Here is a 44,205-nt window from a genome sequence, read left to right as displayed (position 1 = left end):
CCGCCATTATTATGGTTCAGTAGCTCAGTCGGTAGAGCAAAGGACTGAAAATCCTTGTGTCGGCGGTTCGATTCCGTCCTGAACCACCATTTTTATTTGTGCCGGCCTAGCTCAATTGGTAGAGCAACTGACTTGTAATCAGTAGGTTGGGGGTTCAAGTCCTCTGGCCGGCACCATTTCTTTTTTAATTACATACGTGGAGGGGTAGCGAAGTGGCTAAACGCGGCGGACTGTAAATCCGCTCCTTCGGGTTCGGCAGTTCGAATCTGCCCCCCTCCACCATCCTTAATAGGGGCATAGTTCAACGGTAGAATAGAGGTCTCCAAAACCTTTGATGTGGGTTCGATTCCTACTGCCCCTGCCATGGCGGCTGTGGCGAAGTGGTTAACGCATCGGATTGTGGTTCCGACACTCGTGGGTTCGATTCCCATCAGCCGCCCTTAAAGTTATTATTAATGGGCTATAGCCAAGCGGTAAGGCAACGGACTTTGACTCCGTCACTCGCTGGTTCGAATCCAGCTAGCCCAGTTCCTTTTGGCGGCATAGCCAAGTGGTAAGGCCGGGGTCTGCAAAACCCCTATTCACCGGTTCAAATCCGGTTGCCGCCTCCATCAATTATACATGCGGGAATAGTTTAATTTTAGAACACTTTCCTTCCCGGAAAGAGGTACAGGTGTAAGTCCTGTTTTCCGCTCCATATTTTAAATATGCGGGAGTATTTCAATTTCAGAATACTTTCCTTCCCGGAAAGAGGTATAGGTGTAAGTCCTATCTTCCGCTCCATTATTTATTTTAAATGTTTGCCGAACCGATACAGAGGATTGTTATTCTGATGTTGCAGGACGGTTTTTTTGTTGTCTTTTTAGGCTGCTTAATTTCGGCTGTCCATCTTCTGTGGTGGATAGATAATTTAAAGTACCTAGTTTTATTTTTATTATAATTTCATATGTGTAGAAATAGCTAGGCATGTCGAAGCGTACAATCTTGATGGGTTGTACGTTTTTGTATATTATCGTATCTTTATTGGGCAAAGTGCTATGGTATATGTCGAGTTAGGACAGTTAAGTTAATAAAGAGGTACCTCGTATTTAATGAGTCGATGCCACGACATAGTAGCTAGTTATGGTTATCTTAAAAGTACCTATTTAAATGAATCCTTTTACTTAACTGTGTTTGTAAGGAGAGAAGAGGTGTTGACACTCGGAATACTTAATGAGTGCTTTTTAGGGAATGAGAGTTGAAGCGTGTTTTAATAATGGTGTGATCTTATAAATGGACGTAGTAGGTGTCTGAAGTGGAAAAGTGAAAATGTGTTTTCCTAATCTATAATGGCATTGTCAGTGTTCGAGAAGCAGCGTTTTCGACAGAACGTCACGATTCGACAAAATCTGAAAAGCGATTTTGCTCATCGTTATTGTTCTGCTCAAACCCTAAACGCTTCTCTCACAACCTCGCTGTGGTACAGAAATCAATTATATTATTGATTTCTGTACCAACGACAATGACAGAATGATAAACACATTTGCCATATTATGTAGCGCCCATACACAATTTCAAAATGTCGAAGTAATGTAATAGGAATACTGTAATACAGGAAAAATCTTCATAAATCAGTGAGTAAAAATCATAAACGGCAGTAGGCATTTGAAGTGAAAATGCGATTTAACAAACTTTGAAAGTACTATCAAAATTTTAGATATTACCTTTGCCGTAGTATCTCTGCAATGCGGATGAGATACATGACTCACTTGAAAAGTGGCGAACATATCAATCAGTTACTGTGAAATTTCTATTGTTGCTAGAATTTTTACATCTCTATCAACTTTTGGAAGCAATTCTGCTCAAATCCTAAACGCCTCATTCACAAACTCGATACGTGGGGACAGCTCAAACCTTTTACGAAAATGCACTTTCTGTTCCACGCTCTAGGCCTACGTTTTTTCAGCATATACTATCTCCACAATAAAAAAACTGTACACTTCAACAATATGAAATGTACAGTCTTATGTAGTACCGATGGTCGGGGTCGAACCGACACGTCCTAATGGACACGGGATTTTGAGTCCCGCGCGTCTGCCAATTCCGCCACATCGGCATAATTATCAAATTGTGATTATCTCTTTCAAAATCACATATATGTATTATATTACGATGATAAGATTTCGTCAACAATTTTTTAAATAAATGATATCCGCTGTTTTAGTAACTTTTTATAGCCTAAATGTCATAGAAATTGATACATTGTTTATTGTGGCACACGTTGTTTTGTATTATGATAAACGTATTATTTATTAAGGAGGATGACAAGTGGGAAAGGCAGAAAGTAGTAGTGGGAAGCAGTTTTTCAATAATATACTCAATGCTGTCGGGGCGGGTGTCGTGATTGCTTTGCTACCGAATGCATTATTGGGAGAACTTTTAAAGTTTTTTAAAGATGGTAATGAAGCATTGACGTTAATTTATCAATTAGTGATTGTTATTCAATCGTTTATGGCTTTTATCATTGGTGTTGTAGCTGCACATATGTTTAAATTCTCTGGTCCAGGATCTGTTTTTGTAGGGACTTCTGCAATGTTAGGTTCCGGAGCAGTTGTTTTTGAAAATGGTGTGATTATGTTACAAGGTATTGGGGACATTATTAACGTCATGATTATTGTTACATTTGCATGTGCATTATTCATGTTGTTACGTGGCAAGTTTGGTTCTTTAGAATTAATTATTTTACCAGTTGTTATACCTGTCACTTCAGGTTACCTTGGGTTACTCATCTTACCGTACGTCCGCAAAGTAACGAGTACGTTAGGTGCGATGGTTCATTCATTTACTGAGCTAAACCCAATGTTGATGAGTGTGTTAATTACGATTACTTTTGCCTTATTGATGGTGACGCCGATTTCAGTTGTAGCAATCGCCACAGCTATTTCATTAACTGGTTTAGGCAGTGGTGCTGGAAATATGGGAATTGTTGCAGCATGTGTAACGTTTTTATTTGGCTCATTAACTGTGAACAAAGCAGGTGTCAATATCGTGTTACTCATCGGTGCTGCTAAAATGATGATCCCTGTATATTTAAAACATCCAATCATTATGGTACCGCTTATTATTAATGGCACGATTGGCGGATTATTGGCATACTTTGTTGGTATTAAAGGAACGCCGATGTCAGCAGGCTTTGGATATACAGGATTAGTCGGACCGATTAATGCGTTTAACCGCATGGATGGTGATCCGATGATGAATGCATTATTATTGTTATTTGCATATTTTATCATTCCATTTACGATGGCATTTTTCGTCCATCAAATTTGTAAACGACTTTTACCTGGTTATTCAGATGATATTTATCGCTTTGAATTACCAAAACAATAAAATTGAATGACAGTACAAAGAATCACTATTGTTTTCGAATTTTCAAGACAATAGTGATTTTTTTGAAAATAACGTTGCATAAAGTTGCATATATATGTATAATGATGAATATCGTAAGAGGGGGTTATCCAATGAAGTATATACAAAAATTAAGTTGCATCATTTTCGTGTTAGCCATTTTACTGTCTGCTTTGCCACATGGTTATGAGGCGCATGCTGCGGATGATAAGTGGGCAGAGATTAAAAAGCGTGGTGAGTTGCGTGTCGGGCTATCTGCTGACTATGCACCGATGGAGTTTGAGCGTACAATAAATGGTAAGCGAGATTATGCAGGGATTGATATAGAGTTAGCTAAGAAAATCGCAAAAGATAACGGCGTTAAATTGACGATTGTAAATATGCAGTTTGACAGTTTGTTAGGTGCTTTAAAAACTGGAAAAATTGATATGATTATTTCTGGTATGACACCGACAGCTGAACGTGCAAAAGAAGTGGATTTTTCAGATTCATATATGACTGTGCAACAGACTGTCGTAGTTAGAAAACAAGACAAAGATAAATATCAAAAATTGGATGACTTAACAGGTAAACGAATTGGTGCGCAAAAACAAACGACACAAGAAGAGTTAGCTCAAACAGAAATTAAAGATGCAGATGTGCAATCATTAACACGTCTGCCTGAAGTAATTTTATCGCTGAAGAGTAATAAAATTGATGGTGTTGTTATGGACAGTGCGGTTGCTGATGCATATTTAAAACAGAACAGTGACCTTGCATTATCAAAAGTTACTTTTGCAAATTCTGAAAAACAAACAGCAGTGGCTGTACCGAAAGAATCACCTGAACTTTTAGCAAAGGTCAATGATACGATTGCTGAAGTGAAAGATAAAAAATTAATTGATCAGTATGCTGATAAAGCGGCACAAGCGATGAAAGATGATGGTAGCTTTTTCAGCAAATACGGGACATTCTTTATTACAGGGTTAAAAAATACCATTTTAATCTCTATCATCGGTGTATTATTAGGTGCGGTATTTGGTGCACTGTTTGCATTGATGAAAATTAGCAGTATTAAACCATTGAAATGGCTCGCATCCATTTATATTGAGTTTCTAAGAGGGACACCGTTACTCGTTCAAGTATTTTTAGTGTACTTCGGAACGACGGCTGTATTAGGACTGGATATTTCAGCGTTTATATGTGGTACGATTGCGCTTGTTATTAACTGTTCAGCGTATATTGCGGAGATTATCCGTGCAGGTATCAATGCGGTGGATAAAGGTCAAATGGAAGCAGCGAGAAGCTTAGGTTTAAGTTATGGGCAAACGATGAAAACAGTTATTATGCCACAAGCGATTAAAAATATTTTACCAGCGTTAGGAAATGAATTCGTTACAGTTATTAAAGAATCGTCTATCGTTTCGGTAATTGGTGTGAGTGAAATTATGTTTAATTCACAAGTTGTACAAGGTGCGTCATTTGACCCGTTCACACCTTTATTAATCGCAGCTGTATTGTATTTCATCTTAACATTCATGCTTTCACGTTTGATGAATTTCTTTGAAGGGAGATTGAGCGTCAGTGATTAAAATTGATAATTTACACAAAACTTTTGGCAAAAATGAAGTATTGACGGGTATTAATTTAGAAGTAGCAAAAGGTGAGGTTGTCGCAATCATCGGTCCTTCAGGAAGTGGGAAAAGTACATTGTTAAGATGTATGAACCTTTTAGAAACACCGACGAAAGGGCATGTAATATTTGAGGGCAAAGACTTAACGGCGAAAGAAACGAATGTGGATCAGTTAAGACAAAATATGGGAATGGTATTTCAAAATTTCAATTTATTCCCGCATAAAAAAGTGATTGATAACATTATTCTTGCACCTTCATTGTTGAAAAAAGGGGATCAAGCTGCACTTAAGCAGAAAGCACTTGAATTGCTAGACAAGGTTGGATTGAAAGATCGTGCTGATGCGTATCCAAGTCAGTTGTCGGGTGGACAAAAACAAAGGGTAGCCATTGCACGTGCGCTTGCGATGAATCCGAGTGTGCTATTATTCGATGAACCTACTTCAGCGCTAGACCCGGAAGTGGTAGGAGAAGTGTTGAATGTAATGAGTGATTTAGCAAAAGAAGGTATGACGATGATTGTTGTGACGCACGAAATGGGCTTTGCTAAAAATGTCAGTGATCGTGTTGTATTTATGGCAGATGGTGTCGTTGTAGAAGATGATACCCCACAAAATATTTTTGAAAATCCACAGCATCAACGTACGCAAAACTTCTTAAGTCGTGTGTTATAATCTTTAATTAAAAATCTCAAGTGTGACTTCATTAGGTTGAGTCAGCTTGAGATTTTTTGATTTCATGCAATGCAGTATAAGTTGTTAGGTGTTGATACCTTAAAATATGTTAAAATAGGAAGGTAACTTTTGAGAGGTGACAAATATGGATGTTGCACAGTTGAAAGCTGACATCATTGCCTATGCCCATACAATTGGTATTGATAGTATTGGCTTTACGACGGCTGATCCGTTTGATGAGCTGAAGCAAAAACTAATGGATTATCATGCCAAGGGCTACGCATCTGGTTTTGAGCCAACGGATATTGCGATGCGAACGGAACCGAAGTTGTCGATGTCGTCAGCACGGTCGATTATCGCGATTGCAGTCGGTTATCCGAACCGTTTGCCGGATGCTCCGAAAAGTAAGCGTGGCGAGCGTAGAGGTATTTTTGCGCGTGCATCATGGGGGCAAGACTATCATAGTATTATGCGTAAACGTCTCGATGCACTTGGTGACTATATTCAGTCACGCGTGCCAGATGTTGAGATGATGTCGATGGTCGATACAGGTGTGCTTTCGGATCGTGCAGTTGCTGAACGTGCTGGACTAGGCTATACAGGACGCAATGGTTTTGTTATCAATCCAGAACTTGGAACATGGACGTATTTGGGGGAAATGCTAGTTAGTATTCCGTTTCCACCAGATGATCCAATTATAGACAGTTGTGGGTCGTGTACTATATGTGTAGACCGTTGCCCAACAGGTGCGTTAGTTGGTAATGGCCAATTGAATAGTCAAAAATGTGTGAGTTTCTTAACGCAAACGAAAGGCTATATGCCGGATCAATATCGTTATAAAATTGGGAATCGACTGTACGGCTGTGATACGTGTCAGCAGGTTTGTCCAAGAAATCGTGGGATTAATACGCAACATGACGATATTGTGTTAGAACCTGAAATTTTGAAGCCACGTTTAGTGCCATTACTTAAAATGAGTAACAAAGAATTCAAGGAAACATACGGTCATTTGGCAGGGGCTTGGCGTGGGAAAAAGCCAATTCAACGGAATGCAATTTTAGCACTTGCACATTTTAAAGAAAAAGAAGCCATTCCTGAATTAAAAGATGTGGCTGAAAATGATCCAAGACCTATGATTCGTGCGACGGCTTATTGGGCAATCGGACAAATTTTGGAAGATGATGCAGAATCTTATATTATGTCACGCTATGACTCAGAAATAGAAGAAGTACAAGTTGAAATGAAAAAGGGATTAGAAACGAGGAGACCATAATTATGACAATTCATGTTGTGTTATATCAACCTGAGATTCCAGCGAACACTGGAAATATCGCACGTACATGTGCAGCAACAGATACTAAATTACATTTAATTCGACCTTTAGGGTTCAGCACTGATGACAAAATGTTGCGCCGTGCTGGTTTGGATTATTGGAAATTTGTAGATATTACGTATTATGACAGTATTGAAGAATTTTTTGAAAAAACTGATGGCACTTATTATTTATTGACGAAGTTCGGTTCTCAGCCACATACAGCTTTAGATTTTTCTAACAAGGAAACAGACCATTATTTCATTTTCGGTAAAGAGACAACGGGACTACCGAGTTGGGTTAAAGAACGCTATGAAAATACAGCAATGCGTGTGCCTATGAATGACAACGTGCGTTCACTTAACTTATCTAACACCGCAGCCATTTTAATTTATGAAGCATTACGTCAACAAGACTATCCAGGCTTACAATAATTCAAAAAAGAAGGGATTCTCATGACAAAAATGTATGTAATACAAGGTGGACGAATTTATACGGAAGATGGTGTCATTCAAAACGGACATATCATTGTGAAAGACGGATGTATTCATCAAATTAAACATTTCCCTTATCAAGGACCGTTAGAAGTTGTTGATGCGTCTGATCAGCATATTTTACCAGGCTTTATTGATATTCATATTCATGGGGGCTATGGTCATGATGTGATGGACGCTTCGGTTGAGGGGCTAGCCGCGTTGTCTAAAGGCTTACTAAGCGAAGGAACGACAAGCTATCTTGCTACAACGATGACGCAATCACCAGCAGCGATTCATGGTGCGTTAAAAACAGTGACACAATATGTCGAAGCATCTAAACAAGCGTCATCAGAGCCAGCTGCTGAAATATTAGGTGTTCATTTGGAAGGACCGTTTATTTCGGAACATAAAGTAGGCGCGCAAAATCCTGACTTTGTACAACGTCCATCCGTACAACAAGTTCAAGAATTTCAACAATCTGCAAATCATATGATCAAAGTTATGACGTATGCACCGGAAGTTGAAGGTGCTCAAGAAACGTTAAAAGCATTGAGTAATGAGATTATTTTTTCAATTGGGCATACGGTTGCGACATATGAACAAGCGAATGAAGCGGCTGACAACGGTGCCAAACATGTGACACATCTTTATAATGCGGCGACACCGTTTGCACATCGTGAGCCGGGTGTATTCGGTGCGGCATGGACGAATCCATTTTTACATACTGAACTGATTGTCGATGGTATTCATGCGCATCCAGCGGCTGTCGATGTCGCGTATCGAATGAAAGGAAATCGTGCGTTCTATTTGATTACCGATGCGATGCGTGCCAAAGGGCTACAAGATGGCGAGTATGATTTGGGTGGCCAAAATGTTATTGTTAAAGGTAAAGAAGCACGTTTAGCAAGTGGTGCATTGGCAGGCAGTATTTTAAAAATGAATGATGGATTACGCAATTTATTGAAATATACAAATGCATCATTAGAAGATTTATGGCGTGTAACAAGTTATAATCAAGCTAAGGCATTGAATGTTTTGTCACATAAAGGTAGTTTGACAGAAGGTAAAGATGCAGATATTGTTATTTTGAATGACAATATGGATGTTTTAACAACGATTAAATCAGGGTATGTAGTGAATAATATCGAAAACAAGCAAGCATAATTGAGGAGTGAATGACGATGGCAATGAACTTTAAAATTTTCAAAGATCAAGAAACGGCTGCGACTTTTGTTGCGGATATTTTAAGAAAACAATTTAGCAATAATTCAACAACGATTGCAGGAATTCATTTGGAACATGATCAAGCACCTGTTAACACAGCATTACAACAAAATGTTGAAAAAAATCCGGTAGACTTTAGTCAAATTCATATTTTGGACTATGACAAAAATGCCGCTTTTTATAAAGCATTAGGAGTACCAGAAAAGCAAATTCATGAAATTCCTGAAGATGAAAAAGTAGAATCATTTATTAAACATCACGCTAAAACGAAAGAAAACAAAGGTAAATTGACAATGCAAGTCGTGACAATTGATCGTGATGGTAATATTGGTATCCCAATGAATGATGGTGTGTTAGGTGCACGTGAAATTATTGTAGTATTAACAGGTAGTGAAAAAGCTGAAGTTGTACGTAAATTATACGAAGAGAATGGCAGTACGACATTTGTACCTTCAAGCTTAAAATCACATCGTATGGTGAACGTGGTGTTAGACGACGCAGCAGCACAAGGTTTACCTGAAGATGTAAGAGCATACTTCACAGCACTTTATGCATAATAATAAGGAGGGTGTGTCATGAACAAACAAGAAAATGAACATGGCATGGTGGACAGCTTTGAAGAAGTCGTTGAGTTAGGAAAAGAGATGGAACAAATCTCTAATGAAAATGACGAAGAAAAGTATGATCAAACGCACGATGAAGCGGTTCGTAGCGATCGAGATACGGACAAATAGGAAATGTATAACGCGCTAGTAACTGAATGGAAAAACGGTTGCTAGCGTGTTTTATAATAACAGCACAGTGTCTGTTGAAGTGGATAGAAAGGGTTGTAATTTTGTCACTATGCATATGTAATGGATATGATAAAATAGTGGAGAATTGACTAACTAACTTAAGGTGACAATTATGAAAATATATCGATACTGGGTTCCATTACTAGTTGTATCAACGCTTGTGAATTTGCTTTCTATTAAAGGATTTCCATTAGCACTAGGGACGTTATACTTGCCAGTTCTTTTTAAAGTTGTACAATTGCAAATGAATTTGTCGAAAGGGCTTGTTGATGATACAGTAACGCCTGAGACGTTTATTCGTAGCAATCAAAAAGGAATTGTTATTAGTGTAATTTGTTGTATTGCGATTACGATTGGCTTGTACATTTATCTAGATCATTTTTATATGAGCCTCAATGGCGTATGGGCGATACTGATTCAAATGAGTCCACTGTCAGTTGTTGTTGGTATGATCTTATACATTTTGACAGCAATTGCCGTTGTACAAGCAGTGAAACAGCGTTATCAAACACAATCATAAAGTGAAAGCGTATTTTAGCATGACGAGATCATGTTAAGATACGCTTTTTATTCGTGTGACAAGATAGCGTTTACATCCTTGGTGTACAGACTACAAATTTTTGTCACAGAAGTTCGAGATGTAATTGAATGAATATTTCGTTTAATGCTATAATTTAAGTGAAGAGATGAAACAAAAATAATAAAGGGGTCGAGTTATATGTCAGTAAGAATTGAACATGATACATTTGGAGAAATCGAAGTACCAGCGGATAAATACTGGGGTGCGCAAACGCAACGCAGTAAGCAAAACTTCCCAGTTGGTAAAGAGAAGATGCCGATTGAAGTAGTGTACGGTTTTGCACAATTAAAACGTGCCGCAGCGCTTGCGAACAACGAATTAGGAAAGTTAAGCGATGCGAAAAAAAACGCAATCGTTCACGCGTGTGATCGTATTTTAGCTGGGGAATTAGATGAACATTTCCCATTAGTTGTATGGCAAACAGGTAGTGGGACGCAAAGTAACATGAACGTCAATGAAGTAGTCAGCTTTGTAGCCAATGAATATTTGGTAGAACAAGGTAGTGACGAAAAAATCCATCCGAACGATGACGTGAACAAGTCTCAAAGTTCGAACGATACATTCCCAACTGCGATGCACGTGGCATTGTATCACGAAATTGAACAAAAATTAGTACCAGCATTAAAAGGATTACGCGACACATTTTATAAAAAAGAGCAAGCATACCAAGATATTATTAAAATTGGACGTACGCACTTACAAGATGCGACGCCAATTACACTTGGGCAAGAAATTAGTGGTTGGCGCTATATGTTAGATGTTTGCGAACAATTGTTAACAGATTCTAAAAAACATATTTTAAACTTAGCAATTGGTGGAACTGCTGTAGGTACAGGTATTAATGCACATCCTGAGTTTGGCGATAAAGTCGCAGCACATATTGCAGAAAATACAGGATATCCGTTTGTATCTTCACCGAATAAGTTCCATGCGTTAACTGCACACGATGAAGTTGTGCAATTGCACGGAAGTTTAAAAGCACTTGCTGGTGACTTGATGAAGATTGCCAACGATGTAAGATGGTTAGCGTCTGGACCACGTGCAGGTTTAGCTGAAATTTCAATTCCTGAGAATGAGCCAGGTTCATCAATCATGCCAGGTAAAGTAAACCCGACACAATGTGAAATGTTAACAATGGTGGCTGTACAAGTAATGGGTAACGATACAGTTGTTGGTATTTCTAGCTCACAAGGTAACTTTGAATTGAATGTATTTAAACCTGTTATTCTTCATAATACGCTACAATCTATCTACTTATTAGCGGATGGTATGAATACATTTAATGAAAACTGTGCGGTTGGTATTGAACCAATTGAGTCACATATTGATAATTACTTGAACCAATCGTTAATGTTAGTAACAGCATTAAACCCACACATCGGTTATGAAAATGCTGCAGCAATTGCTAAAAAAGCACATAGAGAAGGATTGACACTTAAAGAAGCAGCCATTCAATCTGGTCATTTAACAGAAGAACAGTTTGAACAATGGATTCGTCCAGCTGACATGGTGCATCCGAAATAATTGAGGAGGCAACTCTTACGTATGGAACGCAACGGTTTAATAGATATTGGATCAAATACGATTCGACTTGTTATTTTTGAATTTGATCATGAGACAGGTTTGAACGAAATCCAAAATATAAAAACACCTGCACGTCTAAGTCAATACTTAGACGATGCAGGGAATATGCAAGAGGACGGTATTGACGTATTAGTAACAGCGTTACAAAGTTTTAAAAAAGTGGCAGAAGCATTTGAAGTGACTGCACTGCATCCGATTGCGACTGCAGCGATTCGTCAGTCGAAGAACAGAGATGCCATTATTGCGCGTGTGAAGCAAGAAGTAGACATTGACATTATTCTTATTCCTGAAGAAGATGAAGCATTTTACGGTTCATACGCCGTGACCCACACAACCGATATACAAGATGGTGTGACAGTAGACATCGGTGGCGGTTCGACAGAGTTAACATACTTTAAAAACAAAAAAATTAAGCAAGCCATCAGTTTTCCATTTGGCGTTGTGACATTGACACGTATGTTTTTTGAAGACAAACCGCACAATGATAAAGAAGCGCTCAAAAAAATGGAGAAGTTTCTTAAAAAATCATTTAGTAAAGCGGAATGGATTGTCGATAAAGCTGTACCACTCGTCGGTATCGGCGGTTCAGCACGAAACTGCGCACGCATTCATCAAGCTTTGCGTCACTATCCGATAGCAGGGGTTCATGGCTATACGATGTCGCACGAAGATTTGACAGAAGTATACGACACATTAAAAGCATATTCACGAGATGAGCTCGTTAATCTAGACGGACTCAGTCGAGATCGTATGGATATTATCGTACCAGCTGTCGTTGTATTCAACGTGTTGTATAACATGATTCAAGCAGAGGCGTTTACGTTTTCTCGTAAAGGGATTCGTGAAGGATTTATTATGCATCAAGTCGCGAAGACACATCGTGGTGAGTTTAAAAAAGAAAACGTTCAAAGCGACGCATTACGTCATTTGGCGAATGAATATAAAATTGAGCCATCAGGTGCGATGCAACGTCAAAAACTTGCAGAAGCTTTGTTAAAACAACTCACAGCACGCGGTAAGTTGAAAATTGATGAAACCGTGAAGAAACGCTTTTTACAAGCAGCATATCTCTACTATTTAGGTAAGTTCATTGATTTTGACTCAAGTTCGCAACATACGTACTACATTATTGCCAATTCAAGTATTAACGGCTTGTCACATAAGGAACGTGTGAGATTAGCATTACTGACGAGTTTCAAAAACAAGTCGTTATTAAAACAATATAGTGATGAGACGCATTGGTTTTCAGATGATGAATTGAGTGATATTCAAGCGTTAGGCGGTATTATTAAATTTGTAAATGCACTGAACATTTCTAATACAAATACAGTGAATCAAGTTGAATTAACAACAGATGCATCGCAATATCAACTCAATGTTTATTATCAAGGGGAACCGATTGCTGAAATTTATCAGTCAAATCGTCAAAAAAAGCACATTGAAAAGATATTGAAAAACAAACTCAACATTCAATTTATAAAAATTTAGTATTGTATATGAAGGTGTAATGAAAGTGATGATGTCAGGACTGCCGAGAGAATAAAGATTGATCATGGAAATGGGACTTTTGCTCTGGGAAACCGACAAATGCTTTTGTCCCAATTTCTTGTCAACGGATGTCTTAATTAGTATCACAACCTAAGTATCATGCATATAGAATGAGGTGGATGAAAACAGTGACAAATAATAATTTGAAAATTGATATTAATGACCCTAGTTTTTATAACAATCGAGAAGTAAGTTGGCTTGATTTTAACTATCGCGTGTTACAAGAAGCGTGTGATAAGACCAATCCGTTGTTAGAAAGACTGAATTTTATTGCAATCGGTAGCTCTAATCTTGACGAATTTTTTATGGTACGTGTCGCAGGTTTAAAAGACCAAGTGAAAATGGGATATGATAAGCCTGAAAACAAATCACAATTAACACCGTCAGAACAACTCCAAGCGATTGAAAGAAAAAATCGTAAAAACGTTTCGTTCCAATATCATCGTTTTAATGAACTGATGGAAGAATTAAAAGCCTATGATGTGTATCTAACAAGACCAGACGAATTGAGTGAAGCATTACAAGAACGTTTGGAAACCATTTTCTTAAATGAAATCTTACCAACGTTGACGCCACTTGGTATTGATGCCTATCGTCCATTTCCTAAATTGAACAACAAAACATTAAATATTTTTGTAGATATTGATACAGGAAATGAAGTGAATTCTGCGATTGTTCAAATTCCGACGTTGCTAGATCGTTTCACAACGATTAATGATGGTAACAAGCATTACATCATCTTAATTGAAGACATTATTTCACATTTTATGGGGTACTTATTCCGAGGATATGAAATTTTGAATACGTACACATTCAGAATTACGCGTAATGCGGACTTAATGATTCATGAAGATGGTGCGGAAGATTTACTGATCGAAATTGAACGTTTTTTGAAAGAACGAAAAAGCGGGGCGGCAGTGCGTCTAGAAATCGATCATCGTGGTCAACAAGACTTGGAAATGGATTGGCTGATAGATACGCTAGAGCTAACGCCAGAAGATGTTTATTATACAAATGGGCCACTTGATTTAACGATGGTATTTGAGTTGGTAGGTCATTTGTCGAACAAACTCAAAGACTTAAAATATCCACGTTATACACCACAAGTGCCACAATCATTAGGGGATCATAACGTTTATGATTTAGCGCTTAAACGTGACATCTTTTTCCATCATCCATATGAATCATTTGATCCAATTGTGGACTTTATTAAAGAAGCATCGGAAGATCCGAATACGATGGCTATCAAGCAAACATTGTATCGTGTAAGTAGCGATTCACCAATTATTGAAGCGCTGAAAAATGCGGCGGAAAACGGCAAACAAGTCACTGTGCTTGTTGAGTTGAAAGCACGCTTTGATGAGGAAAACAATGTGCATTGGGCACGTATGTTGGAAGAAGCGGGTTGCCATGTGATGTATGGGATGACGCATTTGAAAACGCACAGTAAAATTACATTGGTTGTGAAACGTATTAATGGCGAATTAGTGCCGTTTGTACATTTAGGTACTGGTAACTACAATGATAAAACGGCGAAACTTTATACAGATATGGGGATTATCACAACAAATAAGAAAATTGCACAAGATGCGATGAGTTTCTTTAACTATTTGAGTGGTTATTCCATTAAGCCGGATTATCAAGAATTAATCGTCGCACCATATGAAATTCGCGATTTATTTATCGAACGTATTGATGAAGAAATCGAAAGTCATAAGAAACATGGCAACGGTAAAATGATGATGAAAATGAACTCATTAACGGATAAAGCACTGATCAAGAAGCTGTTTGAAGCATCACAAGCAGGTGTGAAAGTGCAGCTCATTATTCGAGGAATTTGTTGCTTGAAACCAGGTATTCCGGGTGTAAGTGAGAACATTGAAGTCGTAAGTATTGTCGGACGCTTGCTGGAACATTCACGTATTTATTACTTCCACAACAATGGCGATGCACGCATTTACTTATCATCAGCAGATATGATGACACGTAACATGATTAAACGTGTTGAAATCTTGTTCCCAGTGTTGGATAAACATATTGCCAAACGTTTAGTGGATTACATGAACCTTCAGTTGTCTGATAACCAAAAAGGACGTTATCAAGATCGTTATGGTGTGTATCACTATGTGGAAAATAATTTAGATCCATTAAATGCACAAGAATATTTAATGAATGAAGCAATGGAATACGGTATCCAATTAAAGAAAGACAATATCGTTGAAACAGGCCAACCTGTCCGTGCAGCATCTGGCTGGGTGCGTCGGTTTCGAAACAAATTAAAACGTTAAAAACACAACGTATACTTGGTGTTAAAACGACCACAATGCGTCATAGAGAAAGCTATGAAGTGTTGTGGTCGTTTATTAGTTTTTACAGCCCAAAAAACGGGGGTGAGATACAGGAAATTTCTTTTAAATAAGTAAGCAAATATTTGTAAATGGCAGTAGGTGTCTGAAGTGAAAATACGTTTTAAAAAACTTTTTTCACTTCTAGCCACCCTTGCCGGGGCGGGACGACGAAAGCTTTTTTCAAAAATAAACTTTCTGTCCCGCTCCCGTTTATCATAAAAGTTTATTCGGCGTCATCCAATGTGACAGAAACAGTTTCTTGTGTAAAAGGATGAACAAATTCAATTTGATAACTTTCTAGCTTCAATTGACGTAATGTAGCATCGCTATACAACGGATCACCTAGTACAGGATGACCGATTTCAGCGAGATGTACACGGATTTGATGTGTACGGCCAGTGTCTAATTTCACGTAAAGCTGGCATACACCTTCTTTTAACATTTCTGATTTGATAATATGTGTGACTGCACGTTGTCCTGTTGGTGACACACGACGTTTATTCGGATGAAATTTATCTTTACCGATAGGCATGTCGATTGTTTGCGGTTTAATTGGCAGTAAACTTTTAACTTGTGCACGATAAATACGATGAATTTCATTGTCTTCTAACATATGATCCAAGATTTTTTTGACCAACGGATTTTTGGCAACAATCAGCAACCCGACTGTTTCTTGATCAAGACGATGGATTGGCTCCACATACGGACAATCCAATGTGTAAATAACATGATTCATTAACGTATTACTTTCTTTCAAGTCGTTTGGATGTGTCTTCACACCTTTTGGTTTTAATACAATTGCCAAGTAATCATCTTCATATACGATATTGGCGTAGCGATAACTCGGTAAATATTGACTTTTAGCGTCAGAATCAGGTAATACAACGTGATCGCCTTTGTGAACTGTTGTATTCAACGTAGCTGGCGCATCATTAACAGTGATTTCTTTTGACATATTGAGTTGATGTAATTCTTTTTTTGGTAATTTTAAAGTTTGAAACATGGTTCTTAAAGTCATGTTATCAAACGGTTGAGGGATCAAAATCTTCATAATAGCCTCCTTAAGTCTTTCTATCATACCACAAAACAGCATGTGCTGTGAGCAGTCCGGATATTTTTCACAATAATTGATAACATGTATAATACAAGTGATAGCGATATGGGAGATGAGTGCATGGAGAAGCCAACACGATTAGCTTTATTAAAAGAGATTGCGGAATTCCTAAATGAAGAAACTGAATTACAGTCGATGATGGATGGCGCGTTAGATTACTTGATAGAAGGCAGCGACTTTACGACAGGTTGGATTTTCTTTATTGATGAGACAGGGACACATACACTAGCATCGCATCGTAGCTTACCAAAAGCTTTAATGAATGATCATTGTAAATATATGACTGAGGGTACTTGTTGGTGTGTGCAATCCTATCATAATAAAAAGTTAACGAAAGCTTCCAATATTATTAGTTGTTCACGTATTAATCTTGCCAGTCGTGAGTATGCGACCGAAACGGAAGATATTACACATCATGCGACGGTACCGTTGAAGTCAGGAACGGAGCAGTTTGGTTTGTTAAATGTGGCGACACCGCATACACAACATTATAGCGATGAGGACCTAGAATTGTTGGAGTCCGTTGCGTTCCAAATTGGTTCGGCGATAAAACGTATTGATTTAACGGATCAAGAAAAAGAAGCGGCGCGTATCAATGAACGTAACCGTCTAGCACGTGATTTACATGACTCCGTAAACCAGATGTTATTTTCATTAAAGCTAACGGCACATGCGGCCGGTCAAATGGCACAAGATGATATGTCGAAACGTGCTTTTTCACAAATTGAAGTGACAAGTCAAAATGCGGTAAATGAAATGCGCGCGTTAATTTGGCAACTCAAACCAGTTGGCTTAGAAAAAGGGTTAGTCCATGCGATAAAACAGTATGCTGACTTGATAGATATTCAAGTCCATGTTTCGGTTTCAGGTTTGATTGATTTAGAAAATAAAATTGAAACGAATGTCTATCGAATCATTCAAGAAGCGATGAATAATACGAAAAAACATGCCGGGACGAATGAAATCTTTGTGACATTAGCGCAAGATGATACACAGTTTGAAGTGACGATTGAGGATAACGGTGTGGGATTTGATCCTAAGGCAGTAGATGAACGTGCGAGTCATGGTTTATTGAATATGAAGCAACGTGTTAAGTTATTGAATGGCACGCTGACATTGGCGTCAAATAATGGGACACGCTTACACATTCAAGTTCCTTATCAGCACAATAATAGGGGGGATAGATAATGGCGAAAGTCGCAATTGTAGATGACCATTATATCGTCAGACAAGGGCTTGAATTTTTATTATCAACACGTGAATCTATAGAAGTTGTAGGGAGTTTTAGTACAGGACAGGCATTGTTAGAGGCATTATCTCAAAAAACGAGCCAGCCAGAGTTAGTATTAGTCGATTTAGTTATGCCTGAAATGAATGGCATTACACTGATTCAGCATTTAAAGCGTGATTTTGCATCCGTAAAAATTTTAGTTTTAACGAGTTATGTAGATGAGGAACATGTGATTTCAGCGATGCATGAAGGCGCAGATGGCTATGAAATGAAAGATGTAGAACCTGAACGTCTGATTGAATCAATACAAAAGGTACTCGACGGTCAAACAGTTATTCATCAAGAGGCACAACAAGTGATGGAAGTGGTGAATAATAAGCCACATGTTCAAAATAAATTATCAAAACGTGAAACAGAAGTATTGGTAGAAATGGCAAAAGGCAAGACAAATAAAGAAATTGCCGATACATTATTTGTATCAGAAAAAACGATTAAAACACATGTTAGTCATATTTTAGCAAAACTTGAAGTAACGGATAGAACGCAAGCAGCATTGTATGCGATGCGTAATCATCTTGTTTAAAGAGAAAACCCTGATCATTGTGTGACATACACAAAATCAGGGTTTTCAAATTTTTAATTATTCCGCGTGCATATGGCCTTTCAACTTACGACCTTCTCGTTCTGATAAAATTAATGCACAAGCAGCGTCGCCTGTAATATTGACCGCAGTACGGGACATGTCTAATAATCGGTCAATACCTAAGATAATACCGATTGCCGCCGGGTTTAAGTCAACAGCCGTTAAAACCATTGCCAACATGATTAAGCCGACACCTGGGACACCTGCTGTTCCGACAGACGCGATAACCGCAACTAATACGACTGTAATTAACTGACCAATTGTTAAGTCAGCACCCATTAATTGCGCGATGAAAATAGTCGCCACACCTTGCATGATTGCTGTACCGTCCATATTCACGGTTGCACCTAATGGTTGAACGAACGATGCAATTTCTGGTTTAACACCCATGCGTTTCGTACATTCCATAGATACTGGTAATGCCGCATTTGAACTTGATCCACCAAATCCTACAGTGATTGCAGGGAAAAAGCCTTTGAAAAATTCGATTGGGCTACGTTTTGCTAAGAACTTCACAGCACCACCATAAACGACAAAGAAATGAATAAGTAGTGCAGCAAGTACAACAATGAAATAGAGTCCTAATTGTCGAATCGCACCAAATCCTGCGCCAGTAAATGCATGCGCTACTAGACCAAAAGTACCAATCGGCGCAAAAATATTCATAACCATTGAAATAATGTACATTAAAACTTCATTGAGCTGGTCAAAAAACTTATGTACTACTTTTGCTTTTTCGCCAACCATCATAATACCAATACCGATAAAAATAGCGAATGTAATGATTTGAAGCATGTTGCCTTCCGTCATAGCTTGTACGGCATTTTTAGGGAAGAAATTAATGACCGTTTGATCAAATGTTTGATTAAATGGTGAATCTTCCGCTTTCTTTTGCGCTGTTAATTCTTTTTGATATGCAGTTACTTCATCACTTTTTAATAAATCTGAATGACCTGCACCTGGTTTAACTAATAAGGCTAAAGTCATCGCCAAAATAATGGCTAATGCTGTTGTTGATAAGAAGAAAACCATCGTTTTAAGTCCAATGCCACCTAATAACTTTGGATCTCCTACACCAATTACCCCAAGTACAATAGAAACAAAAACAACTGGTACAACGAGCATAAAGATAAGATTTAAAAAAATCTGACCTATTAAATTAAACCCATATTGATCGATAAATGAAACAAACTTTGCACCTTCATAAAAGTTAAAAATGGAGCCAATCGAAATCCCCAACACAAGTGCAATAATGATCTTGACGGTTAATCCCTTAAATTTCATGATATTTGTCCTCCCTTTATATTACCTAAATACATTCCAACCGTAGTTATATCATCTTACAATTCGATATATCATATTCTACGCAACTATCTGTGTATAAAAAATCTTATTTGACCTACACAGCAGCTTATAAATAATTATAGTCAGAACATTATCAATTTTGCAACGTATTTTTCATTCGCATTCTTTACGTTTTTATAGGATAATAGTGAGATGCTATAATTTATTTACAAGTATTTCATCATTTTATATTTGGGGTGTCCAAACATGCAGTTGGATTATAAAATTACGCAAGCAAAAAAAGGGGCATGGCTAAGTATTATTACTTATACCTTTTTAACAATACTAAAAGTCTTTTATGGATGGATTGCCAATAGTCGTGGTCTAACGGCAGATGGTATTAATAACGCTACAGATGTCATTAGCTCGATTGCTATTTTAGTAGCTTTACATATTTCAATGAAACCTGTCGATAAAAACCACCCGTATGGGCATTATCGCTCAGAATTTATCGCTGCACTCATTGCTTCATTTATTATGTTTGCTGTGAGTATCCAAGTCATTGTGACAGGTGTCCAACATTTTTATCAAGGACATTTTCAACAACCAAGCGACTCAGCCGTCGTTGTCGGTGTCATATCCAGTTTTGTGATGTTTATTGTTTTTCTTTATAACCGTAACTTAGCACGAAAAGTAAAAAGTAGTGCTTTAAAAGCAGCAAGTTACGATAACCTTTCCGATGCGCTTGTATCACTTGGTACGGTTATTGGTATCGTTGGTGTGTATCTAGGCGTTCCGATGCTTGATACATTGGCTGCAATTGTAATTGGTCTCCTCATTATGAAAACGAGTATTGATATATTTAAAGAAACAGCCGTTACATTAACAGATGGCTACGATGAAGAAGAACTTGCTTATATTCATGAATGTATCAGCGCAATTGTTGGTATACAGGAAATTAGAGATATTAAAGCACGCAGTCATGGTGTTATATCATTCATTGACGTAACCATTGCGGTGGATCCTAATTTATCAGTTGTCGAAAGTCATGAAATTTCAGATCAAGTCGAAACAAGACTTAAAGAAAATTTAGGAGAAGTAGAAACAATCGTACATATTGAACCGTATTGGACGAATGACGGTGCATAATTATTATGTATTAAATTATAAATAAATATTGAAATTGAGTTACCTACTTATATTCAAGAGAGTGAGTTTTTGAATATAAGTAGGCTTTTTTTATTGTGTGAACAGTTATTATCTGCATAATTAAATTGAGTGTCATTAATTGAATTATATTAAATTAATTTTTAATAATGTTGATTGCTATTGTTAATAAATAGATGAGATTAAAAAATAATAATTTCATATAATGTACTAATAAAATCTATTTACCTATCAATAGTGAGGATATATAATATAAAAAGTATTTAATATTTAAGTTATAAATGAATTTCTTTTGTAATAACCATACATTCAATAGGTTAATTGTTATAAGTCATCATTGTATTTAACCCAATCCTCATATATTTGAGCATATACCATATCGTGAGTTAAATATTAAAAATAATGGAGGTGACGAGATGTTTTCAGTAATAATCTCCACTTATAATGGTAGCGACCATATTTTAAGTACGATTGAAAATGTAAAGAACGCTCTAAAAAATTTTAATTATGAAATGATTATTGTAAATGATGGAAGTGTAGATAATACAAGTAAACTTCTTGAAACCTTCAAAAATGATGATCATTTTAAAATACTCACTCAAAAAAATAAAGGTATTAGCGCATCTCGAAATAGAGGTATGAGACATATCAGTCCATTATCAAAATATGTCGTTTTTATAGATGATTCAGATCAAGTAAGAGAGAACTTCTTTGAGAAAATTGATGCGTTTTTTCGCGAACACGATGATATTGATGTTGCTGCAACACCTTTAATACGTATAAAAAAAGGCGTGCAGAGTCAGCATAGTTTGAATTATCGATTTCACGCTAATAAACAAATCGTTGATATACATACGGATTATCAGTTTATACAGTTTCATATTGGTGGAATGGTGTTCAGAAAAGAACTGTTGGTTGATTTGAATTATCAATTTGATGAGGACTTGAACTTTTGGGAAGATGCAAAATTTATCAATACTATTATATTAGACACCGAAAAATATGGATTAATCCCAGATACTGCATATTTTTATAATAGTGAAAACCCTAACTCACTGAGTAGAGTAGCTTGGAAACTAGAAGAACGTTATATCCCATTAATTGAAAACAGTTATATGTTTTTAATTGAACAATCTAATAAGAGATTTAATAAGACGATTAAATATATCCAGTTTCTCGTTGCAACACATTATAGTGAGTATTTAAAATTCTACAATCAGAACAAAATCATTAACAACTCATTTTTTGATATAGATAAATTTGAAGCTACTTCAAAGAAACTATTCCAAAACATTGATATTGACACTATCTATCAATTAAAAATTTCATACGCGTATATGAATTATATGCTTAATTTAAAAGGAGAACAATTAGATATACATCAGTTATCCGAAGAAATAAGTGTTTATATTCACTCGTTCAATATTTTGACTAGAAACAGTATATTTTCATTTTCAGGTGAGTCTTATAGCATACCTTTAAATGCGAATGTCTACCTGAAGTATGCTTCCAATAAATTAAAACAGGCAAAATTGATAGAACACAGGTCAACTAGTATTTTAGGGAGACCTATTAATGATTTTAGCAAAAATTTATATAAAATTAAAATACCATTGATTTCTTTATTTTTCAGAAGTAGAATGTTAATTAATGTGAATGATATTATTTTTGCAATTAATAATCCTTCTATAATCAGCAGGATATTAAAAAATATACGAAAACAAATTAATTACCGGAGGAAGTAAATTGGATAATATAAAAGTTTCAGTTATTATACCTGTGTTTAATGCCGAAGAATATATCGTAGAGACTTTAAAATCTGTTGAGAACCAGACGTTTAAAAAAGATATCGAAGTAATATTAATTAATGACGGTTCAGAAGATAATTCGGTTCAGGTGATTAATGAATTTATTGCAAATAGTACAAAAGAACACATCCATTACAGAGTCTATGATGATGGGGAAAATAAAGGTCAAGGTGCTCGCAGAAATTTAGGGATTGATATCGCTACTGGAGAATCAATTTTATTTTTAGATTCTGATGATTTCATTGAAGATCAAACACTTGAAATAGCCTATAATCGACTGAGTGGGACAAAAGAAAATGATTTTGTAGTATTTGAATGGGCTTACTATTATCCAGAAACCGGCGTAACGAAATATGTTAATAAAGAGCGATACAACCTTAAATTAGCGTTGTACCGTAATACAGTAGAAATGTTACTGGCTTGTTCAACATACTTCACAGTCAATAAACTTTATAAAAGATCTTTTCTACAGAGGCATCATATCCGATATGGGGAAGGTTATATTTACGAGGATTTTGAATTTTATGTCGCTTGTGCTTTAAAAGCATATCGTGTGCCTGTCATTTCAAACATTCTTTTTTGAAAGCAGTTGAAAATACAAGCGCAAAATTATTAGATGGATATCGCGATCCATATACACCGTATCAAGTCAATAAGTATTTTATATACAGAGCAGTGATGTATGCGGATAAAAGATTACCAAAAGATAAAAAAATGCGTAATGACTTTATTAAGTCAACAATGCAAATTATTAATGCGTATAGTCCTAATATCAAAGTACCAAACGGGGTATTACCGTTATATCATTACGCATTTTCTAAAGGTGTTATTAAAAATTTAGAAGTAGCAAGAATGAAAAAATTATTTAGGCTACACAGGCAAAATAAAATAAACTTTTACCACGCACGTGATATTGAAAAGGCGAAAAGAAAAGCTAAATTTAAAACTAAACTCAACAATAACTACTATTTAAAGCCAGTTATTTATAATGCCCGACGAAAAGTTCATGCGAGAAGAAATGCCAAACAGGCAAGAAAAATTAAACAATACTTAGATTTGAAAATGACGTCAGGTAATATTTTAATGTTTGGTTTCGACTATCAATACCGAGGTAATTCTAAGTATTTATTTGATTATTTGAAAACGCTTTATAGCCCCGAGAATCTTAAATTTGTAACGTTTGATAAAAGAGTGCCAGAAGCATATCGTATTAATCCTAGAAGTAATGAGTTTTTCAATTATTTCTATACGGCTAAAGTTGTCATAGGTGAATCATGGATACCTGCAGCATTTAGAAAGAAAGAAGGGCAAACGTGGATTCAATTATGGCATGGTACACCATTTAAGAAAATGCTGTTTGATTCTAATGAAGCAACCATGCTTGGTTTAAATATCGGGCATAAAGTTAAAATGAAAAATGACATTGCAAGATGGGATTATTTAATTGCTGATTCTGAAATTGCAAAACAAAAATTTAACACGTCATTTGATATGCCAAAAGAAAAAATTATCACTTCAGGCTATCCGAGAAACGAATGGTTAAAAGCAAATCATGATAATGCAGCTGCCATTAAAGCAATAAAAATAAAGAATAACCTTCCTTTAGATAAGAAAATTATTCTTTATGCACCTACGTGGAGAGATTATAACTACAAGAAGCCAGAAGCTAAAAAAGATAAAAACTATATTATGGCGTTTAAAAAGCTGTTAAATCATTTAGGTAATGACTATTGCATTATTAATAAAGCGCACTCAATGGATACACAACCGTCGTGGAATACTGGTATTTCTCAAGTATTTACTGTAAGTGATAAAGTAGATACACAAGAATTATTGGCAATATCTGATATCATTGTAACGGATTATTCCTCAATATATGCTGACCTGATTCATATTAATAAGCCTTTCTATTTCTTGTTTAAAGACTTGCCAAAATTCAACATATCTAGAGGATTATATTCAGATATGTATAAAGATATTTTGAAATTAGTGGCTAATGATGAGGCTGACTTGGCTGCTAAAATCAAAACCAATGCTTTTAAAAACTTTAAAGCACCAGCAAGCTATACAAATAAGAATGTCGAAAATGCATGTGAAAATATTGCTCAGTTAATTGAAGAGAATAGAGATTAAGCAAAATCGTCCAATATAAAATTTTGTAGTGGAGTATATCTTAATGGTAGATTTACTTCACTACTTTTTGCTGTGCAGTGATGAGTATATAGGCACTTAAAAAACAAAGTTAACCGTTAATATCATTACAATCAAAAACCTAAAAAATAGACGTCAATTTATTAAAATATGGCAAAAAATTATGAGCAATATCACTTTTTTTCTAGTTATTTACACATCATTATGCTAAAATAACGAAAGTGTATTACAACGCTAAATAAGTAAATGAAATTTATAAGAGTACATAGAAATAATAAGTGGTATGTTTGAGTTTTGTGACTATTTCGCCTTTTATTGTTTTGAAAAAATAACGGTAATGGCTCTTTTCTTTTACAAGTTTATGTATTAATATGTAATTTGTGTTTCAAGAAATGTGTAGATTTGCAATTTCTTGTGTGCGGATAAAATTTTACTTAAGAAAGGTCGTAATAATAAATGGATAGACAAAGTTTTACAGATTTAATTCAAGCAAAATTTAAAATGGTGCGTATTGAAGCAGGATACACGCAAGATACAATGGCACAAACAATTGGTCTTTCAAAAAAGACGTTAGTACAAATCGAGAAAGAACGTGTGTTACCGAACTGGACAACATGTGTTTCAATCTGTGCGTTATTTAGAGATTCTGAAGTTTTAAATAGCACGTTCGGTTGTGATCCATTAGAAATCGTACAAACTGTTTCACGCAACCAAGCAGCGTATCCAAAATATTCAACAGTAAGCGATATTTATTGGGAAACATTGGCTTCAAAAGGGAACTTTATTTTACAAGCGAATAAAGTAAGCGAACTTTACCGTGTATTAGATGGCGATAAACAACCATTATTTGGTACACCAAAATTAAGAGAAGCTGAAGCTTTCTTCCAACGCTATGCGAAAGAAGACCTTGTTCGCGCATAAGTATTATAGAACATGCATAAATGAGCTGTGACATCACGAGATGTTGCAGTTTTTTTTATTATCGCAACGTATCAAATAGCTATTTTTTAATTATAAGTAAAAGATTTGGTTAAATGTTGTGAGATGTGGAATAATATCGAGGTAGATTAAAAGACTGAGAGGCGAAAGACAATGCAAGCACTACTAGTGGTTCTTTTTATGATGGTGATTGGTGCTGTAATTGGTGGCGTGACCAATATGATTGCAGTGAAAATGCTTTTCCACCCATTTAAAGCGTACTATATTTTCGGGCGACGTGTGCCATTCACGCCGGGACTTATCCCTAAAAGACGAGGGGAAATTGCGGTTAAGATTGGGCAAGTAGTTGAAGATCATTTATTAACAGAGTCATTAATACGTGAAAAACTGAATGCACCTGAAATGCGACAAACGATTAGACAAACGGTTGCCAACCAAGTGGCACGTTTACAGCAAGACGATATGACGATTCAAAGGCTCGCTGAACATTTTGATATAGATGTTGTGAATACGAGTAATCAATGGATCGATCAATTCGTATCTGATAAGTTGCAAGTGAAGTATGAGCAGCATCGCAATCATACACTTGAACAGATAGCGCCCAAGGAGATAATCAGCGTCTTAGATCAGAAAGTTTCAGAACTAGATGGTGTGTTGTTAGAAAAAGCACGCACGTATTTAGAATCTGATAAAGGTTATGCAGATATTTGTGAAATGTTGGATACCTTTTTTATTGAAAAAGGGGGTATCGTTTCAATGTTACAAATGTTTATGACAACTGACGCCATGGCTGAGCGTATTCAAAAAGAATTGATTCGTTTAACCAATCACCATAGAGCACAAAATATTTTAGCGGCACAAATACAACAAGAGTATACAAAATTTAAACAAATGCAGATAGAAACGTTAGTAACACATGAGAACTTTGAACAGATACGTGGACGTGTTGCGGATTATGTATTGATGCAATTGAAGTTATCGCAACGTGCACATCAGCCGTTGAATCGACTTGTACCACAATTGTTCGAACGTTTAGATGTGAATGGCATTGATAAAATTACAGACTTGATTTTAAGCGTATTAGCGAATCGATTATCATCTATTATGCGTCAGGTGAATATTCGCGGCTTAATTGAGGAACAGATCAATCGCTTTGAGTTAGATTATATCGAGCAGTTAATTTTTGAAATTGCGAACAAAGAACTTAAATTAATCATGTTACTTGGCTTTATTTTAGGTGGACTGATTGGAATTTTCCAAGGGGTAATTGCAATCTTTGTATAATCACTCAAAGTATGGTATCGTAAGCAAGGAAAGAAGTCAGTGAGACAATGCTGGCTTTAACATTGACTACTAAGGAGCGATTATAATGGCAGTAAATTTATATGATTACGCAAACAAATTAGAACAAGCTTTACGCGAAAGCGACGAGTACAATGCAATTAAAGATGCATATGCAAAAGTAAATGCTGATGCAGAATCTAAAAAATTATTTGATGAATTCCGTGAAACACAATTAAACTTCCAACAAAAACAAATGCAAGGTGAACAATTAACGGAAGAAGAAATCAAAAAAGCACAAGAACAAGCACAAGAAATTGAAAAAGATGGTAACATTTCAGAATTAATGAATGCTGAGCAAAAAATGAGCCAAGTATTCCAAGAAATTAACCAAATCATTGTGAAACCTTTAGACGAAATTTACCAAGACTAATTCGTTATACAATGCAATAGCTTTATAAATTAATACGCCCTTTAAAGTATGGACAGCGTCTTCACTTTAAAGGGCGTATTGTATTATGATTTTGTAACATCATTTACATATAAATTATGCTAAAATAAAGGAATACATAACAAGGTTTTTAACGTGTTATCATAGATCAAATTTCTGGAAAAGGAGCTAACAGTGATGGTTAAATTTTTGCATTGTGCAGACTTACATCTTGATAGTCCAATGGTATCCAAGCAGCATTTGAGTCCGAATATCTTAAGAGATGTTGAAAATAGTGCGTATGAGAGTTTTAAACAAATCGTGGATCTCGCATTGCGTGAAAGTGTTGATTTTGTCATTATTAGCGGGGATTTATTCGATCAACGCAATCGTACACTTAAAGCAGAAGTTTTTCTTAAGGAAGAGTTTGAACGATTACAAAAAGAACAAATTTTTGTTTATATCGTCCATGGCAATCATGACCCGTTGTCTGAGCGTATTACGTCCGATTGGCCTGAGAATGTGACAGTTTTCTCGAATGACGTAGAAACGTATCAAGCGATTACGAAAACAGGGGATAACGTTCATATTCATGGATTTAGTTATGAAACTTCAGCAAGTTATGAAAATAAAATTGATGATTATCCAACAAATGAAGATCGTAATGTCGTTCATATCGGTGTGCTTCACGGTACATATAGTAAGTCAGGTGCGTCAGACCGATATACAGAGTTTCGTTTAGAAGACTTAAATAAAAAGCTTTACCACTATTGGGCGCTGGGGCATATTCACAAACGTCAACAGTTGAGTGACTTACCAGAAATTCATTATCCGGGTAACATTCAAGGGCGTCATTTTAAAGAACAGGGCGAGAAGGGCTGTTTAATCGTAGAAGGTGATCATGTCAAACTGGCGACAAGATTTGTGCCAACGCAATTTATTCGTTTCGAGACAGCAGCGATTGATGTTGATCAAATTACACAACAAGCTCTATATGATGCGATTCAAGCATTTAAACAAAGTGTGCGCAGTTTAGGTCGAGCGTTTTATCGTTTACAGTTAAATGTATCCGGTGATGAACGCATTGATCCACAAGTCATTGAACAAGTTAAAGCGATGATTTTGGATTATGAAGAAAATGAACAGTATTTTGTCATTATTGATACGCTCGATATTCACTATACTGAGTTAGAAACACATTCTATTTTTAAAGAATTTGCGCCAGATTTGTTAACACAAGATGAGATTTATGAAGCAGCACTAAGTGATTTATACATGAATCCAAAGGCATCAAAATACTTAGATCATTATATGGCACATGATCGACAAGCGTTAGTGGAACGTGCGGAAGCAATGATTAATGCTGAATTGAAGGGAGCAGATAGACGATGAAGATTAAGTCAGTAGAAATTTATGGCTACGGTCAATTTGTTCAGCGAAAAGTTGAATTTAATCAGCATATCACACAGATTTTTGGAGAAAATGAAGCGGGTAAATCAACGTTACAAGCATTTATCCATTCGATACTATTCGGATTTCCAACTAAGAAAGAGAATGAGCCACGATTAGAGCCACGCATGGGTAATCAGTATGGTGGGCGTGTGACACTTATATTAGACGATCATACTGAAGTTGATGTTGAGCGTGTGAAAGGCAGTGCGCAAGGCGATGTGAAAGTTTATTTACCGAATGGCGCAATTAAAGATGAAAATTGGTTGAAAGAACATCTTAATTTTATTAATAAACGCACCTACCAAGATATTTTTTCTTTTAATGTGTTAGGACTTCAAGATATTCATAAGCATATGTCTGAAACACAACTGCAAAACTTTTTAATGCAGGCTGGTGCGCTTGGATCGACTGAATTTATCGGTATGCGTGATTTGATTAATAAGAAAAAGCAAAACTTATATAAAAAGTCAGGTCAGCAACCTGAAATTAATCGAAAAGTGGCAGAGCTGAAAGATTTAGAACTACAAATTCGTGAAGCTTCTACCCAAGTGGAATCGTATCAACGCCTAGTGGAAACACGCGACAAGTCAGCAGGGCGTTTAGAAGCGGTTAAAGAAAACTTAGATCATCTCACGACATTTTTTGAAGAAAAGCAAAAAGAAATGGCGTTACATGAACAAGTTCAAGAGTGGAAGGCGCTGGAGTCTGATTTAAATGTTGAACCGATTACGTTCCCTGAGCAAGGGATTGATCGTTACGAAGCGGCGAAACTTCAAACGCAACAGTTAGCACGTGATATTGGCTTGCGTGAAGAGAAGTACAAACAGTTGCAAGCAGAAAATGAGAAATTAACGGTACCAAGTGCTGAGGTTATAGACAAAGTTGAAGCAATTGCAAAACAAGAAGATGACGTCAAACAACAGGCACGTGAGTTACATCAAGTTGAGCGTGATATCGAACATGTGTCGAGAGAGATTGAAGGCTTAAAATCAAATATCGGCTGGGAAACAGTTTACGAAGATGTCGATGCGTCAGAAGTGCAGAAGAGCTATGTAAGCGACGTTCTAAAAAGTAAACGAGAAAACGCGCACGGTCTTCAGCAATATCGCAATATGTTAGATGAACACGTGATTGAGCATCAAGCACATGAAACAGAGCTTGAGCAACTTAATGCACGCTTAGTATCAGATGAGACTTTCGAACAGAAAAAAGTGTATGAGAAACGTTCTTTAGAGTTAAATGAAAAACGCAATCTTTTTGTGAAGATGAAAGAAGCTTTTGAAATAGAACAACAACAAAAGCAAAAACGTCAAAACATGTTACGCATTTTATTTGTGGTGATGGCGCTTATCTCTGCAGGTGTTGCGGCGTATGCGTTTGTCTCATCAGCTGTTTTGTATGGCAGTATTTTTGCAGTATTAGCTTGTTTGTTCATTATTGCAGTCTTTGTCGTTAAAACGAAGGAAGTAGGGCATAATGAGCGCTTTGCTGAAGAGATTACGCAGCTAGAATCTGAAGTAAAAGCATTAGAAGACGCCTATGACTTGAACTTTGAGTTGTCAGATCAATATCAATTGAGAGATCAAATCGAACAGCGCCAGCAAAATCTGGCAATCTCTGCGAAAAAACAACAGCGTTTACAGCAGCAATTAGAAGCAGCTGAGGCACAACACGAGGAAGATAACAACAAAGTGAATGCGATTCGTCAAGATTTGCATTTGTCAGCTAAAATGTCCGACGAGTTATTAGTAGATGCGGTACAGACGATTCAGTCGATTAAGGAACAACATGCTAGACTTTCGCAGCTTGAAGCGAATCGTTCAGCATTAAACGATAAGTTGACAGCATTTTATGATGAAGCAATACAACAATTAGCCTCACAGATTTCAAATGTTGATTGTGTATCACTGTTCCATGATGTGCGTGAATGGCTCAAACAAACGCAATCTGATGCGATGCGTTATCAACATAATGATGAACAGTTACAATTACTTGATAACGAAGTAAAACATTTGAATACACGCTTAAGTGACAATCGTAACGTTATTCAACAGCTATTTGACTTTATCGGTGCGTTGGATGAGGAAAGTTACTATAAACATCATGATCGTTACCAAACATATGAGCAGTCTTTGGCGCGTTTTAATGATTTAACGCATTTCTTAAAAAATCAAGACTATGGTTATGAAAAAAGTTCAAAACTGAGTGAAAAGACAACAGCGCAGTTAGAAGCAGAACATCAAAAGTTAGAAGCGCAAATTGATGATTATAATGAGCGTTATTTAACATTACAAAGTGAAGTGAGTGATTTAACTGCACAAATCAATCATATGGAAACGGACAATACACTAAGACATTTGAAACATCAATATCAAATTGTGCGTAGTCAGTTAAATGAATTAGCGGAAGATTGGGCAGCGCTAAGTTACCTTGAGGCGCTTGTAGACGCGCATATTAAACAGATTAAAGATAAACGTTTACCTCAAGTTGTTCAAGAAGCGACAACGATTTATGAGACGTTAACGAACGGCGAATATGTTCAAGTGACTTATGAAAATGAACAAGTGATGGTACGTCATAAAGATGGTCAAATGTATCATCCGGTAGAATTAAGTCAATCAACGAAAGAATTATTGTATTTCGCATTGCGTATCAGTTTGATTAAAGTATTAAAACCGTATTATTCGTTACCAATTATTATTGATGATGCATTCGTTCACTTTGATGCATTGCGTAAAAAACGAATGATGGCATTTTTGAAATCAATGCCAGATAATTATCAAATTTTATATTTCACATGTAACCAAGATTCGACACTACCAGCTAAGCAAAGTGTCACATTGCAAAAATTAGAGAAATAGAATGAAGAAAGGTGCTGTACCATGAGACATGTAGAAACGTTAAAGCCTGGAGATAAGGTAGACCATTTCTTTTTAGTACACCAGGTAACGCAAGGTGTCACAAATCAAGGGAAAGACTATATGACGTTGAAGCTTCAAGATCAAAGTGGTGAAATTGAAGCAAAGTTTTGGACTGTGACGAAGGATGACCTTCAAATTTTAAAGCCAGAATTGGTCATTCACGTTAAAGGTGATGTCATCAACTATCGAAATAATCGACAATTAAAAATGACACAATATAGAGTGGCTACTGAAGCGGATGGTGTACAAATTGGTGACTTTATTGAACGTGCACCCATTTCATCTGAAGATATTAAAACGATGTTACGTGACTATATTTTTGATATTGAAAATGCGAACTTACAAAGAATTACACGTCATCTTTTAAATAAATACGAACAAGCATTTTTCGTTTATCCAGCTGCAAGCTCGATGCACCATAACTTTGTAGGTGGGCTTAGCTACCACGTTGTGACGATGTTGGAAGTCGCACAAAGCTTATGTCAAATTTATCCGAGCATTAACAAAAGTTTATTATATAGTGGCATTATTTTGCATGACATCGGTAAAGTGGTGGAATTATCAGGACCTGTCGCAACGACATATACGTTGGAAGGGAACTTACTCGGCCATATTTCCATAGCGAGTGATGAGATTGCTGAAGCAGCGCGTCAGTTGAATATTGATGGTGAAGAAGTGTTATTGTTACGCCACCTTATCCTAGCACACCACGGTAAATTAGAGTTTGGTTCTCCAAAGTTACCGCAAGTGAAAGAAGCAGAAATTCTACATTTCATAGATAATATTGATGCTCGTATGAATATGTTTGATAAAGCTTTGAAAAATACAGATAAAGGTGCCATGACTGGTAAAATTCGAGGCCTTGAAAATAGACGCTTCTATAAGCCAGAAAAACTAGATTAAAAAATAGGAGTCTGTAAAACGTATATCGCGTTTTACAGGCTCCTATTCGTATGTTAGAGGGGATTTTAGGGAGCGGGACAGAAAGCTCATTTTCACAAAAAGCTTTCGTCGTCCCGCCCCGGTAAGGGTGACTAGAAGTGAAAAAGTTTTTTAAAACGTATTTTCACTTCAGACACCTACTGCCAATTAGTGCTTTTCCCCTAATTATTTAGGATGATTTTCCTTATGTCCCAGCCCCTTAGATTATCCATCAGAAAGGCTAAAGAGCCATTACACACCAAGACCTTGACCGCCATGTGAGCTTTGAGCGGCTTTTTGAAGTGATTCTGGATTTAAAATAGAATCTTCAATGGCATTTTTAATATCACGATCTTTGTAATCGACTTTATATTCGTCTAATAAATCTTTATAAGCGTCTGTTAAAAGTTCTGGTTCTTCTTGTAATTTATTTTGAATCAGTTTTGTTTTTAACTGTGCTTTTTCTTTATTGAAATCTGTTTGCTTGTCGGCACGAATGATATGATAACCATAATCTGTTTTGACAACGTCAGAGATTTCGCCTTCTTTTAATTTGAACAGCGCTTTTTCAAACGGTTCTACCATTTGACCTTTAACAACGTAGCCTAAACTACCGTTTTGTTCGCTGCTTGAATCCATAGACTCTTTTTTTGCAATTTTATCGAAGTTTTTAGGGTTTTTATCAAGTTGCTTTTTGATTTCTTCAATTTTTTTCTTCGCTTCTTTATCAGTTAAGCCTTCTTTATCGTCATCATTTTCTTTTACTTTAATTAAAATATGCGATGCTTTTTTGGTTTGTTCTTTAATATCTTTATCTGAGATATCAACTTTTTCATTCAATAAACGTTTTTGATATTCAATGAGTTTACGTTGTTCTTTATATTCGTCCATCGACAACTTCTGCTGCTTTAATAAGCTTTCAAATTGCTCTTTGCCACCATATTTTTCAATTTGGCTATCAATATCTTTTTCGATTTGTTTATCGTCAACTTTGTCGCCATATTTATCTTCTAAAATTTTGCCAAGTAATAATTTAAATGAGCTACTAGCGATTTGGTTGTTACCGATGTCTTTCATTACATCTTCAACTTTGACATCGCCGGCTTTTGATGAGATTAATGTTTCGCCTTTAGATGATGGTGCATCGTTACCACATGCGCCTAAAAGTAGGGCAGTTGCTGATAACGGTATGATTAATTTTTGTAAGCCTTGTTTCATTTTGTAAGCTCCTTTGCATAAAAGTAACACACATAATATACCACAATCGTACAACTGAACCAATGAAATACATAGAGACTACGACTAATGTATGAGAGAGACATAAAACGAAAGCACTAAAAAATTGGCTAAGCGCCATAAGCCTAGCCAATAGAAATATGATCCGATGTGCAATTTTTTTCGAGAAGGACGAATCCATTGATATGTTCCTCTACAAACTGTCCGCGTTTGCAAAAGAAAATCACTTTTAAATAAAGTAGATCCATCACAGAAAATCCAGCATTAAGTGCTAATAAAAACATAAAATAATGACCATAGTGCGGAAAGGCACTGGCAATTAAAATACAAATTAATGAAATAACAATCAAAGGTGCGATTAAGCAAATACAAAAGTAATATTTGCGCACAGGCTTATCTAAAAAGATGTTGTATAATGGCACCCAGCTCTTAGGCATTAACTTATACATTTTAATATAACGAAAGTATGGTAATACCGTTATAACATGAATGAGCTTGTGCAATGGATATAGGCACATCATTAAGATAAGAAATATAGAAAAATTTTTATCTGTAAACGGCACATCTGAATAATAATGAAAAACTTCAAAACTAATCAAAAATGTGATGATTACAGTTACAAAGCTAATAAATGCGATACGTGGAATACCAAACCGAGAATGAATATCGATTGATCTTGAACAATTAAGCATCAAAAAAACTCCTTTAATGCAAGTTTGATATTACGTATTATCTACCGCATTTTAATCAGCGTCAAGTAAATTTTTTCGTAAGTGATCGTGACATTGGTTGATGCCATCTAAGAACACCTTACCTTGCAATTGTGATACAAGATAGTGTTCATCACTGAAACTTGGGAAGTGAAACATTTCTTCATTATAATCTTGAGCAGCACGATAAATGCTATTGTTTGCCATATCGTATTGATCAAAGATATTTTCCACAAGCGAATGTCCTTCTTCGGTTAAAATGATAAAAGTATTACGTTTATCGTTCGTATCTTTTTCCAATTTTAATAATCCTTGTGACTCAAGACGCTTTGCAAAGTTGTAAGCAGTTGATACATGCATCACACCGTAACGTGAAATATCAGAAATAGTTACCTTTTTAAATGCATAAATAGTCATTAGAATTAAATGTTCATTCATTGTAATGCCGTATTTTTTAAGCCAAGCTTGCCAGTCATTTTCTGCATTTTTCCAGATGACTTTTGATAGCATAGCAGCTTTATGCGTGTATAAAATACTCTCAATTTGGTGCTGTTTATCGGTCATGCGACTATCTCCTTTCAACTGTATAAAAGCATGGTACACATGTACCATGCTTAATAATAGTATATCTGATTATCGCATATTACTCACTAAAAATATCAAATATTTTTAATTTATATATCAAAAAATTACTTTTTTGTTGGAAAATTTGTGATTTCTTCGCCACGATTTTGGATATTTTCTATATATCGCTGCAATCTTTGGATATTTGGTGTAATATCTGCTTTAAATTCTCCAATTGTTGTTTTAAGATCTCCACCGATTGAACGTGCAAATTCAGTACCATCTTGTTTAATTGTGACCGCATGATTTTTAATGTCATCTAATTGAGATTTCATCGTATCTAGTTCGCCTGAAATTTCAGCAGGTGCGTTTTCAGTCAAATTGTTTGAACGTACTGTATCTTTTTGACGTTCCATTAATACAAGACTGACACCCGTCGCAATACCAGCTGCAAGACCTAGCGTAATTTTTGCTGCTTTCATAAAAATCCTCCTCAAGTCATTTCATATTATTTTATACCCGCAAATCAGTATGATTATGCAATCGACTATTGAATGTGTGACGCGATTTGTTGTGCAATTTCTGACTTTTTGTTGTCGTCAATCACATCTTCATGTGTTTCCCATTTGTAGTCAAAGCCATCAATGTCATTTTCATAACGAGGAATTAAATGGAAATGAATATGGAACACGGATTGTGACGCATACGTACCATTATTTTGAATGATATTTAGGCCGTCTGGATTAAACGCTGCTTTGATAGCATTCGCCACGATTGGTAATGCTTCCCCGATGTGTTTCATTGTTTCTGCATCCGTTTCAAAAATGTTTGCAGAAGGTTTTTTAGGGATGAGTAGCGTATGACCTTTCGATACTTGTGAAATATCTAAAAAGGCATAGACATATTCATTCTCATAAATTTTGTAACTCGGTATGTCTCCAGCGATGATTTTTGAAAAAATTGTTTCTGACATATTATTCGCTCCCTCCGATCATTTGATAATATTATAGCATGTGGTGTAATCGGTGTAACTAGATAACAGTTATCTCGGGAATAGCATTTCTACGTGTCAATTTGGTACAATACTGTCTATGGAGGTGCAGAGTGAATGACTGTACAAGTAGAAAATCTTACAGGTGGTTACGGTAAAAAGCCTGTTATAAAAAATGTATCATTTGCGCTCAACCCAGGTGAGATTGTAGGGCTTATCGGTTTGAACGGTGCAGGAAAAAGTACAACAATTAAACATATATTAGGATTATTGACGCCGAGTGAAGGTAAAATGTCCATTTCTGGAATAGATATTAATGAGGATATTCACGCATATCGCAAACATCTATCGTATATTCCAGAATCTCCTGTTATTTATGAGACGTTAACATTAAAAGAACATATATATATGACTGCTATGGCATATGGCATTGATGAAGAGACGGCAATGAAACGTGCACGTCCATTGCTAAAGACTTTTCGCTTAGAAGACCAATTAGAAGTATTTCCGAGTCACTTTTCTAAAGGGATGAAGCAAAAAGTAATGATTATTTGCGCATTTATTGTAGATCCCGATTTATATATTATTGATGAGCCGTTTTTAGGATTAGATCCACTCGGCATTCAAGCAATGTTAGATTTAATGGATGATAAAAAGCAAGAAGGACGTACTGTATTGATGAGTACGCACATATTAGCAACAGCTGAGCGCTACTGTGATCGCTTTATTATATTAGACCAAGGTGAAGTGGTGGCGCTTGGGGATCTCGAAGCGTTACGTCAACAGTTAAAAATGCCGAATGCGACGTTAGATGATATTTATATTCGTGCGACACAAGGAGCCGACCGATGATGACGGCGCAGCAACTTTTCGCAAATCGATATCGTGCAAAGCGCAAAGAAAAGCAATACTACAATAAATTTATTTTCAACGGACATTTCACTGTCTTTCTAGTCATTTTAATAGGGGCATTTATTCTTGGATATGGTGAATGGTTGCGAAATATTCCTAAAGGTATTGATTACTTCTTGCTTATATCAATCGTCTTAGCCGTAAGTTCCAACTTTCCATTGAAAACGTATTTGGAAGAAGCGGATAGTCTGTTTCTGTTACCTTATGAATTACAAATGACGACATATATTCAACAAAGTATATGGATGAGCTTTTTCACACGCTTACCGTTACAAATTGTTTTACTAGTTATCGCGTACCCACTTGTACATACATTGGTACCGCATCAGACGTTAGCCTTTGTTATGGTGGTCGTATTCTCAATTATCTTTCCACTTTTAGGTCTGTTAATCAAATGGCATTGGTTTGTGTACGGTATCAAGCCATGGGCAATCCATATTGTGTTATTTGTTATTTATTTATTAGGTTATTATATTATGCTAGCAACACAAAGTTGGTATAGCTTTGGCAGCATGATTGTGTTACTAATACTCTATGTCGTTTTAAAAAAATTAACACTACAAAAACGCTTGCCATGGGCATTTTTAATCAAACAAGCACGACAACATCAAGTCAATTATTATAAATTTGTCAGCATGTTTACGGATGTCAAAGGATTACAAGAAGGCGCCGTCCGTCGACGATACTTAGACTTTTTATTAGCGACACCGAAGACATTTAATGAACAAGTCATGTATCCGTATTTATTTAAACGTAACTTTTTGCGTGGCAAAGATGCGTTCAATTTAACGTTGCGTTTGATGATCATCGCTGTGTTGTTAATGATTTGGTTAAGTCAGCCATTTGTAAGTCTCATTATTGGTTGTATGGCGATGTATATTTTAATATTACAAATGTCGCAGTTCTACACACAAGAAGCATACGGTTTATGGCCACAAGTATGGCCAGCTTCTGAGGAACTTGTTATTCGTGGCTACGAGCAGTTTCTTAATATAACAGCTATCATTATTAGTGTTTTATTGAGTATTGTTTATTTAATCATGAACTTATCACATGGTTATTTAGTGATTTGCTTATTCGTCGTTGGATTCTTTACAATTCGTCGTACGATTAAGAAGTTAAAATATAAAGAAGCGTTATTACGTGATTAAGACACATAATACTACCCCCTCTCTAAAATGGAAGAGTAGGGGGTAATTTTGTACATTTATTCGTCTTCGTTAACGATTGATTCATCAACCGGATAGAAATATTTTTCTAAGTAAGATGCATGCACACTAGATGCACCCGCGAGTGGTTTTGTTGCTTCTAATGATAAATTTTCACGGAATGCTGATGACTTTTTGTAATCATCATACGCATTGCGAGAATCAAAACCGAGTAATACTTTATAAATGTTTTGGCGATTTGATTTAAGTAGACGGTAACTGTGAAAGCCATCATTATCGCTAAGTGTTGGTACGTAATTTTCTAATTGCTTTTCAAGTTGATACTTATGGTCTTCAGTTGTAGGAATCGTAATAAGCACTTGGAAGTCGCTGTCTTGAATTGTTCCTACACGTGTTAATGCACGATATTCATTCGGTTGTTGGAAAACAGTATCCGTTTGAGATTCTTCAAAAATAACAGATTGTCCTTCACCAGAAAAGATATGTAACTCACGGTCTTCATGTTTCTCTTGAATTTGTTTTAAAAATCCTAATGTCCCATAGGTAATATAAAAATTCATTTATTTTCCTCCTATATCACAGGCAATATACCTTACTTTTCTAATAATATCATACCCCTTTTATGAAAAAACTTAAATAAATAATGTTAGGGTTGTTGGTGGTTTTAATAGAAATCGTCGATATGCAATATTTTGACGTGAAAAATCTAATTTAAAAAATAATAAATGTGAGTTACAACTGTTATTTGCCACATGCTATACTAAAAGACGTATTGAAATTTTGATATATTTGAGTAGACATGCAAAGTTATATGTTAAACATGTCTCATCTTTTATGCGTAAAATGACATTTTAATTTTTTGTGACAATGGTGCGTTTCACAGAGTTCTTTAATGTGAGTGTGCTATATTTGGAAAGAATGATTGTAAATAAGGAGGACCTCATGAATAATACGTTTAATGATACGATGTTACGAGCAATTAAAGGGGAAAAATCTGCGCATACACCCGTTTGGTTTATGCGTCAAGCAGGTCGCTCTCAACCAGAATATAGAAAACTAAAAGAAAAATATTCATTATTTGAAATTACGCATCAACCGGAACTTTGTGCATACGTAACAAAGCTACCTGTTGATCAATATCATACAGATGCCGCTGTTTTATATAAAGACATTATGACGCCATTAAAAGGGATTGGGGTAGATGTTGAAATTAAGTCCGGCATTGGACCAGTGATTGCTAATCCAATTCGTCAATATTCAGATGTGACAGCGCTAGGTCAAATAGACCCGCAACGTGATGTCCCATACGTACTTGATACAATTAAATTGTTAACACAAGAACAATTAAACGTGCCATTAATCGGTTTTACAGGTGCACCCTTTACTTTGGCAAGCTATATGATCGAAGGGGGGCCATCTAAAAACTATAATAAAACAAAAGCAATGATGTATCGTGATGAAGCGACATGGTTCAAATTGATGGATACACTTGCGGAGATGTCCATTACATATGTAAAAGCTCAAGTAGAAGCAGGGGCACAACTCATTCAAATTTTCGATTCATGGGTCGGTGCGCTGAATCATGCAGATTATCAGTATTTTATTCAACCATGCATGCATAAACTCGTTTCTGGTATTAAAGAATTAGATGTACCAGTCATTCTGTTCGGTGTGGGTGCCAGTCATTTAATTGATGCTTGGCATGAATTACCAATTGATGTATTAGGACTCGATTGGCGTACATCGATTCAAGAAGCAGGGAAACAAGGTGTAACGAAAACAGTTCAAGGTAACCTAGATCCAAGTATTTTACTAGCACCTTGGGATGTTATCGAGGCACGCTTAAAACCAATTTTAGATCAAGGTATGGCACATGCAGGGGGACATATCTTTAATCTAGGACATGGTGTATTTCCTGAAGTAGATCCTGCTACTTTACGTCGTGTTGCACAATTTGTTCACGACTACACAGCTAAAAATTAACGAATATTGAATATGTGTATATAAAGGACGGATAAAAAATGACAAAAAAATTGGGCTTGTTAGTAATGGCATATGGGACGCCATATAAAAAGAGTGATATTGAGCCATACTATACAGATATCAGACGAGGACGTAAGCCAAGTCAAGAAGAGTTAGAAGACTTAACACAACGTTATGAAGCGATTGGTGGCTTATCACCGCTTGCTGGAACGACTGAACGTCAAGCTGAAGCGCTTGTAACGGCACTTAATAATAGTGAACGATACAAGGATACAGAATTTAAATTATATATTGGTTTAAAACATATTCATCCATTTATTGAAGATGCTGTAACAGCAATGCATCAAGATGGTATTACTGAAGCTGTAACCGTGGTGTTAGCACCTCACTATTCTAGATTCTCTATCGGTTCTTATAACAAGCGTGCGAAAGAACAGGCAGATAAGTATGGCATCACATTACATCATGTGAATAGCTATTTTGAACAGCCTAAATTTATTGAATACTGGGCAATGCGCATTAATGAAGCATTAAAAAATATACCTGAGCAAGATTACGATAAAACAATGTTAATCGTATCGGCACACAGCTTACCTGAAAAAATGATTTTAGAAAGTAACGATCCATATCCTGAACAGATTTCAAAAACAGCACGTTTGATTGCAGAACATATACCTTTAAAACAAATAGCAGTCGGTTGGCAATCAGCAGGCAATACAGGGACACCGTGGATTGGTCCAGATGTTCAAGATTTGACACGTGATTTATATACAGCATTAGGTAGTAAACATTTTATTTATACACCGGTAGGATTTGTTGCAGAACATCTTGAAGTCCTTTACGACAATGATTATGAATGTAAAGTCGTTTGTGACGAAGTAGGGGCGACATATCATCGTCCACCGATGCCTGATACACATCCATTATTTATCGGTGCAATTGTAGATGAAATTGCTAATATATATTAAGAAAGCGTGAGGAAAATGACAAAAATAGCAATTGTAGGTGCTGGGATTACGGGTTTAACAAGTGCATATTTTATAAAGAAACAGTATCCAAATGTCGATGTAACGATTTATGAAGCAACCGATGTACCCGGGGGCAAAATAAAAACAGCTTATCGTGATGGGTATGTGATAGAGCTTGGCCCAGAATCATATTTAGGACGCAAGACGATTATGACAGATGTTGCGAAAGATGTTGGCATAGCAGATGAGGATATTGTGACGAATCAAACGGGTCAGTCGTATATTTTTGCGGATGATCAACTGTATCCAATACCGGGTGGTGCAATTTTAGGCGTTCCAACTGATATTAAGCCATTTATGACAACACAATTGATCTCAATGAAAGGTAAATTGCGTGCATTAAAGGATTTGACAATTAAGCCGTTAGAAATGCCAGAGGGCGACATGTCAGTCGGGCACTTCTTTAGAGAACGATTAGGCGACGAGTTGTTAGAGAACTTAATTGAGCCATTACTGAGTGGTATTTATGGGACGGATATTGACGAATTAAGTTTGATGAGTACATTCCCGAACTTTAAATCGCTTGAAGAACAACATGGCAGCATTATTAAAGGCATGCAACAAGTTCGTAAAGCCCGCTTAGAAAAAGAAGATTATAAACAGACGGGTGCACAAGGGCAGTTTAAACAATTTAAGCGTGGACTCTATGACTTCATCGTTCATTTAGAAAAATGGCTCATTCAACATGATGTCACGATACAATACAACACCAAAGTGGAAGATTTAAAATCAACACAAAAAGGTTATTATGTCGTGTTAGGAGAAGATACAGAGCATTTCTATGATGGTGTCATCGTTGCAACGCCGCATCAAGTGTTCCGCAAATGGTTTGATACAGATCCAATGTTTGATTATTTCAATGAACTTGAAGCGTCATCAGTAGCAACCATCGTTTTTGCATTTGATGAAAAGGATATTGAGAACATTCATAACGGAACTGGATTTGTAATTGCGCGTACTAGTAATACAGATATTACAGCATGTACGTGGACATCAATGAAGTGGCCACATACAACACCAGAGGGTAAAGTGCTTATTCGTGCTTATATTGGAAAACAAGGCGACAATATTGTGAATGAAGAAACAGATGAGAACTTAGTAAAAATTGCCCGTCGTGATTTAGAACAAATGATGACATTTAAAGGTGACCCAGAATTTACAATTGTGAATAAAATGCCATACGCAAGTCCGCAATATCATGTGGGACATATTGATCAAATCAATCGTATTCAGCAACATATTTTAGATAATTATCAGCACCTACAAATTACAGGCGCACCGTTTGAAGCGGTTGGCTTACCAGATTGCATTAGTCAGGCCCACAAAGCAGTGGAAAATCTCCTACCACGTGTTTTATAAAGCTATAAAAGTAGCCCGTGTATCATTTATAATAGATGAAGCAAGGGTTACTTTTTGTTGAATTATAGATTTAGGAATATTAAGAAAATTCAACGAATTTGGTACAATTATTTCAATAACATAGTTGTTACTTTAAAGTATGATAATATTGATAGTAGTAATTGAATTTATAGGGAGGCAGTACAATGACAAATGTCTATATTATCCACGGTTATCAAGCGAATAGCAGTGATCATTGGTTTCCTTGGTTAAAAAATACACTAGAAATTGAAGGACATGACGTAACAGTCTTAGATTTACCTAATACAGAGCGCCCAAATGGCGATGAATGGGTTCAATATATGAAAGAACATATCACAGACGTCAATAAAGATACAATTTTCATTGCACATAGCTTAGGTGTGATTACAACATTGAAATTTATTCAAGATCTTGATGTCTCGAAAGTAGGTAGTTTAGCGATGGTGTCAGGCTTTAAAGGTGATTTGCCAGACGATAGACATCTACCTGATCAAGAAGTGCTCGACTCATTTTTTAAATGGGACTTAGACTTTGAAAAATTACATAACAAAGTGATTCACATGTTTGGAGTGGGGGCTAAAGATGACTATGTCGTACCAATTGATGCAACACGCAAACTATGTGAAGCATTAGACTGTAAGTTATATGAACAAGAGACAGGTGGACATTTTTGTAGCCAAGATGGGTTTAATGCATTTCTATTCCTAAAAAATAAAGTACTTCAAAAATTTGATTAATTGTATGAGAGAGGGTTATCGCTTGAATTTTTAGGTTAACCTAAATATAATGTTGTTAGATGGGTTAACCATCAAATTAAAATTGATATTCTCCTAATCATGTTTAAGATTCCCGAAGCACTCAAGGTAGATTCATCCTCCATCGAATACCTTGAGTGTTTTTCTGTCGGTTATTATGGTACATAATTAATAGTATCTACTATAAAGGTGTTTTATTCCAAGTTTTTTATGTTGTGAGAGGTTGACCTTTATACTTACAAACTATATAATAACGAAGTCGTTAATTTTAGTGCTACTTGTCACAAGTAACGTTTTGGCGTTTTTGATTAAGTATTGATATTTAAATCTAAAAAAATCAAAAACAATATTGACAAGATTTCAATAAAATGATAACCTAATAAGGTAGTTGTTTTTAAATAATATTAGCGCGGGATGGAGCAGTTCGGTAGCTCGTCGGGCTCATAACCCGAAGGTCGGTGGTTCAAATCCGCCTCCCGCAATATTTTAAGTGGTCCCGTAGTGGAGCGGTTTAACACGCCTGCCTGTCACGCAGGAGATCGCGGGTTCGATTCCCGTCGGGACCGCCATTATTATGGTTCAGTAGCTCAGTCGGT

General features: G+C 36.2%; 38 protein-coding genes and 12 tRNA genes. 41 read left to right on the top strand and 9 right to left on the bottom strand.

What is annotated here, in order from left to right; translation table 11 throughout:
- Positions 1-13 precede the first annotated feature (13 nt).
- From TP70_RS02640 to TP70_RS12185, 9 genes are all read left to right on the top strand, one after another.
- A tRNA-Phe gene (locus TP70_RS02640) sits at positions 14-89 on the top strand.
- 11 nt (positions 90-100) lie between these two features.
- Positions 101-176 (top strand) — tRNA-Thr (locus tag TP70_RS02635).
- Positions 177-198: 22 nt separating this feature from the next.
- Positions 199-282, top strand: a tRNA-Tyr gene (locus tag TP70_RS02630).
- An 8-nt stretch (positions 283-290) separates the two neighbouring features.
- Positions 291-364, top strand: a tRNA-Trp gene (locus TP70_RS02625).
- A gap of 2 nt (positions 365-366) precedes the next feature.
- Positions 367-439, top strand: a tRNA-His gene (locus TP70_RS02620).
- 17 nt (positions 440-456) lie between these two features.
- A tRNA-Gln gene (locus tag TP70_RS02615) sits at positions 457-528 on the top strand.
- 8 nt (positions 529-536) lie between these two features.
- Positions 537-611: transfer RNA gene (locus TP70_RS02610), tRNA-Cys, on the top strand.
- Positions 612-623: 12 nt separating this feature from the next.
- Positions 624-697 (top strand) — tRNA-Gly (locus TP70_RS12190).
- 12 nt (positions 698-709) lie between these two features.
- Positions 710-783: transfer RNA gene (locus TP70_RS12185), tRNA-Gly, on the top strand.
- 1,228 nt (positions 784-2,011) lie between these two features.
- Here TP70_RS12185 and TP70_RS02605 read toward each other — a convergent pair.
- A tRNA-Leu gene (locus TP70_RS02605) sits at positions 2,012-2,095 on the bottom strand.
- Positions 2,096-2,307: 212 nt separating this feature from the next.
- Here TP70_RS02605 and TP70_RS02600 point away from each other — a divergent pair.
- The 12 genes from TP70_RS02600 (at position 2,308) to TP70_RS02550 (ending at position 15,479) form a co-directional block, all read left to right on the top strand.
- Entirely contained in the window at positions 2,308-3,369 is a 1,062-nt protein-coding gene (locus TP70_RS02600; RefSeq protein WP_044359125.1) for a PTS transporter subunit IIC, read from the top strand.
- 131 nt (positions 3,370-3,500) lie between these two features.
- Positions 3,501-4,958 carry an ABC transporter substrate-binding protein/permease gene (locus TP70_RS02595; protein WP_044359123.1) on the top strand — a complete coding sequence of 486 codons (1,458 nt, stop codon included), beginning with the start codon at positions 3,501-3,503 and terminating at the stop codon, positions 4,956-4,958.
- Entirely contained in the window at positions 4,951-5,673 is a 723-nt protein-coding gene (locus TP70_RS02590) for an amino acid ABC transporter ATP-binding protein (protein ID WP_044359122.1), read from the top strand. Before TP70_RS02595 ends, TP70_RS02590 begins: the two co-directional genes overlap by 8 nt.
- A gap of 145 nt (positions 5,674-5,818) precedes the next feature.
- Complete coding sequence (queG, locus tag TP70_RS02585) at positions 5,819-6,946, top strand: tRNA epoxyqueuosine(34) reductase QueG (protein ID WP_044359120.1); 1,128 nt, start codon at positions 5,819-5,821, stop codon at positions 6,944-6,946.
- A 2-nt stretch (positions 6,947-6,948) separates the two neighbouring features.
- Positions 6,949-7,419 carry a tRNA (uridine(34)/cytosine(34)/5-carboxymethylaminomethyluridine(34)-2'-O)-methyltransferase TrmL gene (trmL, locus tag TP70_RS02580; protein ID WP_044359119.1) on the top strand — a complete coding sequence of 157 codons (471 nt, stop codon included), beginning with the start codon at positions 6,949-6,951 and terminating at the stop codon, positions 7,417-7,419.
- Between the two features lie 21 nt (positions 7,420-7,440).
- On the top strand, positions 7,441-8,625 hold the full coding sequence (gene nagA / locus TP70_RS02575; protein WP_044359118.1) for an N-acetylglucosamine-6-phosphate deacetylase: 1,185 nt from the start codon (positions 7,441-7,443) through the stop codon (positions 8,623-8,625).
- Positions 8,626-8,642: 17 nt separating this feature from the next.
- On the top strand, positions 8,643-9,242 hold the full coding sequence (locus TP70_RS02570) for a 6-phosphogluconolactonase (RefSeq protein ID WP_044359117.1): 600 nt from the start codon (positions 8,643-8,645) through the stop codon (positions 9,240-9,242).
- Between the two features lie 18 nt (positions 9,243-9,260).
- Complete coding sequence (locus TP70_RS12360; RefSeq protein ID WP_169743595.1) at positions 9,261-9,419, top strand: SAS053 family DNA gyrase inhibitor; 159 nt, start codon at positions 9,261-9,263, stop codon at positions 9,417-9,419.
- Positions 9,420-9,591: 172 nt separating this feature from the next.
- Entirely contained in the window at positions 9,592-9,999 is a 408-nt protein-coding gene (locus TP70_RS02565; protein ID WP_044359115.1) for a hypothetical protein, read from the top strand.
- A gap of 198 nt (positions 10,000-10,197) precedes the next feature.
- Positions 10,198-11,583, top strand: coding sequence for a class II fumarate hydratase (fumC, locus tag TP70_RS02560; RefSeq protein ID WP_044359113.1), 1,386 nt, complete (start codon positions 10,198-10,200; stop codon positions 11,581-11,583).
- 21 nt (positions 11,584-11,604) lie between these two features.
- Complete coding sequence (gene ppx / locus TP70_RS02555) at positions 11,605-13,131, top strand: exopolyphosphatase (protein WP_044359112.1); 1,527 nt, start codon at positions 11,605-11,607, stop codon at positions 13,129-13,131.
- A 179-nt stretch (positions 13,132-13,310) separates the two neighbouring features.
- The gene (locus tag TP70_RS02550; protein ID WP_044359110.1) at positions 13,311-15,479 is read left to right on the top strand and encodes an RNA degradosome polyphosphate kinase; all 2,169 of its coding nucleotides are present in this window, start codon (positions 13,311-13,313) and stop codon (positions 15,477-15,479) included.
- A gap of 283 nt (positions 15,480-15,762) precedes the next feature.
- On the opposite strand, the gene TP70_RS02545 is transcribed toward TP70_RS02550, so the two are convergent.
- Positions 15,763-16,590 (bottom strand): RluA family pseudouridine synthase, encoded by an 828-nt coding sequence (locus TP70_RS02545; protein ID WP_044359109.1) that lies wholly within the window; start codon positions 16,588-16,590, stop codon positions 15,763-15,765.
- Between the two features lie 123 nt (positions 16,591-16,713).
- Between TP70_RS02545 and TP70_RS02540 the strand changes: the two genes are divergently transcribed.
- Positions 16,714-17,841, top strand: a complete 1,128-nt coding sequence (locus TP70_RS02540) for a GAF domain-containing sensor histidine kinase (RefSeq protein ID WP_044359108.1) — start codon at positions 16,714-16,716, stop codon at positions 17,839-17,841.
- On the top strand, positions 17,841-18,467 hold the full coding sequence (locus TP70_RS02535; RefSeq protein WP_044359106.1) for a response regulator transcription factor: 627 nt from the start codon (positions 17,841-17,843) through the stop codon (positions 18,465-18,467). Before TP70_RS02540 ends, TP70_RS02535 begins: the two co-directional genes overlap by 1 nt.
- A gap of 57 nt (positions 18,468-18,524) precedes the next feature.
- Here TP70_RS02535 and TP70_RS02530 read toward each other — a convergent pair whose 3' ends face one another.
- The gene (locus TP70_RS02530; RefSeq protein WP_044359105.1) at positions 18,525-19,811 is read right to left on the bottom strand and encodes a dicarboxylate/amino acid:cation symporter; all 1,287 of its coding nucleotides are present in this window, start codon (positions 19,809-19,811) and stop codon (positions 18,525-18,527) included.
- 267 nt (positions 19,812-20,078) lie between these two features.
- Here TP70_RS02530 and TP70_RS02525 point away from each other — a divergent pair, with 267 nt between their 5' ends.
- From TP70_RS02525 to yhaM, 10 genes are all read left to right on the top strand, one after another.
- The gene (locus TP70_RS02525; RefSeq protein WP_044359104.1) at positions 20,079-20,960 is read left to right on the top strand and encodes a cation diffusion facilitator family transporter; all 882 of its coding nucleotides are present in this window, start codon (positions 20,079-20,081) and stop codon (positions 20,958-20,960) included.
- A gap of 434 nt (positions 20,961-21,394) precedes the next feature.
- A complete protein-coding gene (locus TP70_RS02520) occupies positions 21,395-22,723 on the top strand; it encodes a glycosyltransferase family 2 protein (protein WP_044359102.1) in 1,329 nt (442 codons plus the stop codon).
- Position 22,724: 1 nt separating this feature from the next.
- Positions 22,725-23,369, top strand: coding sequence for a glycosyltransferase family 2 protein (locus TP70_RS02515; RefSeq protein WP_044359101.1), 645 nt, complete (start codon positions 22,725-22,727; stop codon positions 23,367-23,369).
- Entirely contained in the window at positions 23,366-24,919 is a 1,554-nt protein-coding gene (locus TP70_RS02510; RefSeq protein ID WP_044359100.1) for a CDP-glycerol glycerophosphotransferase family protein, read from the top strand. Before TP70_RS02515 ends, TP70_RS02510 begins: the two co-directional genes overlap by 4 nt.
- A 474-nt stretch (positions 24,920-25,393) precedes the next feature.
- Positions 25,394-25,858, top strand: a complete 465-nt coding sequence (xdrA, locus tag TP70_RS02505) for an XRE family transcriptional regulator XdrA (RefSeq protein ID WP_044359098.1) — start codon at positions 25,394-25,396, stop codon at positions 25,856-25,858.
- Between the two features lie 171 nt (positions 25,859-26,029).
- A complete protein-coding gene (locus TP70_RS02500) occupies positions 26,030-27,160 on the top strand; it encodes a DUF445 domain-containing protein (protein ID WP_044359097.1) in 1,131 nt (376 codons plus the stop codon).
- A gap of 85 nt (positions 27,161-27,245) precedes the next feature.
- Positions 27,246-27,590 carry a YlbF/YmcA family competence regulator gene (locus TP70_RS02495; RefSeq protein WP_044359096.1) on the top strand — a complete coding sequence of 115 codons (345 nt, stop codon included), beginning with the start codon at positions 27,246-27,248 and terminating at the stop codon, positions 27,588-27,590.
- 195 nt (positions 27,591-27,785) lie between these two features.
- The gene (locus tag TP70_RS02490; protein ID WP_044359095.1) at positions 27,786-28,979 is read left to right on the top strand and encodes a metallophosphoesterase family protein; all 1,194 of its coding nucleotides are present in this window, start codon (positions 27,786-27,788) and stop codon (positions 28,977-28,979) included.
- Complete coding sequence (locus tag TP70_RS02485) at positions 28,976-31,900, top strand: AAA family ATPase (RefSeq protein WP_044359093.1); 2,925 nt, start codon at positions 28,976-28,978, stop codon at positions 31,898-31,900. The genes TP70_RS02490 and TP70_RS02485 overlap by 4 nt, the downstream gene beginning before the upstream one ends.
- Before the next feature lie 21 nt (positions 31,901-31,921).
- Positions 31,922-32,863 carry a 3'-5' exoribonuclease YhaM gene (gene yhaM / locus TP70_RS02480; protein ID WP_044359091.1) on the top strand — a complete coding sequence of 314 codons (942 nt, stop codon included), beginning with the start codon at positions 31,922-31,924 and terminating at the stop codon, positions 32,861-32,863.
- Between the two features lie 270 nt (positions 32,864-33,133).
- Here yhaM and TP70_RS02475 read toward each other — a convergent pair whose 3' ends face one another.
- The 5 genes from TP70_RS02475 to TP70_RS02455 form a co-directional block, all read right to left on the bottom strand.
- Positions 33,134-34,099 (bottom strand): foldase protein PrsA, encoded by a 966-nt coding sequence (locus TP70_RS02475; protein ID WP_044359089.1) that lies wholly within the window; start codon positions 34,097-34,099, stop codon positions 33,134-33,136.
- A 143-nt stretch (positions 34,100-34,242) separates the two neighbouring features.
- Complete coding sequence (locus tag TP70_RS02470) at positions 34,243-34,809, bottom strand: DUF3267 domain-containing protein (RefSeq protein WP_044359087.1); 567 nt, start codon at positions 34,807-34,809, stop codon at positions 34,243-34,245.
- Positions 34,810-34,860: 51 nt separating this feature from the next.
- On the bottom strand, positions 34,861-35,391 hold the full coding sequence (locus TP70_RS02465) for an HTH-type transcriptional regulator Hpr (protein ID WP_044359085.1): 531 nt from the start codon (positions 35,389-35,391) through the stop codon (positions 34,861-34,863).
- Between the two features lie 125 nt (positions 35,392-35,516).
- Complete coding sequence (locus tag TP70_RS02460; protein ID WP_044359084.1) at positions 35,517-35,873, bottom strand: YtxH domain-containing protein; 357 nt, start codon at positions 35,871-35,873, stop codon at positions 35,517-35,519.
- 65 nt (positions 35,874-35,938) lie between these two features.
- Positions 35,939-36,364, bottom strand: a complete 426-nt coding sequence (locus tag TP70_RS02455) for an HIT family protein (RefSeq protein ID WP_044359082.1) — start codon at positions 36,362-36,364, stop codon at positions 35,939-35,941.
- Between the two features lie 135 nt (positions 36,365-36,499).
- Here TP70_RS02455 and ecsA point away from each other — a divergent pair, with 135 nt between their 5' ends.
- The gene (ecsA, locus tag TP70_RS02450; RefSeq protein WP_044359081.1) at positions 36,500-37,234 is read left to right on the top strand and encodes an ABC transporter ATP-binding protein EcsA; all 735 of its coding nucleotides are present in this window, start codon (positions 36,500-36,502) and stop codon (positions 37,232-37,234) included.
- On the top strand, positions 37,231-38,445 hold the full coding sequence (ecsB, locus tag TP70_RS02445) for an ABC transporter permease EcsB (protein ID WP_174221466.1): 1,215 nt from the start codon (positions 37,231-37,233) through the stop codon (positions 38,443-38,445). The genes ecsA and ecsB overlap by 4 nt, the downstream gene beginning before the upstream one ends.
- 56 nt (positions 38,446-38,501) lie before the next feature.
- On the opposite strand, the gene TP70_RS02440 is transcribed toward ecsB, so the two are convergent.
- The gene (locus TP70_RS02440; protein WP_044359079.1) at positions 38,502-39,023 is read right to left on the bottom strand and encodes an antibiotic biosynthesis monooxygenase family protein; all 522 of its coding nucleotides are present in this window, start codon (positions 39,021-39,023) and stop codon (positions 38,502-38,504) included.
- A 382-nt stretch (positions 39,024-39,405) separates the two neighbouring features.
- Here TP70_RS02440 and hemE point away from each other — a divergent pair, with 382 nt between their 5' ends.
- The 6 genes from hemE to TP70_RS02410 all read left to right on the top strand — a co-directional run bounded on the left by hemE (position 39,406) and on the right by TP70_RS02410 (position 44,178).
- On the top strand, positions 39,406-40,446 hold the full coding sequence (gene hemE, locus TP70_RS02435; RefSeq protein WP_044359078.1) for a uroporphyrinogen decarboxylase: 1,041 nt from the start codon (positions 39,406-39,408) through the stop codon (positions 40,444-40,446).
- A gap of 38 nt (positions 40,447-40,484) precedes the next feature.
- Positions 40,485-41,414, top strand: coding sequence for a ferrochelatase (gene hemH / locus TP70_RS02430; RefSeq protein WP_044359077.1), 930 nt, complete (start codon positions 40,485-40,487; stop codon positions 41,412-41,414).
- A 15-nt stretch (positions 41,415-41,429) separates the two neighbouring features.
- Entirely contained in the window at positions 41,430-42,833 is a 1,404-nt protein-coding gene (gene hemY, locus TP70_RS02425) for a protoporphyrinogen oxidase (RefSeq protein ID WP_044359076.1), read from the top strand.
- 185 nt (positions 42,834-43,018) lie between these two features.
- Positions 43,019-43,591, top strand: coding sequence for an RBBP9/YdeN family alpha/beta hydrolase (locus tag TP70_RS02420; protein ID WP_044359075.1), 573 nt, complete (start codon positions 43,019-43,021; stop codon positions 43,589-43,591).
- A 426-nt stretch (positions 43,592-44,017) separates the two neighbouring features.
- Positions 44,018-44,091, top strand: a tRNA-Met gene (locus tag TP70_RS02415).
- Positions 44,092-44,101: 10 nt separating this feature from the next.
- Positions 44,102-44,178: transfer RNA gene (locus TP70_RS02410), tRNA-Asp, on the top strand.
- Positions 44,179-44,205 lie beyond the last annotated feature (27 nt).

The sequence above is a fragment of the Staphylococcus microti genome (assembly GCF_000934465.1).
Taxonomy (GTDB): domain Bacteria; phylum Bacillota; class Bacilli; order Staphylococcales; family Staphylococcaceae; genus Staphylococcus; species Staphylococcus microti.
This window is presented reverse-complemented; position numbering and strand designations above follow the sequence as displayed.

Excerpts from the sequence above, each read along its gene's own strand:
- TP70_RS02595 (WP_044359123.1), top strand. The coding sequence starts at position 3,501 with ATGAAGTATATACAAAAATTAAGTTGCATCATTTTCGTGTTAGCCATT.
- queG (WP_044359120.1), top strand. The coding sequence starts at position 5,819 with ATGGATGTTGCACAGTTGAAAGCTGACATCATTGCCTATGCCCATACA.
- trmL (WP_044359119.1), top strand. The coding sequence starts at position 6,949 with ATGACAATTCATGTTGTGTTATATCAACCTGAGATTCCAGCGAACACT.
- nagA (WP_044359118.1), top strand. The coding sequence starts at position 7,441 with ATGACAAAAATGTATGTAATACAAGGTGGACGAATTTATACGGAAGAT.
- TP70_RS02570 (WP_044359117.1), top strand. The coding sequence starts at position 8,643 with ATGGCAATGAACTTTAAAATTTTCAAAGATCAAGAAACGGCTGCGACT.
- TP70_RS12360 (WP_169743595.1), top strand. The coding sequence starts at position 9,261 with ATGAACAAACAAGAAAATGAACATGGCATGGTGGACAGCTTTGAAGAA.
- TP70_RS02565 (WP_044359115.1), top strand. The coding sequence starts at position 9,592 with ATGAAAATATATCGATACTGGGTTCCATTACTAGTTGTATCAACGCTT.
- fumC (WP_044359113.1), top strand. The coding sequence starts at position 10,198 with ATGTCAGTAAGAATTGAACATGATACATTTGGAGAAATCGAAGTACCA.
- ppx (WP_044359112.1), top strand. The coding sequence starts at position 11,605 with ATGGAACGCAACGGTTTAATAGATATTGGATCAAATACGATTCGACTT.
- TP70_RS02550 (WP_044359110.1), top strand. The coding sequence starts at position 13,311 with ATGAAAACAGTGACAAATAATAATTTGAAAATTGATATTAATGACCCT.
- TP70_RS02545 (WP_044359109.1), bottom strand. The coding sequence starts at position 16,590 with ATGAAGATTTTGATCCCTCAACCGTTTGATAACATGACTTTAAGAACC.
- TP70_RS02540 (WP_044359108.1), top strand. The coding sequence starts at position 16,714 with ATGGAGAAGCCAACACGATTAGCTTTATTAAAAGAGATTGCGGAATTC.
- TP70_RS02535 (WP_044359106.1), top strand. The coding sequence starts at position 17,841 with ATGGCGAAAGTCGCAATTGTAGATGACCATTATATCGTCAGACAAGGG.
- TP70_RS02530 (WP_044359105.1), bottom strand. The coding sequence starts at position 19,811 with ATGAAATTTAAGGGATTAACCGTCAAGATCATTATTGCACTTGTGTTG.
- TP70_RS02525 (WP_044359104.1), top strand. The coding sequence starts at position 20,079 with ATGCAGTTGGATTATAAAATTACGCAAGCAAAAAAAGGGGCATGGCTA.
- TP70_RS02520 (WP_044359102.1), top strand. The coding sequence starts at position 21,395 with ATGTTTTCAGTAATAATCTCCACTTATAATGGTAGCGACCATATTTTA.
- xdrA (WP_044359098.1), top strand. The coding sequence starts at position 25,394 with ATGGATAGACAAAGTTTTACAGATTTAATTCAAGCAAAATTTAAAATG.
- TP70_RS02500 (WP_044359097.1), top strand. The coding sequence starts at position 26,030 with ATGCAAGCACTACTAGTGGTTCTTTTTATGATGGTGATTGGTGCTGTA.
- TP70_RS02495 (WP_044359096.1), top strand. The coding sequence starts at position 27,246 with ATGGCAGTAAATTTATATGATTACGCAAACAAATTAGAACAAGCTTTA.
- TP70_RS02490 (WP_044359095.1), top strand. The coding sequence starts at position 27,786 with ATGGTTAAATTTTTGCATTGTGCAGACTTACATCTTGATAGTCCAATG.
- TP70_RS02485 (WP_044359093.1), top strand. The coding sequence starts at position 28,976 with ATGAAGATTAAGTCAGTAGAAATTTATGGCTACGGTCAATTTGTTCAG.
- yhaM (WP_044359091.1), top strand. The coding sequence starts at position 31,922 with ATGAGACATGTAGAAACGTTAAAGCCTGGAGATAAGGTAGACCATTTC.
- TP70_RS02475 (WP_044359089.1), bottom strand. The coding sequence starts at position 34,099 with ATGAAACAAGGCTTACAAAAATTAATCATACCGTTATCAGCAACTGCC.
- TP70_RS02470 (WP_044359087.1), bottom strand. The coding sequence starts at position 34,809 with ATGCTTAATTGTTCAAGATCAATCGATATTCATTCTCGGTTTGGTATT.
- TP70_RS02465 (WP_044359085.1), bottom strand. The coding sequence starts at position 35,391 with ATGACCGATAAACAGCACCAAATTGAGAGTATTTTATACACGCATAAA.
- TP70_RS02460 (WP_044359084.1), bottom strand. The coding sequence starts at position 35,873 with ATGAAAGCAGCAAAAATTACGCTAGGTCTTGCAGCTGGTATTGCGACG.
- TP70_RS02455 (WP_044359082.1), bottom strand. The coding sequence starts at position 36,364 with ATGTCAGAAACAATTTTTTCAAAAATCATCGCTGGAGACATACCGAGT.
- ecsA (WP_044359081.1), top strand. The coding sequence starts at position 36,500 with ATGACTGTACAAGTAGAAAATCTTACAGGTGGTTACGGTAAAAAGCCT.
- ecsB (WP_174221466.1), top strand. The coding sequence starts at position 37,231 with ATGATGACGGCGCAGCAACTTTTCGCAAATCGATATCGTGCAAAGCGC.
- TP70_RS02440 (WP_044359079.1), bottom strand. The coding sequence starts at position 39,023 with ATGAATTTTTATATTACCTATGGGACATTAGGATTTTTAAAACAAATT.
- hemE (WP_044359078.1), top strand. The coding sequence starts at position 39,406 with ATGAATAATACGTTTAATGATACGATGTTACGAGCAATTAAAGGGGAA.
- hemH (WP_044359077.1), top strand. The coding sequence starts at position 40,485 with ATGACAAAAAAATTGGGCTTGTTAGTAATGGCATATGGGACGCCATAT.
- hemY (WP_044359076.1), top strand. The coding sequence starts at position 41,430 with ATGACAAAAATAGCAATTGTAGGTGCTGGGATTACGGGTTTAACAAGT.
- TP70_RS02420 (WP_044359075.1), top strand. The coding sequence starts at position 43,019 with ATGACAAATGTCTATATTATCCACGGTTATCAAGCGAATAGCAGTGAT.